This window comes from Paraburkholderia sp. C35 (assembly GCF_003121405.1).
In the GTDB taxonomy this organism is placed as follows: Bacteria; Pseudomonadota; Gammaproteobacteria; order Burkholderiales; family Burkholderiaceae; genus Paraburkholderia.
This window is the reverse complement of sequence record NZ_QBUY01000049.1, coordinates 1-57,671: the sequence shown is the minus strand read 5'-3', so window position 1 is coordinate 57,671 and position 57,671 is coordinate 1. Positions and strand designations below refer to the sequence as shown.

Genomic DNA, 57,671 nt, shown 5'->3' with positions numbered 1-57,671 from the left:
TTATTATTGGTCAATCACTAATAATATTAATTGCTGCAGGTTTTGCCTCGGTAATTTCCCTGACTGACCCGCGTTCGATCAGCGGACCGTCGAGTTTCACCATGCGATGACGCACGGGCGCACCGGCTGCCTGGTTGTGCACTTCCTGCATCAGCGTATCGACGGCCCAGCGGCCCAGTTCGTAGTTCGGCAGCACCACGGTCGACAGCGGCGGGTGTGTGTGGCGCGCGATTTCCTGGTCGTCGTAGCCGAGCACGGAGACGTCGTCGGGGACGCGGTAGCCGAGTTGCTTGAGCGCCTCGATCGCGCCGAGCGCCATCAGGTCGTTCGCGCAGAAGATGGCGGTGGGCGGGTGCGTCTCGCGCATCAGCGAGAGCGTGTGCTCGAAGCCCGTGCCCGAACTCCAGTCGCCGTCGCGCACCAGTTCGGGCGCGAAGGGCAGGTCGGCGGTGGCGAGCGCGGTGCGATATCCCTTGAGGCGGTCTTTCGCCGCGTCCTGCCAGTGTTCGCCGTTGATAAAGCCGATGCGCCGGGGGCCCGCGCGTAACAGGAATTCCGTGGCGACGTGGCCGCCCGCGACTTCGGCCGGCACGATCGACGACTGGCCGCCTTCGCTCGTGTAGCAGTTGAGCAGCACGGTCGGCACCTGCGAGAGCGCGGCGGGCAGCGTCACCTTGCGCGTGTAGACGGTCGCGTAGATCACGCCGAACACCGTCGGACTGGCCAGCACGGCGTCGAGCACCTGCTTTTCGACATCGGCGTTACCGTGCGTCGAGTAGACGGCGAGCAGCTTGCCGTTCGCGTAGGCGGCGTCGCGCGCGCCGTCGATGTTCACCACCGGGTGCGGGCTGGTCGAGATTTCGTCGGCGAGATAGATGATCAGGTTGCGTTCGCCCGAGGCGGGCGGCAGCGGTTCGCGCGCAGACAGCCGATAGCCGAGATCCTGCGCGGTTTTCAGCACCTTGTTGCGGGTCGCTTCGGAAAACTTCGCGCTGGTCGCGTTGTTCAGGACGAGAGATACGGTCGATTGCGATACGCCGGTTAGCTTGGCGATATCGGTCATCGTCGGGCGGCGCTGAGTCGATTTTTTCATTGATCTGGCCGCGCAACGGCGGCTCGTTGACGGTGAATGCCGCAGGCATCGTGGTACTGACGGTACCACTAATAATATGCGCCGGACAACACGCGCAAACCCCGCTTTTTCGCTTCGCGCGATGCGCCGGAAAGGGCAGGTTCGCGTAAGGATTATTACTAATAATATTGACCAATGGAAGCAGCCGTGCGATTCTCGCTCGCGCGGGCCGCATCGGCAGAAGGCATCCGAACGCATCCGAACACGCGCGCCCGCCGACGCTGCACCCGTCCACGCCCATTCAAACGACTATGCGCGAAGCCATTCCCCATCCGTCCGCAGCCGATTTCGCCACCGATCTGCGCATCGACGATCCGTCGCTGGTCGTGCTGTCGAGCGGCGATACGACTCTTGTGGTGGCGCCGGAAGTCGGCGGCGCGATTGCCGCTTACTTCATTACCACACACGAACAGGCGTCGCCGCGCGCGCTGCACTGGCTGCGTCCCGCGACGCGCGCGGCGCTCGCTGCCCGCGATCCGCTTCGGATGGCGAGCTTTCCGCTGTTTCCGTATTGCAATCGCATTCGTGACGGGCGCTTCGCGTTCGAAGGCCGCGTGATCGATCTTTCCGGCGACGGCAACCGCTACGCGCATGCGCTGCACGGTCACGCGTGGCGTAGGCCGTGGCGCGTCGGCGCGCGCACGGCTTCATCGGTGGAATTGCATTTCGAGCATGTGCCGGATAGCGGCGCGCGTGGCGACTGGCCGTTCCGTTATCGCGCGACTCAGCGCATCGAATTGCTCGGCGATGCCTTGCGCGTGACGCTCGCTGCAGAAAATCTGTCGGACAGTGCGATGCCGTTCGGCATGGGACATCACCCGTACTATCCGCGCACGGCGAATACGGTGATTACCGCGCAGGTGGAGCAGATGTGGCACGCCGACGCCGACGTGCTGCCGACGCATCTCGGCCCGCATCCCGCCGTCGATGCATTGAAAACCGGCATGAGCGCCGACGCCTTCGATCTCGACAACAACTTCAGCAACTGGGCGCGCAGCGCGACGATTGCGTGGCCGGACGAGCGTCGTCGCGTGACGATGACGGCCGACGCCCCGTTCAACCACATGGTGATTTTCGCGCCCGCAAACGATGTGCAGCTCTGCGTCGAACCCGTCACGAATACGACCGACTGCTTCAACGCCACCACGGACGAGGCTCGCGAGCGCGCGGGCTATCGTGTGCTTCAGCCGGGCGAAACGATCAGCGCTGAGATCAACTGGACGCCGCAGCGCGACTGACGCGCCACGGCGCAATCACTCGACGCGTAGCCGCGCCATATAGGGCAGGTGATCCGACAGCCAGGCGGTTTCCTGCGCCGGCTGGATCCATTCGACCGGCTTCATGCCGCGCACGAACATCTTGTCGAGCGCCAGCGCGGGCGAGAACGCCGGAAACGTGCGGCCCGGCTCGCCAAGCAAGGTCGCGACTTCCTTCAGTCCATGCTCGCCGAACAGCGGCACGGAATCGTTGCGCCAGTCGTTGAAGTCGCCTGCCAGCACGAGCGGGCCATCCGGCGCTTCCTTCGAGATCCAGTGCGCGATCCAGTGCATCTGACGCAAGCGCGCCTGGCGCGTCAGCGCGAGATGCGCGCATAGCAGCGTCACTTCACGGCCACCAAAGGTCGCACGCGCGACCAGCAGGCCGCGCCGTTCGAAGCGGTGCGCGGAGATGTCCCAGCGTCCGCCGAGATCGAGAGGATGCGGCGACAGGATCGCATTGCCGTGCCGCCATGACGGCTTGAACACGTTCGGTCCGAGGGCGATCTGCAGTTGCAGCGCTTCGGCGATTTCGGTCGCCTGGCAATGCCAGACATCGCTATCGATGTCGCCCATGCGCGCGCCGAACGAACTCGCCAGCACGGGGCCGGGCATCCGGCGCGCCATCGCTTCCTGCAGGAAATATGCATCGGCATGCACCGACTGCACCCACCGCTGCATCGCCTGCCATGCCTGGAAGCCAAGCGGCGAGCGGCCCTTGTGCAGGTTCCAGCTCACGGCGATGAAGTCTCTGCGGTCGAGGTTGTCGCGTATCAGTTCTTCGGGGTTTCGCATGCCGCGTTATCCACGTCGTTCATTGAGTTCACGGGTTGTTTGCGACGCTTGCACGCAATCGATATACGAGATTCGGATCTTTGTCGACGATCGTCCATGAGGCCCAGTCGCTGCCCGGCGGCACTTTCAGCCCAGGATGGTTCGCGCTCACCTGACGCGGCTGCGGCGGCAGCTTGCAGCCGGTGTCGGTCGTGCGCGTGGAGGTTTCTTCGAGCGTCTCCTGCGCATCGATCGAAAACGTCACGCCGCTCGCATCGGCCTGGGTCGGCGAAATGGTCAGCGTGCGCGACAGGTCGATGCTGCCGGCCGGCATATCCTTGCAGCCGACATTGTTCTGCACCACGTGATGGTGCGTGTCCGTGCGCGCCTGGCCGACGGTCGTGCTGCCGTCGAACGAATCGATCTGCTGACCGTCGCGCATCACCTGCAGTTCCCATTTGACGACAGGCGGCGCGCTGCGCGGCTGCGTCTGGGCCATCGTGGCCTGAGCCACCAACGAGGCGCCGATCACGACGGCGACGAGGCTGGTTTTCCACATGTACAAAAGTCTCCGGAATCGCTGCGTTTCGCTCAAGCGTGCGGCATTCGCGCGTTCTTTCTTGCGACCGCCGACCATCTTACGCTTTATCGGGATAACGGTTTTTCTGACACCAGATCTGGAACCAAGGTTCAGCGCGCGGCAGTTACATTGCATTGCAGATGGGGTGCGCATGTGACGATTCAAGCAATTGCCTCGCCCGCTATGTGTGATTAGCAGCAGACCCGCGTGGCTGCTGGCTTGCATGCCATTTCGGCGTCGTTACACTGAAATTGAAGCGGCGTCGGGGACGCTGCGAGCGCAAGACGGCACGACGGGGGAAGCAATGACAACGGCCATGGTGAAACAGGAAATTGCAGTGGCATCGTTCAGCAAGGTCTATGACCTGGATCAGGTCGAGACGGCGCTCAACGAACTCAGCGAAGGCGCCAACGACGCACTGCGTTGCACCTACGAAAAAATGCTGAAGGTGGGGAATCTGCGCTTTTGCGTGAAGCCGAACCGGATGCCGTCCATCGACGATCTGATCGGTTCTTTGCCCAACTTCACCGAACCGCTCGACGACATCCGCAAGCAGGTCGCGCTGTGCCTCGAAACCGACGACCGCCTCGAACTGATGCCGATTCTGCTGCTCGGCGATCCCGGCATCGGCAAGACGCATTTCGCGAAGCAGCTGTCGCGCATGCTCGGCACCGCGTATCACTACGTGGCGATGAGTTCGCTGACGGCGGGCTGGATTCTGTCGGGCGCGTCGTCGCAATGGAAGAACGCGAAGCCGGGCAAGGTGTTCGACGCGCTCGTGCACGGCAGTTATGCGAACCCGGTGATCGCCGTCGATGAAATCGACAAGGCGACGGGCGATTCGCAATACGATCCGCTCGGCGCGCTCTACGCGCTGCTCGAACATGACACAGCGCAAACCTTCATCGACGAATTCGCGGAGATTCCCATCAACGCGGGTCATGTGATCTGGATCGCGACGGCCAACGATGAGCGCGCGATTCCCGAGCCGATCATGAACCGGATGAACGTCTACGAGATTCCGCCGCCGGACCGCGAAGGCTCGCGGCGCATCGCGCAGTCGATCTACGACGAGATCCGCTCGGCGCACGGTTGGGGCCAGCGTTTTCCGGTGCAGCTCGGCGGCGCGGCGCTCGACGCGCTGATGCAGGCGTCGCCGCGCGAAATGCGGCGCGCGATCCTGAACGGATTCGGCTCCGCGCGCATCGCAAACCGCGATCACATGAACGCCGACGATATTCGCCTCGACTACAACTCGCGCCGCAAACCGATCGGTTTCTGACGCGTATTGCGCCGTTTATGCGAACGGGCCGCACGCAAGCGGCCTGTTCATTGTTTCAGTTATGTGCCTATTTCATAGCGAATTTAAGGCGTTTCCGATTGCATTTGAACAGTTTGCAACAACAGTCAATTTCGTTAATGAGGGTCGGCAACTCGATAGCCGAGGGCTAGACTGCGTTCACTGAAATGCAAATGCGTTTCGAACCAGACCACCTCAGGAACCGATCATGAAGAAGCTCTCGCTTGCCGCTCTGCTGATTTCCGCTGTCGTTGCTGCTCCTGCTTTCGCGAGCGGCTATAGCCCGGCTCCGACGCAAACGCCGTCGTCGATCAACGCGCCGAAAACGCGTGCCGAAGTCCGCACGGAACTGGCGCAAGCCCGCGCCAACGGTGAACTGAGCCTGAACCCGAATGCGCCTGCGTATCCGCAGCAGTTCGCGACGGGCGGTTATACGGTCCCCGTTGCACACGTCGACATCCGTCATCTGTTCAAGCGCACAACTGCCGAGGATTGATCAAGCCTGTTGTGGCGCAGGCGGAACGAGTCCGCCAAATTCACCAGGAATGGGCGTCGTGGGCGTACACTGAGTCAAACGCCCGACGCGTTCCCACCTATCGATGCCCGCAGCCGCCCAAGGCTGCGGGCATTTGTGTCTGTAGCGCGTCGCGTGATTTCGCAATGTGCAGGTGAAGCGTTCGACAGCACGCGGTCACGGTCATGAAGACGCCGCACGCTATCGAATCCTGGTGAATGACGAGGTAGAACGCGGCGCGTTGAGCCGCGTCCAACGGACATGGATCAGATCGAATGTGTGGTGATCGGCGCCGGTGTCGTCGGTCTTGCCGTCGCGCGTGCACTGGCTGCGCGCGGGCGTGAAGTGATCGTGCTCGAAGCGGCGGAAGCCATCGGCGTCGGCACGAGTTCCCGTAACAGCGAAGTCATTCACGCGGGCATCTACTATCCGCGCGGCTCGCTCAAGGCGACGCTATGCGTGCGCGGGCGCGAAATGCTGTACGACTACTGCGCGGAGCGCGGCGTGCCGCATCAGCGTTGCGGCAAACTGCTGGTCGCCACGGCGCGCAACCAGGTTCCCCAGCTCGAAAGCATCATGGCGCGCGGCAAGGAAAACGGCGTGCTCGACCTGATGCGCATCAGCGGCGAAGAGGCACAGGCGCTGGAGCCGTCGCTGCAATGTGTGGAAGCGGTGTTCTCGCCGCAGACCGGCATTGTCGATAGCCATCAACTGATGCTCGCGCTTCAGGGCGATGCCGAACGCGACGGTGCGGTATGTGCGTTCCATGCGCCTGTCGAAGAGATCGAAGCCGTCAACGGGCGTTTCGTCGTCAAGGTTGGCGGCAGTTCACCGACAACCATCGGCGCGGCATGCGTCATCAACAGCGCAGGACTTCACGCGAACAGGATCGCCCGCAAGATTCGCGGTCTCGACGCGCGTCACGTGCCGCCGCTTTATCTGGCGCGCGGCAACTACTTCAGCATCTCGGGGCGCGCACCGTTCAACCGGCTGATCTATCCGATGCCGAACGAGGCAGGTCTCGGCGTGCATCTGACCATCGATCTCGGCGGCCAGGCGCGCTTCGGCCCGGACGTGGAGTGGGTCGATTCGATCAACTACGACGTCGATCCGCATCGCGCCGATTCCTTCTATGCAGCGATTCGCGCGTATTGGCCTGCGCTGCCCGATCACGCGCTGCAGCCTGCGTATGCGGGTATCCGTCCGAAGCTGTCGGGTCCGGGCGAACCTGCCGCCGATTTCCAGATTCAAGGTCCGGCTGCACACGGCGTGCGCGGGCTGGTGAATCTGTTCGGTATCGAGTCGCCGGGTTTGACGGCATCGCTGGCGATTGCGCAGCGCGTGTGCGAAGTCAGCGGACGCGCCTGAAACCCACACGCTATCGATTCCCTTATGACCGACATTTGACGCGTCACGCGCGTCAGCTTCATTGCTATGCTTGGGGACCGCTGTCGTCAGAACGGCGTAGATCCCCACAATACCAATGGAGTGAGTCCCCATGAACAATTCCCGTCGTACGTTTCTGATTACGAGCATCGGTGTGGCATCGACGCTCGCGTTGTCGCGCCAGGCATTCGCCGACGCACCCAAGGTGACGGAAGCCGATCCGACCGCCAAGGCGCTCGGCTATGTAGAAGACGCATCGAAAGTCGACAAGGCCAAGTACGCCAAGTACGCCGCCGGCCAGGATTGCGGCAACTGCAGTTTCTATCAAGGCAAGGCCACCGACGCCTACGCAGGCTGCCCGATGTTCGCGGGCAAGCAGGTCGCGAGCAAGGGTTGGTGCAGCGCATATAACAAGAAGGCCTAAGACAAAGACCGTCAGTCTCCATGGGCATGGTTCGGGCGATGCAACGCAGCATCGCCGTGCCTGCCTCTCGCAGCAGCGGATAGAGCGCACGCCGTGCAATGCGGCGATGCGCTCTTTGTCGTATGAAAGTCGCTTGAAATCGGATGTCGTGCTCTTTTACACTCGCATGGCGTGCGAGCGGGGCCACCACGACGGGCCCATTCGAACCAGTTCAATCCAACGCACCCGACGCCTCGACGAAGGCCGGAGACACCGATGTCACTAGCAGCGAGGAGCTTGAACACGCGTGCGGTCACGGCGGCCGTCATCGGCAACGCGCTCGAGTGGTACGACTTCATCGTGTTCGGCTTCCTCACCGTCGTCATCGCCGAACTCTTCTTTCCCGCCAGCAGCGACTACGCGTCCATTCTTCTGACTACCGCGAGCTTTGGCGTCGCCTTCGTGATGCGGCCTGTCGGCGGCATCGTGCTGGGCCTTTACGCCGATCGCGCTGGACGTAAAGCTGCGCTGTCGCTGGTAATCGCGCTGATGACGCTAGGCATTCTGCTGCTGGCAATTGCGCCGCCGTATTCGGCCATCGGCATCGGCGGGCCGATCATCATCGTCGTTGGACGCTTGCTGCAAGGGTTCTCTGCGGGCGGCGAGTTCGGCAGTTCGACGGCGCTGCTGATCGAAGCGGCGCCGTTTTCGAAGCGCGGTTTCTATGGCAGCTGGCAGATGGCGAGCCAGGCCGCTGCGCTGCTGCTCGGTGCCGTGGTCGGCGCGGCCGTGACGCGCGGTCTGTCGCCGGAAGCGCTCAAGTCGTGGGGCTGGCGCGTGCCGTTCATTCTCGGTCTGGTGATCGGGCCGATCGGTTTCTACATTCGCCGCAATCTCGCGGATTCCGAAGCATTTTTGCATGCGAAGCAGACTGCTCGCCCGGCGACGCTGCGCGAGGTGCTCACTCACCACAGCCGCGACGTGATGTGCGGCCTCGGTTCGGTGATCGCGCTTACCGTGACGATCTACGTGCTGATCAGCTATCTGCCCACCTTCGCGGTGAAGCAACTGAAGCTGCCTTATTCGGATTCGTTCACGGCGGTGATCGTCGGGAATCTGCTGCTGATGGTGTTGTCGCCCGTGGCGGGCGCGTGGTCCGATCGCATCGGACGCAAGGGTTTGTCGTTATGGTCGCTGGCTCTGACGCTGGTGCTGATCTATCCGCTGTTCGCGTGGCTCGAAGCCGCGCCGAGCGTATCGAAACTGGTGCTCGTGCAGGCCGTGCTGTCGATCGCGTTGTCCGGCTACTACGGACCGTTCGGCGCGCTGATGGCGGAACTCTTTCCAGCCAACGTGCGCTCGATTGGCCTTTCGCTCGCGTACAACTTCGCGGTGATGCTGTTCGGCGGCTTCGGGCAGTTCATCGTCACATGGCTGATCAGGACGACAGGCTCACCGCTCGCGCCGACGTACTACGTGATGTGCGGGCTCGCGTTATCGATTCTCGCCATCGCGTGCGTGCCCGCGAAACGTCACGCCGATCTCGACGCGATGCGCAAACCCGTCGATGCACTGGAGCGCCGCTAGCTGCGCGCCGGCATCAGCGGCGGCCGGCGGTCGAACCATGGCCGCGCCGCTTCGAGTTGCGCGGCGAGCCGGAGCAGCGTCGCTTCGCCGCCTTCGCGCGTGGCGAACTGCACGCCGATCGGCAGACCGCGCGCGTTCCAGTAGAGCGGCACGGACATCGCCGGTTGTCCCGTCAGATTGAACAGTTCGGTGCAGCCCGCCCACGCGAACGCCTTGTTCGACACTTCCGTCAGCAGCTTGCGCATCAGCGGCTCGACGGGCACGGTGGTGACGGCGCGCATCTGCATTTTCTCGATAGCAGTCGGCTGCATTTCACCGATCTTGATCGGCGCGGACGCGAGCGTCGCGCACAGGATGGCGTCGTAGCGCGTCATCAGATCCGTGAGCTTCGCGCTCACCTGGCGCTGCGCTTCGAGCGCGGCGGGCAATTCGCGTTCGCCGAACTTGCGGCCGATATGGCCCATCGTCCAGGTGGCGATTTCGAATTCCTCACGATTCGGTTTGCGCCCCGTGATCTGATCGGCTCTCAAGACAAGATTTTCTGCGCTGACCGACCAGATCATCAGAAACGCTTCGCGCAGGCTCGCGAAATCGACGCCGAGCGTCACGGGTTCGATATGGTGACCGAGCGATGCTGCGAGTTGCGCGGCGTCGTCGAGTGCGGCGCGGGCGTCGGCGGATAGCGTGACGGCCAGCATCGGATCGGTGACGAAGGCGATATGCAGCGGCTTGCACGGCTCGCTCGTGGCGGCGAGAAAAGTGCCCGGCGCGCCCATCGGACGATCGGCGTTGCCCGAGGTGAGATCGAGCAGCAGCGCACTGTCGCGCACGCTGCGCGAGACGGCGTGATCGATGCCGAGATCGCCGGGCGCGGGGACGGCGTTCGATGGCTGCCGTCCGCGCGAAGGCTTCAGGCCGAACAGGCCGCAGCATGAAGCAGGAATGCGGATCGAGCCGCCGCCATCCGATGCATGCGCGAGCGGCACGATGCCCGCCGCGACAGCGGCAGCCGAGCCGCCGCTCGAACCGCCCGGCGTGTGATCGAGACTCCACGGATTGCGGCACGGTCCAAATAGTTCGGGTTCCGTATAAGGCATCTGCCCCATTTCCGACGTGCTGGTCTTGCCGAAAATATTGAGGCCGGCTGCGCGCGTGCGCGTGACGAGCGGTGCGTCTTCGTCGGGAATGAAGTGGCGGTAGTGGCGGCTGCCCATCGACATGCGCAGCCCTTTGACGGGCAAGCCGAGATCCTTGACCAGATACGGCACGCCCGCGAGCGGCCCGTCGCCGATTGCCTCGCCATTGCCGTTGCCGTTCGCCGCTTCGCGCGACGCACGCTGGCGCGCGGCGTCATAGTCCTTCAGCACGATTGCGTTGATCGCAGGATTGGCGGCTTCGGCGCGCGCGATAGCCGTTTCCAGCAATTCGCGGGCGCTCACCTTGCGCTTGCGCACGAGATCGGCGAGACCGATCGCGTCATGATCGAGATAATCGGATTGCACGACGACGGCCCCCGTTCAACTGGAATGCTGATGACGTCGCGCGCGGGCTGTGCGCCCTGAATGACAGCGCAGGGCGCGACGCAACCGCGTCGCGCCTCTAGCGTAACTTACGCGTGGGTGCCGAGGAAAGTCAGCGTGCGGCCATGCGCGAGTGCCGATGCGTGCTGGTTGTAGCTCGCGCGATGATCGCAGTTGAAGCCGTGATCGGCGTTCGGGTAGATATACAGTTCGACGTCGTCGCGGCCCGCGAAGCGCTCCTTCACCTCGCCGACGGCCGACAGCGGAATGCCGTGGTCGAGTTCGCCATAGTGGAACTGCAGCGGAATCTTGATCTGCGGCGCCTTGTCGAGCGCGTTCTGGATGCCGCCGCCGTAGTACGACACGGCGATATCGAGCAGGCCTTCAGCCGCAGCCAGATACGCAAGACGGCCACCGAAGCAGTAGCCGATGCCCGCGACCTTGCCCGTTACTTCCGGCATCGCGCGCAGCGCGGCAGCCGTTGCGCCGATGTCGGCGACAGCGAGATCGACATCGGTCTTCTGCAGGATCTCGATGCCCTTGTCGCGATCCGCGCCGGCGTAGGTCAGTTCCACGCGCGGTTGCGTGCGCCAGAAAATATCCGGTGCAATCGCGATGTAGCCGTCTTGCGCGTATTGATCGACGACGTCACGAATGTGGCCGTTCACGCCGAAGATCTCCTGAATGATGATGACGGCCGGGCCCTTGCCGCTTTTCGGCGTCGACATATAGGCGCCAAACGAATCATTGCCGGTTTGAATGTCGATCCATCGGGAAGTCACGCTCACGTTTTTTCTCCTTGCATAAACGGTGAAGCCGCTATCGGGCGGGCAATCGTTTGCGGGCATCTCGCCCGCAGCGGGCGCCCAGTGTGCCAAAAAAAGAATGCGTCTGCAGCGAGCGGCCCGCGCGGCAGGCTTACCGTAAGGGGATTGAAACGCACGCTGCTGAAAAATGCAGCAAGCGGCCCGCATGCGCGATGTGGATCGATGATGGCCGATGACGTTAGAGCGTCGAAAACGGCACTCGTACTCTATATAGAGTGCGTCGCTTCGGAACGCTTGAGAACGTTCTCAAGGATGCTTTATCACTATTGTGTTTACCCGTTATGACGCGATGGGCGCACATCAGGCCCATTAACGGATGAAGCCCGAAAAGGTTGATAGCGACGCTATAGAAGAAAGCCTCGTATGCCGGAAAGCCGCACCAGCCGTTGCTTTCCGGCCATATGAGGCGCGCCTTTCACGACTAAGTGGGATAAACGCTATTGGTGTTGTTCCCACTTCCTCAAAAAAACCCCACAAATTAATTTGATGGCCTACACTTGCGCGCAAGCGCGGGGCGCCACCTGCCACAAACAGGCTGGAACGCGTGCTTGCCAAGTGCATAACGATGCAACCGGCGGAGTCGTCCACGGGATTTGAGCGACACGGTAGGAAGCGGGGCACAAGGGCGATTACGTTGTTTTTCGGGACCGAAATCGGAGACTTACATGAACACCAAAATCCAAAAGCTGTTGCCGATCAGCGCTGCGGCGATGCTGTTTGCAACGTTGGCGACGACGGCTATGGCCGACGAAACCGTCAAGATTGGCCACGTTGCACCTTTGACGGGTGGCATTGCTCACCTGGGCAAGGACAACGAAAACGGCGCACGTCTCGCGGTTGAAGAGATCAACGCCAAGGGTCTGACGATCGGCGGCCAGAAGATCACGCTGCAACTGGATGCACAGGACGACGCAGCTGACCCGCGTACGGCTACGCAGGTTGCACAGAAGCTGGTTGACGACAAGGTCGTCGCAGTGGTCGGCCACCTGAACTCGGGCACGTCGATCCCGGCTTCGAAGATCTATAGCGATGCAGGCATCGTTCAGATCTCGCCGTCGGCAACGAACCCGGCCTACACGCAACAAGGCTTCAAGACGACGTACCGCGTCGTCGCGACCGATGCGCAACAAGGTCCGGCACTGGCTAACTACGCAGCCAAGGGTCTGAAGGTCAAGAGCGTCGCGATCGTCGACGACTCGACGGCATACGGCCAGGGTCTCGCCAACGAATTCGAAAAGACGGCAAAGTCGCTGGGCCTGAACGTGATGTCGCATGACGCGACGAACGACAAGGCTGTCGACTTCCGCGCCATTCTGACGAAGATCAAGGGCGAAAACCCGGACGCGATCATGTACGGCGGCATGGATGCAACGGGCGGCCCGTTCGCCAAGCAAGCCAAGCAGCTCGGCCTGCGCGCGAAGGTGCTGGCTGGCGACGGCGTGTGTACGGACAAGCTGTCTGACCTGGCTGGCGACGCAACCGACAACATCGTCTGCTCGGAAGCCGGTATGGCACTCGAGAAGATGGCTGGCGGCGCAGAATTCCAGGCCAAGTATCAGAAGCGTTTCGGTCAGCCGATCCAGATCTACGCTCCGTTCACGTATGACGCTGTGTACATCATCGTCGACGCAATGAAGCGTGCTGGCTCGACGGATCCGGCAAAGATCCTCGCAGCAATGCCGAACACGGACTACAAGGGTGTGATCGGCGAAACCACGTTCGACTCGAAGGGCGACCTGAAGCACGGCGTGATCTCGCTGTACAACTACAAGTCGGGCAAGAAGACGCTGCTCGACGTCGTGAAGATGTAATAGCCGTTCGTGTAATCTGCGGACGCGGTTCGCCGCTGTTCGCAGACGCGAACCAGCCTGAAAAGGCTTAGAGGCACGTGGGTTTTCCCGCGTGCCTTTTGTTTTGCCTGTCTCATTTGCGCGCCTGTCCGCGCATTTCTTTTTTGTGCATTGGATGCAGTAACGGCGTTATGGTCGAATCAGGAAAACCACGCGAGGGGATGCGGTCGTGACACGAATGATCGATGACGAATGGCGGCGCTGGATCGCCGAGAACCTGTTGCTCGACGCATCGCCGGAAGCCGTGCACGCCGTGCTCATCGAGCATGGATTCGAGCGCGAGCAGGCGTTATGCGAAATCGGTAGCGCGCAGCAAAGCCCTTATTTTCTAGCGGGTTCGCGCTTGCGCAATCGTTTGCGCAAGCGCGAATGGATGCTTTCCGTGTGTGGCGAGCTCAACGGGATGCGCGCCGGCGCGGCGCGTATCGAGCGTCACGCGCGTCTGTCGCGTGAGGCGTTCTACGAGCAGTTCTATTTCCAGAACCGGCCTGTGATCGTCACCGGCATGTTCGATTCATGGCCCGCGCGCAAGCTGTGGAATTTCGATTACTTCCGCGCGCGCTGTGGTCGCGCCGAAGTGGAAGTGCAGTTCGGGCGTGAAGCCGACACGAACTACGAGATCAATCAGCCGCAGTTGAAGCGCGTGATGCGCTTTGGCGAGTACGTGGAGCTCGTCGAGCGCGCGGGCGTGACGAACGATTTCTACATGACGGCGAACAACGCGTCGCGCAATCGTACGGCGCTCGCTGCGCTGTGGGCGGACGCGCCGTCCATTGGCGAGTATCTGGATGCGGCGCCTGCCGACGCCGGCTTTTTCTGGTTCGGTCCCGCCGGTACGAAGACGCCGTTTCATCACGACCTGACCAACAACCTGATGGCGCAGGTGATGGGCCGCAAGCGCATTCTGCTCGTGCCGCTCACCGATACCGCGCATATGTACAACCATCTGCATTGCTATTCGCAGGTCGACGGCGGGGCGATCGACGTCGAGCGCTTTCCTTCGTTCGAGCGGGCGCGCGTGATCGAATGCACGCTCGAGCCGGGCGAACTGCTGTTCGTGCCGATTGGCTGGTGGCATTACGTCGAGGCGCTCGATGCGTCCGTCACGATGACGTACACGAATTTTCTCGAACGCAACGATTTCGGCCAGACGTACAGCACGTATCGCGAGTTGTGAGCGGGCTTGCACGCTGAGATAAAAAAACGGCGGACCGATGTTCTGGTCCGCCGTTCCCCCCTGACGCTTCAGTTGCCGTCGTTAGTTGTCTGGTTGCACGGGACGCGCTTGATGCGTTCCCGTCGAAGCAGCGTTTCATACGCATGGAATGAATTGCAAGGGCTATGCCATTGCGACCGGATCGGCGTCGATTGCGCGCGAGCCTTGCAGAATCAGGCGCCCGGACGTGCTGTGCAGCATGTCGCGCGCGGTTCAAACGCGATGTGTCGCGGAACATGCGGACATATGCGGCGCGCGTAACGTAACGCGAGTGACGGGAACGACGTGAGTGAAGCGTGCGACGCTGAAGGCTCGCGTCGATCAGATACCGAGCCGGCGCAGCACCTTCGGTCCGATGAATGCGACCAGCGCCGCACACAACGCGACGACAGACAGGCCGATGGGCAGATTCGTCACCTGCGCCACGCCGCCGATGATCACCGGCCCGAGCAGCAAGCCGAAATAGGCGAGGCCCGCGACATGCGCGAGTCCTTCGGCTGCGTGGATGCCCTTGACGCGCGCGGCGGCCGCGAACAGCACGGGCATCATGTTGGCGAGACCGAGGCCCATCAGCGTGAAGCCCGTCAACGCGGCGATTGGCGTGGGCAGAAGCAGCGCGCCGATCATGCCCGCACAGGCTAGCGACGCGCTCGCCGCGATCAGTTGCGGCGCGCCGAAGCGTGCGCGCACCGCATCGCCTGCAAAGCGCGCGGCGGCCATGCCGCCAGAGAACGCGGCATAAGCGGCGCTCGCGACAGCAGGCGTCGACACCACCACATCGCGCATGTAGACGGTCGCCCAGTCGTACATCGCGCCTTCGGCAATCAGCGCAATCAGCGCGATTCCGCCGAGCGCCCACAACGCGGGCGAGCGCCAGCGGTTGCCGCGCGGCGTGTGTGCATCCGGATGATCGGCATGCGGAACGTGCGGCAAAACCGAAGGACACGCAGCCACGAGCACGCCAGCGCTGATCAGCGCGGCGAGCAGCAGATGCACGGCGGGCGCCATGCCGTGCGCGAGCGCCGCGCCGCCGACGGCCGCGCCCGCCATCCCGCCGACGCTGAACATGCCGTGCAGCGACGACATGATCGGCCGGCCGAGCGCTTCTTCGACGGCACTCGCTTCGGCGTTCATCGCGACGTCGAGCGTTGCCATGCCCGCGCCGAAGAACGCGAGCAGCACCAGCAGCATCCAGTAATAAGGCACCACGAGGATCAACGCGCCTGCCGCCGACATCACGAGCCCGCCGGCGAGACAGGCGCGCCGCGTGCCGACCCGCGCGATCCCCGGCGCGTTGGTCACCATCGCGCCGATCGAGCCGCCCGCCACCGCGAACAGCGCGAGCGACAGCATCGCCGGATTCAGCTGGAAGCGGTCGCGCACCGTCGGCACGTGCACGCCCCACGACGCATACATCATCCCCGCGATGAAAAAGAGCGCCATCGTCGCGTAGCGGGCCCGGTTGCGCGCGCTGACAGACAGATTGCGATGCGCGGCGGGTAAGGATGCGGATTCGGACGGGTGGTCGGACACGGGTGACTCGGTGAGTAGATAAGCAACGCGCGGGCAATGCGGAAGTCGCGTAAATAAACAGCGCCGCAGCAGCGCAAGTGCGAACGCTGAAGCCTGGCAGCAGAAAGCGAAGTGAAAGCGCTTCCACATTCTAGCGAAGCGCGCGATGTCGTGCGGGGAAGTCCCTGAACTAATATCTACTTTCCACGCGCAGTGTCCGGCCTGTTTGCGGCCGGGTGATGTCGACGGGCATCGCGCGCCATGAAAACATTCGACGAGGACGCGCACTTGAACATTCCCGCTCACGCTCCGCTGCACCTGCTGCATCAGGCCGCGATCGGCACGCTCGCCACGCATGCGCGCCAGCCGCAAGGGTTTCCGTACCCGACCGTGCTGCCGTTCGCGCCGGATGCACAGCATCGCCCGACCATTCTCGTGAGCCGTCTCGCCGAACACACGCGCAACCTGCATTCCGATCCGCGTGCGGGCTTCCTGATCGTGCACGCGCCCGACGGTGATGTGCTCAACGGCCAGCGCATCACGCTCGTCGGCACCTTCGAACATGTCGATCCCGCGCCGTCCGTCATCCAGCGCTATCTGCGCTATCAGCCTGATGCCGAGCGTTATCTGGTGCTGGGCGATTTCTCGTTCTGGGTGATGTCGATCGAGCGGATGCGGTATATCGGCGGATTTGGCGCGATGGGCTGGCTGAGTGCGGCGGACCTCGATCCGCTCGACCCCGTTTCATTCGATGAAGAAACCGCGCTGCTGGCGTTTTTCGAAGATCACCCGAAGCGTCCGGCGCATATGCAGTTGCTGGGTGTCGACCGGTATGGCGCCGATCTGAAGATGTCGGGAGTGCGCACCCGTGTGATGTTCGATTCGCCCGCGCCTGATGCCGAATGCCTGCGTGTGGCACTCGATGATTGCATCGCGCGCGCGCTCGATGCGTAGCGGTTAAAGCACTGCCGTTTTTACCGCAATACGGGGCGGGATTTTACATTTTGCCGGATAAAACTCGCATGGCATGAAATGTTGTGGAATGAATTAACCATTGCTTTTCATGGTTTGCCAGTTAAATATGAATTTATTCCTCAGATGAGCGTTATTCAGTGAAAGAATAATTCGACCGGCTGAAACCCGCGATTGCCAGTTTCGTGAAAGTTTATGAAATTGAGATTAATTAATTTTCGACTGTCTCTTTTCTGGGGTTTCAATTTTGTGTTAATCTCGCCTGCAAATTCCGAGGCATGATCACTTTCCGGACTAATCGGCATAGACCGCTCGTCCATTTATTGAACCACAAGGAAACTATGTCCTCCTACAGGGAACTACTCGCGCAGCGCGAAAAGCTCGAAAAGCAGATCGAAGAGGCAAAAGCGCGCGAGTATGCGGAAGTGTTAAACGAGATCAAGCAGAAAATGTCCGATTACGGCATTTCGCTGGCTGAGCTCGGCGGTGGCCCGCGCGCAAAAGCCGCAAAGGCAGCGGGGCGTCCCCGCGCAGGTGTTGCACCCAAATATCGTGATCCCGCGAGCGGTAGCACGTGGTCAGGCCGTGGCAAGCCGCCGCGCTGGATTGCTGGTCAGGAACGCGAAAAATTTCTCATCGAGAAATAATATGACTTAAGGCTTGCATCGCAAGCAACGCATTAAGAAAAACCGCGCTCCATTCGGAAGCGCGGTTTTTTATTGGGCGAAGTCTTTTCGTTTCTTAGGACAAACGAGGCCCCGATCCTCTCCAGTTTGGTGAGAATGCTTCGCATTATGATAAGCACATGATTTAAAAGGTATTTTTGTGTGCTTAAGAGCGGCTTCACAAAGCGACGGGTAGAATAAATGGTAACGAACCCGTTTGCCTTCAAATGCCTTCCAACCAGACCGCTCAATCCGCGGAAAAACAGCGCGTCGCGCGCAAAAGCACTTACGTCAGCATCGGACTCAATACGGTTCTGATGTCGGTGCAGATTGTCGTAGGCGTGATCGCGCATTCCCAGGCGCTCGTCGCAGACGGCGTGCATTCGCTTGCCGATCTGATTTCCGATTTTGTCGTGCTGATTGCCAATCGCCATAGCGGCGTCGGGCCGGATGCGGATCACAATTACGGACATAGCCGGTATGAAACGGTCGCGTCGCTATTTCTCGGCGGCCTGCTGATTGCCGTGGGCGGCGGTATGTTGTGGCGCGCCGCCACACGGCTCACCGATCTGGACAGCATCCCCGCCGTTCATTTGAGCGCGCTCGCGGTTGCGGTAGTCGTGCTGGTGTCGAAGGAAGCGCTCTTTCGCTACATGTTGCGCGAAGCGGAGCGCGTGCGTTCGGCCATGCTGATCGCCAATGCGTGGCATGCGCGATCGGACGCGGCGTCGTCGCTGGTGGTGGCGCTGGGCATTGTCGGGAGTCTCGCGGGCGTGCGCGTGCTCGATCCCGTTGCAGCAGCCGTGGTCGGCTTCATGGTCGCGCGAATGGGCTGGACCTTCGGCTGGGACGCGCTGCAAGACCTGTCCGATCGCGCGCTCGACGAGTCCGACACCGCCGATCTGCGCGCGCGGATTCTGACCACACCCGGCGTGCGCGACGTCCACGAATTACGCACGCGCAAGATGGGCGACTTTGCACTGGTCGACGCGCATGTTCTCGTCGACCCGATGATCTCGGTTTCCGAAGGCCATTACATCGCAGAGACGGCGCGCGCGCGGGTGCTATCCGATAATCGTGTGCTCGACGCGCTGATTCACGTCGATCCCGAAAACGACGCGATTGCGCGTCCGCCGGTCAACCTGCCGCCGCGTGCAACGATCGTGGCCGAAGTCGAAGCGGCGCTCGCCGCGCAGGGACTCCGGGCGGCTAACGTGAACCTGCATTATCTGAGCACGGGACTCGACATCGAAGTGACATTGCAACCGTCCAGGCTGGAAGCGCTGGAAAGCGAGGCGCAACATCTGGCACGGATCGATCTGGAGACGCTCAAGCGCAAGCTCGGCGCGCGCCGGCTGAATGTGACGCACGCGGTGGATGTGTCGACGGCTGGCGCGGAATTGCAGCGCGAGCCGCGCGGTGACGGTTGAGCGTACCTTGACGGAGGCGTGCAGGGAGTCCCGCCTCTGCCAGAGAGTGCGCCGCTTACAGAGGCAGTTGCGTATCGAACTTGATCTCGCGCAGCACGACGCTCGTGCGAACCTGCGCGACAGCCGGAATCTTGAAGATGCGGTCGTGAAGGAAAGTGTCGTACGCCTTGATGTCGGGCGCGACGATCTTGAGGATGTAGTCCGATTCGCCCGTGGTGCTGTAGCACTCGGTCACTTCGGGGCAGGTAGCGATTTCGCGCTCGAACTGCTCGACGCCGCCCTCGGTGTGCCGGGTGAGATGGATATGCGCGAGCGCGCATACGTGCAAACCGAGCTTTTCGCGATCGAGCAGCGCCGTGTAGCGCTGGATGATGCCCGATTGCTCCATGTCCTTGATGCGCCGCCAGCACGGCGTGCTGGACAGGCCGACCTGGTCGGAAATCTCCTGCACCGAACGGCGCGCGTCTAGTTGCAAAAGACGCAGGATCTTTTGAGAGAACGTATCGAGTGTCAACTGCGCCTCCGTTGTCGCGTCGCCTTTTCCCGTTAATGGTAGAGGCCGCGGAAACGAAACGCAATGCAAACCGCTGATGCTGAGGGAGATTCCCTAATTTGGCGCCTACTCGGCGGGTTTTTGTCCTGAATCGTCGGTATCGTTTTCAGCCGCTACGGCGTTCTGGCTGGCCCGCAGTTCCGCGAGCATGTTGCAGAAGAGTGCGCCTTGCTCGATCGCGTCGTCGAGCGCGACGTGCGTGTGTGGGTGATCGTCGAACCAGTGCTTCGGAAAACGCGGCTTGATGCACTTGCGATACGGCAGCCCCGTCATCGCAAACGCGAGCGTCTTGATGTCCAGCGCCGACCACGAGAACGGGCAGCGTCCGGTGAACCGCATCATGTACCAGAACATGAAGGTGAAATCGAAGCCCGCCGGCATGGCGACGAACACCGGTTTGCCAGGCAACGCCTCGACCCATTCGACATAGGCCACCAGCGCCGACGCCGGTTGCTGCAGATCCTTGCGGCAGGCCGCCCACGCTTCCGGCTGCGTTTTCCACCACGCTTCCTGCACGGGATGCGGCGCTGCGCCTTCGAGCAGTTCGAGATTCGCCGAGAACGTGCCGATCAACTGCTTGTCGGCGGTATAGGCGGCGGAGGCGAAACTCAGCATCGAATGCGGGCCGGGTATCGGGCCGTCCGCTTCGACGTCGGTGCTCACATAGATTTCCGCGCTCATGCGTTGACTCCGTCCGCGACGTAGGGATTCGTGCGGCGTTCGTCGCCGAATGTCGATGTTGGCCCGTGACCGGGAACGAACGTGACGTCGTCGCCGAGCGGCCAGAGCTTGGCGCGGATCGAGCGGATCAGGTCGCCGTGGTTGCCGCGCGGAAAGTCGGTACGGCCGATCGAACCGGCGAACAGCACGTCGCCCACCAGCGCGAGCCGGTGCACGCGGCTGAAGAAGATCACGTGACCCGGCGTGTGGCCAGGACAGTGATAAACCTCGAGCGTTTCGTCGCCGAAGCTGACGGTGTCGTTGTCGTCGAGCCAGCGCGTCGGCTCGAATGCCTCGGCAGCCGGAAAGCCAAAGCGCACGCTCTGCTCGGGCAACTTGTCGATCCAGAAGCGTTCATCGACATGCGGACCTTCGATCGGCACGCCGTAGTGATCGGCGATTGCTTTTGCGCCCGCGCAGTGATCAATGTGTCCATGCGTGAGCAGCACCTTTTCGACCGACACGTTCTGCCGCTCGACCTCACCTTTGATGATGTCGAGATCGCCGCCCGGATCGACGATGGCCGCTCGCCCCGTCGCCTCGCAAACGAGCAGGGAACTGTTCTGCTGGAACGGCGTAACGGGGATCAGGGTGACTTTCATGGCAGGGCGCGATGCAGGAAAAACTCGATTGTACCGACGGCTGCGCCCGTTGCCATTGGCCGGAAAGCCGACTACTCAATGCGCATTTTTGCAGTAATAGTGAGAATTCATCGGGCGCATGTGCAGGTAGAGAACACAGAATTGTGTTTTTGCTATAATGCACGTAATGGGTGTGGGAAACCGCACCGTCTTTTGGGTGAAATGGCGTTTTGTCCTATGAAACGGGAACGAGCGCTGCTGCTTCACCATCAAGCATGTGCCGTCGGGTTATCCGATAGCAAATCCAGCATCGATCGCTTTTTTCGATGCGCACGTCCTGTCTAGCCAGGTGCCACGCGCCTGCTACGGCCTCGCTGCCGTAACGCTGGATGGGGCCTACGCCGCCTTCCTGAGCGCCGTGAGTTTCCGGCGCACGAACGTGTAAACGTTCGATGGCGGCTTGTGGGGTCTGGCCGAAACTGCGGGGACAGTTGCGTCAGACGTGAAAACTAACCGTGCGGTAGCGGCTGAGTGTGCCGCGTCCGGGCTTTCGTCGTCCTGCGCCAGCGTTGCGCAGTGCGCGCTTGTCCCTTGCCGCCGGAGTCGCAAGCTAACACGCAGCCATTTCGCGTTTTGCGGCTCGCATTGCATTGATTTGTCTTATGAAAACTCGGCTACCCCGACGTGTTGGGAGCGTTTTTGCCTTTTTGGCACTGTCCGCATGTGCGGTGCCTCCTGGCGCGAACACCCAGGTCAGCGGTGTGTCCGCCACGACCAATGACGCGCGCAATACCGTTGCGCCCCAGTCGTACGGTTCAGGACTGAACAATCTGCCTGACACGGCAGACCAGAAAGGCAAGCTCGCCGACGCAGAACCCTTGTCCGACGGCCCGAACGTCGGTGATTTCCAGCAGGTTGGCCGCGCGTCGTGGTATGGGCGCGGCTTCCACGGTCGCAAGACGGCCAACGGCGAGCGCTTCAACATGAACGCGCTGACGGCCGCGCACCGCACGCTGCCGCTCGGCTCGTACGTGCGCGTGACCAACCCGGCTACGAACGACACGGTCGTCGTGAAGATCAACGACCGTGGTCCGTACGTGCGCGGCCGGGTGCTCGATCTTTCTTACGCAGCTGCGAAAATTTTGCATCTGGCGCATGCCGGCACGGCGCGCGTGAAGATCGAAGGTTTGTCGCAGCGTGAAGCGAGAGCCGAGATGAAGGAAATCCTGGCGTCGAATCAGGGCGACTCGAACGAGAAGTAAGATCGTCTGATCGAGATAGCTGAGGACAGATCATGTCCTCAGAAGAAAGGGCCGCGGGTGAATCACCTCGCGGCCCTTTTTTGTTTCTAGTCCTCTTTCTTCAGCGCCAGCGCCCGCGTGTACAACGCGTTGCGCGAGGCGCCCGTGAGTGTCGCGGCGAGTTTCGCCGCGCTGCTCACCGACAATTCTTCCAGCAGTGTCTGAAGCAGCGCGTCGTGATCCTGCTCACCTTCGGCGTCGACGGGCGCGCCTTCCACCACCAGCACGAATTCTCCACGCTGCCGGTTGGCATCTTCTTCCAGCCACCTAGGCCCTTCGGCCAGGGTGCAGCGATGCAATCCCTCATGTAATTTCGTCAATTCGCGGCCAATCAACAGACGCCGTTCGCCGCCAAAAGCATCGGCGAGTGCCTGCACCGTTTCGACGATCCGATGCGGCGCTTCGTAGAACACCATCGCGTGAGCATGCTTCGCGAGCGGTGCGAGCGCGGCGGCGCGCTGTTTTGCTTTCGGCGGCAAAAAGCCGAGGAACGAGAACGTCGCGACCCAATCGCCCGCAACGCTGAGCGCAGTGGCCAGCGCGCTCGCGCCCGGCATCGGCACGACGGTGAAACCGGCTTCGCGCACGGCATCGACGAGTTTTGCGCCTGGGTCCGAGATGCCGGGCGTACCTGCATCTGAGACGTACGCGACGCGCTCGCCCGCCCGCAAATACTCGACGATGCGCTGCGCCGACTCGCGTTCGTTGTGCTGATGCACGGCGACGAGCGGCTTCGAGATGCCGTAGCGCGACAGCAGTTGGCCCGTGTTGCGTGTGTCTTCGGCGGCGATGCGATCGACGAGGCCGAGCACGTGCAACGCGCGCAGCGTGATATCGGCGATGTTGCCAATCGGCGTGGCCACGACATAGAGCGCGGCAGCAGGGTACTGCTGTCCTTGCGCGAGTTCGGAAAGAGGAGTCATGACACAGAAGACACAAACAGACGAAACAAGGCCGACATTGTGCCACGCAGCCGCTGGCGCACGAGATCGCACACGCGATACCGCGCGAGGACCGCACAACTTTTCGGGCGGCGCACGGTCCAAAACCGTCGGTGCAGCATTCGAAGCGCACGCGTTGACCTTTCTTCAGCGGCAGCGCATGCGCTTCGTCGCACGTAACGTGGTGTGCCGCGGCGGCGAGATCGATCTCGTGATGCGGGCGCCCGACGGCACGCTGGTGTTCGTCGAAGTGCGCGCGCGAGCGCATGGCAACTACGGCGGCGCGGCGGCGAGCGTGGTGTGGCGCAAGCAGCAGCGCATCCTGCGCGCCGCGCAGCACTTTTTGGCGTCGCATGATGGCGCGTTGCCCGCATGCCGCTTCGACGTGATCGCATTCGAGCGCGGACGTCTGGTGTGGCTACGTGACGCATTTCGCGCAGACGGCTGTTAAGCAGGCAGTTTCAGCGCGCGAGTACGGTAAACTTGCGCACGCGTAAAAGGCGGCGCGTGTTCCGGCGCGCTGTGTTCGATTGGACGCAGCAACAAGGAACGCGCAGCGAGCTTGCGGAACCCGCTGGCCGCAGAGTGCCGCGCGGGGACGGCAACATACTTAAATTGAACCAGCGCTGCCAGGCGGGCAGCGCATGCAGTGCACGATAGAGAGTCGATGTCAGTCGAACGCATTCAACAACACTTCCGCGATAGCGCGGCAGTCACACTCGCAGCACTGGAATCCCTGTCGATGCCGATCGCGGCGGCCGTCGATACGATGTTTGCCGCGCTCGCAAACGGCAACAAGATCCTCGCGTGCGGCAACGGCGGGTCCGCTGCCGACGCGCAATACTTCGCCGCCGAACTGATCGGCGGCTTCGAGCGCGAGCGGCCCGCATTGGCCGCCATCGCGCTGACGACGGATTCCTCCATCATCACGGGCATCGCCAACGATGCCTCGCTCGACCAGATTTTCGCGACGCAAGTGCGCGCGCTCGGCCAGCCCGGCGACGTGCTGCTCGCGATCTCCACGTCGGGCAATCCAGCCAGTATTCTCGCTGCCATCGAAGACGCGCATGACCGCGAGATGATCGTGATCGCGCTGTCGGGCAAGGGCGGCGGCAAGATGAACGAAGTGCTGCACGACACCGATATCCATATTTGCGTGCCGTCCGATCGTACGGCGCGCGTGCAGGAAGTGCATCTGTTGACCATCCATAGCCTGTGCGACGGCATCGATGCGATGTTGCTCGGCGAAGAATGATTCCGAAGGAGAGCGAGTAGATGAGCGCATATCGCGTGAAGAGTACGTTTGTGAGGACCACGCTGGTGGTCGGTCTCGTCGCCGGGCTGGCTGCGACGTTGCAGGGCTGCGTGCTGGCTGTGGGCGCGGCGGCGGGCGGCAGTGCACTGGTCGCGACCGACCGGCGCACGCTCGGCGCGCAGACGGAAGACCGCGAAATTCAGGTCAAGGCGATGTCGCTGATCAGCCAGAACCTGCCGGATACCGCGCACGTGAACGTGACGGTGTTCAACCGCCGCGTGCTGCTGACGGGTGAGGTCGCGGGCGAGGTGTCCAAGGCGCGCGCCGAATCGGTTGTGCGCAGCCTCAACAACGTGAACGCGATCATCAACGAATTGACGGTGGCGCCTGCCAGCTCGTTCTCGTCGCGCAGCAACGACACGTATCTGGAAGGGCGCGTGAAGACGGCGCTGATCGCCGAGAAGGACATCTCGTCGAACAACTATAAGGTCGTGTGCGAGCGCGGCTCGATCTATCTGATGGGCCTCGTGACCGTCGATGAAGGCAATCGCGGCGCCGATGTGGCCAGCCGCGTGCCGGGCGTAACGCAGGTGGTGAAGGTGTTCCAGTACATCCAGCCGCAGGAAGCGGCGGCTGCGACGGCGGCGGCAGCATCGGCGGCTTCGGGTGCGCCTGCTGCTGCGCAGCCGGATTCCGAAGTGACCTCGGGCGCGGTGCCGGATTCGACCGTGACGTCGAAGCCGCTGGACCAGCAGGCGCCCGCGCCTGTGAGCAATTCGACGCAGGTACATCCGGGCAATCCGAAGGCGCCGCAATGAGCGTCAGCCGGTTTGCTGTTCGGGCGTGCATGGGAATCTGGGTAGCGGCCGGCGTGTTTGCCATCCATGCTGCCCATGCCGCCGATGCATCGCCGCGTGGGCTAGGGATCGCTCGCGCCAACGCGTGCATGGGTTGTCATGCGGTTGACCGGAAGCTGGTTGGGCCTTCGTTTCAGCAAGTCGCCGAGAAATACAAGGGAAATGCCGGCGCGCCGGCTTTGCTGTCGAAGAAGGTCAAGGACGGCGGCTCTGGCGTGTGGGGCGCGATCCCCATGCCCGCGCATCCGGCGATGAATGACGCCGATATTCGAACGGTCGTCGACTGGGTGCTCGCGGGAGCGCCTTCGAAGTAATCTGCTGTGGGTGTCCGCGAGACTCAGTTTCGCGGCACTGTCATCGTGAGCACATTGGGCAGCGGTTCAGACGCGAGTCGCACCGTCCTGTGATCGGCCATCACCTCTCCTTCCCGTCGCTTGTCTGCCGCTGTCTGCGCGGCACGATCTACTATTCTCCTAAGGCAATCTCCATCCAGATTCCGCAGCCTTGCTCGTAGAGGACGTCTCACGAGGAGCGAAGCATGTGAAACTCGTCGAAGATTTCATCAGCAAAGTCGTCGCGGCACGCCGCGCCGGTATCGCGGTCGAGCATTCGTACCGATCGGCGATCGAAGGTTTGTTCAACGGTCTGGCGGACGACATTACGGCACTGCATACGCCGCAGCGAGTCGCCAACGGCGCGCCCGATTTCATCATCCGGCGCAACGCGCATGTCGTGGGTCACGTTAAGGCGAACGATTTTGCCTTCGATCTTCGTCGCATGAGCGACGCGGATAAAAAGCAGCATGAGCGTTACCGGAAGGCGCTGCCGAATCTTCTCTACACCAACTGCCTCGACTGGGACTTTTATCGCAACGGTGAACTGGCTGCTTCAGTCAGGATCGCCGATTGCCTGACGCATATCGAACCCAGGCCGCAAGCGTTCAGTGAACTGACATCGTTACTGCGCGAATTCGTTGCCCAGCAGCCGCAGACAATCACAAGCCCGCCTAGGCTGGCGGACGCGATGGCGGCGAAGGCTCAGGTGATCAAAGATGTCCTGCCTGGCGTGCTTCAAGCCGACGAGACGCCGTCAACGGCACTGTCGGCACACTACGATGCGTTCAGAGATTGCCTGATTCACGACATCACACGCGAAGACTTCGCCGACATCTATGCTGAAGTCATCGCCTGCGGCATGTTCGCGGCGCGGCTTCATCACACGTTGCCGGAACCGTTCAGCAGGCGTGACGTGCTTGCGCTGCTGTCCAGTTCCAATCCGCATCTTCGGCAGCTTTTCACATGGCTCGCCGCATGCAATCTCGACGATCGCATCGCCTGGATCATCGACGATCTCGCAGCCGCATTGCAGGCAACGGACATTGGCAAGATCACGGCAGACTTGAGTCGGCACGCGAGCCAAAGCGATCCCTTCATTCAATTCTACGAAACCTTCCTCGCCGCCTATAACGCCGACAAGCGCAGGGAGCGTGGTGTCTGGTACACGCCGGAACCGGTAGTCAGCTACATCGTTCGGGCGGTCGATGAAGTGCTGCAGTCGGAATTCGGACTCGCAGAGGGTCTCGCGGATACATCGAAGGTGACGATCGACCGTGACACCGTGAGAATCGATGGCCAAGGCACGCCGGTCAGAAAAAGTAACGATACGCACAGGGTTCAGATACTCGATCCTGCCACCGGAACGGGTGCGTTTCTGGCCGAGGTGATCAGGCAGATTGCGCCGAAAGTGAAAGACGTTGCGCCGGACAACTGGTCCGGCTATATCGAAGCCGAGTTGATTCCGCGTCTGCATGGATGCGAGATCCTCACAGCTTCATATGCGATGTGCCACATGAAACTGGACATGATGCTGGCCGGTCTTGGTTATAAGCCAGGTATGACGCGTCCTCCGCTATCCGTCCATCTGACCAGTTCGATAGATCAGGCGTTGCCCTTCGCGCCGTGGTTATGCGAAGAAGCGAAGCAAGCCAGACACGAGACACTCGACGCGCCAATTCTGTGTGTGATCGGCAATCCGCCGTATCTGGGAGAAAGCGGCAAGTCGGACGCCTGGCTGAGCGCACTCATCGACGACTATAAAAAAGAACCCGGTGGAAAGTCGAAGCTCAAGGAGCGCAATCCGAAGTGGCTCAATGACCTGTACGTCAGATTCATTCGTCTGTCGTCGCATCTGATCGAAAAGAATGGTGAAGGCGTATTGGGATTCGTGACGAACAACGGATACCTCGACAACCCGACTTTTCGTGGAATGCGCTGGCACTTGCTAAAGACCTTCGACAAGATCTGGATTCTGGACTTGCACGGCAGCGCGAAGAAAAAGGAAATCGCGCCTGACGGGAAATCGGACAAGAACGTGTTCGATATTCGTCAAGGCGTAGCGATCATCGTCGCTGTAAAAAGGCGCGGCGGACATGAACAGCGCGCAGAGATCATGCACGGTAAGTTGTGGGGAGAACGCGCATCGAAGTTTCAGGCGCTCAACGAGGCGACATCGGTGAATAGCCTTTCGTCGACAAAGCTCGAGCCTCATTCTCGGTATCAGATGTTTTATCCAATCGATCAGGCGATCCTGGACACCTACGACAAAGGATTCTCCGTCGCCGATTTCTTTGTGAAGCAGCAGATTGGCTTGACGACATCGAGAGATCATCTGGCGATCGATTTTTCCGTTGAGGAGATGGAAAGCAAACTCGCGCGATTCGTCGATCCCAATCAGTCCGACGACGCGATCCGACGCGCGTTCTTTCACGGCAAGAAACCAGTGGATGATCGACCCGGTGGTGATACGGCATCGTGGTCGCTGGCGACCTCGCGACAGGATCTGGCAAAGGTCGAATGGAGAAAGCTGATCAGGCCAATCGACTATCGTCCCTTCGACAGACGGTTTGTCTGCTACTCCCATGTCCTGCTCGAACGGCCTCGGGAGGAGATCATTCCGCAACTCTTCCATGAAGACAATTTCGCTTTGTCCTTCAACCGGAAGATCGATGAAGACAGGCCATTCACCGACTGTTTTGTTTTTCGGCACGCCATACAGCTTCACTCGCTCAGCATCAAGGAATCCAACTATTTCGCTCCGCTGTACATCTATCCGGATGAAAGCGACCCTGCTTTCCGACGCATCAACTTCGACGAGAAGCTGTACGAGCGGCTTCAGGCCATGTCGCGGCATGACCGCTTCGGTATCGCCGATGAACTGGCCGCGTTCGACTACATCTATGGCGTTCTGCATAGCCCATCGTATCGGGCGAGCTACGGAGAATTTCTCCGCATTGATTTTCCCCGCATTCCCTGGCCCGAAAACGCGGGCAGGTTCTGGGCCGTGTCGGAAAGCGGAAAGGCGCTCAGGAAACTGCATCTGATGGAATCGGCGGTCGCGGGCTTCGCGTGTGCTCCGTTGATTGGCGAGGGGAATCGCAAGGTGGACGTCCCGCGCTTTCAGCACGGCAAGATCTGGATCAATGACACGCAGTATTTCGACAGGTGCAGCGAAGTGACCTGGAACCTGTTCATCGGAGGATATCAACCCGCGCAAAAATGGCTGAAGGACCGGAAAGGCCGTCTGCTCAGCATCGACGATGTCGAACACTATCAGCAGATATTGCGGGTGCTTTCTGAAACCGACCGCATCATGAAGGGGCTTTCGCTGCGTCCCGAGTAAGGGTGCATTTGCCAGCCGCGCGCGGTGACGGTCAGCCTCACTACAAAATAGATGCGTCAGCAACGGTAAGACTTCTTTCAGTTCAGCGCATGTCCACGTCGAGCCGGCGAAGCCCAGGCGGCTTGATGCACAAGCCCGCTCGTCAAGCGACGTCAGAATGATCTTCCTTCCTGCAACTACTTCAATTCCACAACCTCCCCTTACACGCGCAGTAAGCAGGGAACGTTCTCACGCGCGGCCGCTCCTACTGCACGTAAACCCCGACACCACGCGACACGCGGCATCACGAATGCTGCGTGCCCAGCACTTGCCAACGAGCCCTCGAATGGACCCGCACCGCCCGCGTTCTATCGAAGTGGATTTTTTCCGAGGGATCGTGCTGATCGTGATCGTGCTCGACCACATACCGGGCGGCGTGCTGCAGCATCTGATGCTGCACAACTATGCGCTATGCGATTCGGCTGAAGTGTTCGTGTGCCTTGGCGGCTACGCATCGGCGGCGGCGTATGGCGCGGTGCTGAGCAAGAACGGCGAGAAGGCCGCGCACAACCGTTTCTACCGGCGCTGCTGGGAGATCTACCGCGCCTATCTGCTGACTGCAGTGCTTACGCTGCTATCGGGCGCGATCCTCCAGTTCCTGCAACTGAACCGCCCGATGGTCGACCTGACCGGCTGGCCATCGTTCGCAGCCGCACCGATCCGCGAAGCCTTCAACATCGCAATCCTCAGACGTCAGCCGTATCTGTCGAGCGTGCTGCCGATGTACGTGATCTTCGCGATCACCGTGCCGTTCGTCGTGCCGCTCGCCCGCAAGGCGCCGTGGACCACGCTCGCCCTGAGCGTCGTCACGTGGGCGCTGGCGATACCCCTCGCCAGACTCTTCGCCATCGACGATGTCAGCGACTGGGCCTTCAATCCTTTCGCCTGGCAACTGATGTTCGTGACCGGTATCCTGTGCCGCGAGCGGCCCGTATCGGCGGGTTTCCTGCAATCGACAAAGGGCCGCTGGTTGACAAGAATTGCACTTACAGCCGTGCTAGCCTTCGCAGTGGTCAAACTTTTCATCCTGACCCAGCCGTTGCCCGGCCACCTGAAACAGAACCTGTCGATTGAACGCGTGATCAACTTCCTCGTCCTTGCCTGGCTTGCCGCCGTCCTGATTCGCGCCGGTTTCATCGCGAAGCTCGCGCATAAGGCGCCTGCCGTCATCAAGGTCGGGCAGACGGGGCTGGTCTGCTTTGTCGGCGGCACGGTGATTTCGCTGATCGTCGATACGGCGACGCCGCGCAGCTTCCACGGCCTGAGCCACGGGCTGGCCGCGCTGGCGGGCGATCTGGTCGCGATCATCGCGGTGCTCTTGCTGGCGCGCTTCTGGAACGACTGGAAGGGACCGACGCAGCCACGCGGTGCGGCGGTGCGCGGAGCCGATTGCCGATGAAGCGGGTCGCGGGTTGGCCGCGTGCAGCGCACGCGCTCGCACGCGCGGTGTTCTTATGTGGCGCGGGCCTGACGGCGGCGGCCGCTGTCGCTCAGACGCAAACACAGGTCCAAACTCAGACTCAAGCCCAGACGCAAACCCAGACGCAAACCCAGGCGCCCGGCCAACCCGCCGCCAACCCGAAGCAGGTGCCGTTCGCCACCCGCTGCTCGGAGCTCGGCGGACTCTGGCTCGACGCCGACACCATCGCACTGCCCACCTTTGGCGCCCACGTCGAAAGCGCCACGCTCATCTCCGCGACGACACCCGGCAATGGCGCGGGCGAGTTCTGCCGTGTCACAGGCGTGATCCGTGCGCTCAAAGGCACGACGCCCGATATCCGCTTCGACCTGAACCTGCCGCGTCGCTGGAATGGCCGCGCGTTGCAGGTCGGCGGCGGTGGCTACAACGGCACGGTCGTCACGGGCATCGGCGTGATGCCGTTCTCACCTGTGCGCGCGCCGCTTGCACAGGGCTACGTGACCTTCGGCGACGACTCGGGCCACGTCGGCAATTCGGCGCTCGCGGTGTTCGGCCTCGTCGATGAATCCGTCGTCAACTTCGGCTATGCGCATCTGAAGAAAACGCACGATGCCGCGCTCGCGCTGATCGTGCACATGTACGGACATCCGCCAAACCGCATGTACTTCGCGGGCGGCTCGACGGGCGGACGCGAAGGCTACACGGTGATGCAGCGTTACCCCGACGACTACGATGGCGTGATCGCCGATTCCCCCGCGCTGAATTTCTCGGGCGTGCGGCTGATCGGCATACGTGTCGGCCAGGCGGAATACGCTGCGCCCGGCGGCTTCGTGCCGCCCGTGCTGCTCGAACGGGTCTACCAGAAGTCACTCGAAATCTGCGACAGGCTGGACGGCGCCGCCGACGGCATCGTTAGCGACGTAGACGCGTGCCGTCAGCGCGAGCCGGAAATCATCGACGCGCTGCGTTGTCATCGCGGCACTTCGTATGCGCAGGAGGGCGGCTGCCTGACCGACGCGCAAATCTCGACGCTCTCGGTATTGCGCGACGGCCTCAAACTGCCCTACAAGCTCGCCTACGATGTGAGCGGCTATCACGGCTACAACGTCTTTCAGGGCACGCGCTTCAACGGCGCGCTCGGACTAGGCCGCGACCCGGTGCGGCAGACCTCGCCCACTTTCACCGGCAACGGCTATCTGTTCGCGCAAGGCGATGGCTATATCCGCTACTTCGTCGCGCAGGACGCGACGTTCGATTCGACCCACTTCGACGTGTTCCATCCCGGCAAGTATCAGAAGCAGCTGGTCACGCTGTCGCAGACCATCGGCGCGATGAATCCCGACCTCGGCCGTTTCATGGCCAAAGGCGGCAAGCTGATCACGATGCAGGGTCTCGCCGATGAAGTCATCAGCCCCAACCAGACCATCGCGTACTACGACCGCCTTATCGATATGTACGGCGAAGAGCGCGTGAATGCCTTCATGCGTCTCTACATGGTGCCGGGCTTCCAGCATGGCGGCGGCGTGTTCATTCCCTCCGTCGATCTGCTCGGCGCGCTCGACAACTGGGTGACACGCGGCGTCTCGCCCGAGACGCTGCTCGCCACCGACATCGCGCCGCCTACAAACGGACGCTCGCGCCCGTTGTGCCGGTATCCGATGTATCCGCGCTATCTCGGCAAGGGCAATCTCAACGAAGCCAGCAACTTCGTCTGCAGCGAACCCTGAACCCTGCAGGATCAGACGAAAGCGCGCATGACAGCGGCGTGAACGCCCGTCGCGCGTCGCACATTTCGGCCCTCTTTTTATCCGCAATGGGTCGGCGCCCCTGTAGTATGGGTCGATCATCCGGCAAGGCGCAGCGATCTCCTGCCATCACGACGCTTTCCGGTAATGTTTGCGCGCATCGGATGCGCACAAACAGTTAGCACACAAACAATTGAGCAATATTTACCTGCACTGTTCCCGGAGACCTTATGAACGCATCGAAAAGCGCGAAGCTCGCCGAGGTATTGACGCGCCATCGCGACACGCTGCTTGCTGACTGGTTGAGTCAACATCTATCGATCGCGCTGCGTCGTGGACTGACGACGGAAGCGGAGATGAACGACCAGTTCCGCAACTTCCTGAACATCTTCTCCGACACCCTGAGCAAGGCCGACACGCTCGATGCAAGCCGTCCCGAATGGGAACCCGTGCGCGCGTTTCTTGCCGACATGTCCGCGCATCGTGCGCGTCAGGGTTTCACGCCTGTCGAAACGGCGACCTTCGTGTTCTCGCTCAAGCAGCCGCTATACGAGCGGCTGCGCGAAGAACTCGGCGCGCAGCCGCAGGAACTGGCGGACGTCAGCTGGACGGTGAACCTGCTGCTCGACGCACTCGGTCTCTTCACGACGGAAGTGTTCCAGCGCAGCCGCGAAGCGATCATCGCCCGCCAGCAGGAAGAACTGCTCGAACTGTCGACGCCCGTCGTGCAACTGTGGGAAGGCATCCTCGCACTGCCGCTGATCGGCACGCTCGATTCGGCGCGCACGCAGGTGGTGATGGAAAGCCTGTTGCAGAAAATCGTCGAAACGGGCGCGGCCATTTCGATCATCGACATCACCGGCGTGCCGACCGTCGATACCCTCGTCGCGCAACACCTGCTGAAGACGGTCGCCGCTGCGCGCCTGATGGGCGCGGATTGCATCATCAGCGGTATCCGTCCGCAGATCGCGCAGACCATCGTGCATCTCGGCGTCGATCTGACCAACGTGATCACCAAGTCCACCCTGGCCGATGCGTTCGTCATCGCGCTGCAAAAAAGCGGGTCGAGCATTCCGACTCGCACTGCCGGCTAGGGTGACGCCATGGATCGCATTCCAATCCTGCGCATGGGCGATTGCCTGATCGTCGCGATTCAGGTGGACATGCACGACCGTCTCGCCATCGCGCTTCAGGACGATCTCACCGAGCGCATCGTGAAGGACAGGGCGAAGGGCGTGCTGATCGACATCTCGGCGCTCGATATCGTCGATTCGTTCATTGGCCGCATGATCAGCAACACGGCGGCGATGGCGACCGTGCTCGACGCGCAGACCGTCGTGGTGGGCATGCAGCCGTCGGTGGCGATCACGCTGGTCGAGCTGGGGCTGACGCTGACCGGCGTGCGTACGGCGCTCGACGTCGAACGAGGCATGGCGCTGCTGCAGCAGCGACAGCGCTGACCAACCGGGGCGCTCACACATGAACTCATTCGGCGTAGTGGTGACCTCGACGGTCGAAGTCGGTCTGCGCTCGGATCAGGAGATCGTCAAGCTTCGCCAGATCGTGCGCGACGAAGCCATCGCACAAGGCTTCTCGCTGGTCGATCAGACGAAGTTCGTCACGGCCGCGAGCGAACTGGCACGCAACACGCTTCTCTACGGCGGCGGCGGTGACGCGACCTTGAGTGTGCTGCTCAACGGCACGCGCAAAGGGCTGAAGCTGACCTTCGTCGATCAGGGGCAAGGCATTCCTGACATCGAGCGCGCGTTGCAGGACGGTTTCACCAGCGGCTCGGGTCTTGGCCTCGGGCTGGGCGGCGCACGGCGTCTGTGCGACGAATTCGAAATCCAGTCGGAACCAGGAAAAGGCACGACGGTGTCGATCACCAAATGGAAACTTCGTTAAGCGGTCTGCGCGCGATGCACGCGTCGTTCGACATCACCGACGCGAGCAGCGTCGCGTTCGCGCGGCGCGGCGCCCATGATGCGGCGCAAAAGGGCGCGCTGAACGAAACCGATCTGGGCCGCGTAGCGCTGATCGTCACGGAAGCGGCGACCAACATTCTCAAGCACGCGCAGCACGGCGAACTGCTGGTGCGTCCGCTGCCTTCGGATGCCGGCGGCACGCTCACCGACGGCGTCGAGATCATCGCGATCGACAAAGGCGCGGGCATGCAGGACGTGCAGCTTGCGTTTCGCGACGGCAGCACCACGGCCGGTTCGCCGGGCACGGGTCTCGGCGCGATCCGGCGTCTGTCGGAAGAACTGTCGGTGTATTCGCAGCCGCGTCTGGGCACGGTGGTGCGCGCTGTGGTGCGAAGCCGCGGCGCGGGTGAGCTCGCAGCGGCGCGTTCCGGACGGGCGGCCGCGGGCACCGATATCGGCGGCGTTTGCGTGCCGTATCCAGGCGAGCCCGTATGCGGCGACGCGTGGGGCGTCGAAGCCGATCAGCACGGCCTGACCGTCACACTCGCCGATGGTCTTGGCCACGGTCCCGATGCGCATGTCGCGGCAGCGGGTGCCGTCGATGTCGTGCGGCGTCGCGCAGGACGTTCCCCCGCCGCGCTGATGGAACTCGCGCATGGCGCGCTGCGCCCGACGCGCGGCGCCGCCGTCGCCATCGCGCGGCTCGACCTCGCGCGCTCGCAACTGGCGTTCTCGGGCACGGGCAACATCGCGGCGTCGATTTTCAACGTGGGCAGGCCGGCGCTCGTCACCGGCGGCTCGCTGCACGGCGCGAGCGCTGCGAACGCTGCGGCGCAAGCCACCGATGCCGCGCGCGACAGCTGGCAGCTCACGTCGCGCAACGGCATCGTCGGGCATACGATGCGCGACTCGCAGGAGTTCGAAGTGGCGTGGACACGCAACGCGCTGCTGATTCTTCATTCGGACGGCATCGGCACGCGCTGGGATCTGGCCGCGTATCCGGGTTTGCATCTGCAGCCCGCCGTGATGATCGCCGCCGTGCTGTACCGCGATTTCTCGCGCCGCCGCGACGACGCCACCGTGGTAGTCGTCAAGGCAGACCAGGGAGTACATTTCAGGCATGACGACCCCCATACTGCGCATCCGGCTTGAAGCCGAGGAAGACGTCGTCGCCGCGCGCCGCAAGGCTCGCGCGATCGCCGCGGGACTCGGCTTTTCGCAGCTCGACCAGACGCGCGTTGCAAGTGCCGTCTCCGAGATCGCGCGCAATGCATTCGAATACGCGCACGGCGGCGAAGTGACCTTCGCATTCGATGGCGCATCGAAACCGCAGTCGTTCCTGATCGACGTGCGCGACACGGGGCCGGGCATCCGTGATCTCGACGCGGTGCTCGATGGCACTTACCGGTCGCCGACGGGCATGGGCCGCGGCATCGCCGGCAGCCGCAGACTGATGGACCGCTGCGAGATCGAATCGTCGGGGCAGCAGGGCACGCGTGTCACGATGGCGCGCTTTCTGCCCGCCGACCGGCCCAACATGACGGTGGCGGGTATCGACGCGATCATGCGTTCGATCGTCGAGCAGAACGCGCTGGGCGGGCGATCGGGCGGCGTGCTGGGCGATGCGCCGGGCGAGCGCGGCGCGGCGCACCGCTCGTTCAGCGAAGTGCTCGAGCAGAACCGTGAACTGCTGTCCACCTTGACCGAGTTGCGCGACCGTCAGGACGAACTGACGCGCCTGACGCAGGAACTCGAAGCAACCAATCGCGGCGTGGTCGCGTTGTACGCGGAACTCGACGAACGCGCCGATGAACTGCGCCGTGCCGACACGATGAAATCGCGCTTTCTGTCGAACATGAGCCACGAACTGCGCACGCCGCTCAGTTCGATCCGCGCGCTGTCGAATCTGCTGCTGAACCGGCTGGATGGCGAGCTGTCGTCCGAGCAGGAACGCCAGGTGCTACTCATCCGAAAATCGGCCGAGGATCTGTCCGAAATCGTCAACGATCTGCTGGATCTCGCCAAGATCGAAGCGGGCCGCACTGAAGTGACACCGGACTGGTTCAAGGCATCGGCGTTGTTCGCGGCTTTGCGCGCGATGCTCACGCCGCTTCAGACCGACCCGGCGGTGAAGCTGATTTTCGAGGACACGACCGGTTTGCCACCCATCTTCACCGACGAAGCCAGGCTCACGCAGATACTGCGTAATTTCGTCTCCAACGCGCTCAAATTTACCGAGCGCGGGGAGATACGCGTCGGCGCGCGGCTGGAGCCGGATGGCGAGCATGTCACGTTCTTCGTGGCCGACACGGGCATTGGCATCGCTGAGGAGCACCAGCAAGTGATTTTCGAAGAGTTCGGCCAGGTGCAGAACCATCTGCAGCAGCGGGTCAAGGGAACGGGTCTCGGTTTGCCGCTATGCCGCAAGCTCGCCGCGCTGCTTGGCGGCTATACGAGCGTCGACAGCAAGCCGGGCGTCGGCTCGACTTTCCATGCGACGCTGCCGCTCAGGGTCGAAGCGGTCGCCGCGCCGGATTCGCCGGACGCAGACGGTCTCGCCGATGGTCCGGCGATTTCGCGTTTATCGCACGGAGGCGCCTCATGACGGTTGCCGCTCCGCTGATACTCAACGTCGACGACAACGACGGCGCGCGTTATGCCAAAACGCGCGTGCTCGTGCATGCCGGTTTCGAGGTGATCGAAGCGGCGACGGGGCAGGGCGCGCTCGATCAGGTGCGCACGCACAATCCCGCGCTGGTGCTGCTCGATGTGAAGCTGCCCGACATCAGCGGCATCGAAGTGTGTTCGATGCTCAAGCGCGATCCGCAGACGCGCTCGACGATGATCCTGCAAACCTCGGCGGCCGCCGTGCAATCGTTCGACAAGGTGCGCGCGCTCGACGGCGGCGCGGACAGCTATCTCACCGAGCCGATCGAGCCAGCTGAACTGGTGGCCAACGTGCGCGCGCTGTTGCGGCTGCATCGCGCGGAAGAAGCGCTGCGCGACGCCGACCGCCGCAAGGACCAGTTCCTCGCCACGCTCGCACACGAACTGCGCAATCCGCTTGCGCCGATCCGCAATGCCGTCGAACTGATGGACCCGCGCCATCATGCAAACGACGAAGCCGTGCACGACGCGCGCATGATCGCGCGGCGTCAGGTCGAGCATCTGAGCCGGCTGGTCGACGATCTGCTCGATGTGTCGCGCATCACGCATGGCAAGATCGCGCTGCAGATCGAATGCGTCGATATTGCCGCCGCCGTGGCCACGGCCGTCGAAGCGAACCAGCCTTCCATTGCAAAGAAGCAGCACACGTTGCGCGTCAACGTGCCGCAAGATGCCTGCATGATTCACGGCGATCCGATTCGCGTGGCGCAGGTGATCAGCAATCTGCTGTCGAATGCGTCGAAGTACACGCCCGAAGGCGGCGTGATCGAACTCGACGCCAGCGCAGAAGAAGGCCGCATGGCGGTCCGCGTGCGTGACAACGGCATCGGCATTCCGTCGAACGAACTGGCCGACGTATTCAATCTGTTCATGCAATCCGAAGATTCGCTCGCGCGATCGGAAGGCGGTCTCGGCATCGGGCTGTCGCTCGCGAAGACGCTCACGGAACTGCATGGCGGCACAATCGAAGCATTTTCCGCAGGGCTTGGAATGGGATCGGAGTTCGTTGTCACCTTGCCGCTGGCGATGCCCGAGAAAGCCGCGCCATGCACGGCGCAGGCGGATCCGGCCGCGGCTTCCGCTGCAGAACCTGCGACGCCATCGGCGGCCGATGCGCAATCTGCGGGTGAAGTGCAGGGTGCGAGCGGACCGAAGCGCCGCGTGCTGGTCGTCGACGATAGTATCGACGGCGCGGAATCGATGTCGATCCTGCTGGAGATGCTCGGCCACGACGTGCGCGTGATGTACGACGGCGCGGCGGCGATTGAAGCTGCCAGCGGATTCAGGCCGGAAGTGGTGCTGCTCGACATCGGCTTGCCGGGCATCGACGGTTATCAGGTGGCGCGCGCGTTGCGCGCCGGGCCGGCCACGGCGGGTGCGCTGCTGATCGCGCTGACGGGCTATGGACAGGAAAGCGACCGGCAACGCACGCGTGACGCAGGCTTCGATCATCATCTCGTGAAACCGGCTTCGCTCGACGACATCGAGCGCGTGATCGCGGCCGACGGCGCGGGCGGTGTGCCGCGCAATCCGGGCGCGCCGTTGCCGTCGGGCGTCACGGAGTGAGTGCGCAGCGCATCGGGACAGCACTGGCGCTTGACGGCACTACGCGAGCGCAACAGATAACGGACAACAGGCGCCGGCGAACAGTGCGAGACCGGCAACGGCGGCATGTGCGAGGGCGAACGGCGATTTGAGGTTGCGTCGATGAAACCGGACAAGACGATGGCAGGCGCGCACCCTGAGGCGGACGCGGCGCCCGCGCACAGCACGGGCACGGGCACGGTGCCCAGCTTTCTCGCGGGCGGCGGCGAGATGGGCGGCCTGATACGCGCATACGACTGGCGCACGACTGCGCTGGGCGCGCCCGAGCAATGGCCGCAAAGCCTGAAGACGGCGATCCGCATCATGCTCACGTCGCGCCAGCCGATCTGGATCGGCTGGGGGCCGGAGCTGATCTTCTTCTACAACGATCCGTACAAGTCGATTATCGGCGGCAAGCATCCTGCCGCGCTCGGACAGCCGACTGCCGCCGTGTGGCGCGAAATCTGGAGCGAGATCCAGCCATTGCTGCAGACAGCGCTCGAAGGCGGTGAAGGCACTTTCACCGAGCAGAAGCTGCTCATCATGGAGCGCAACGGCTATCCGGAAGAAACGTACTACACGTTTTCCTACAGCCCGGTTCCCGACGATCACGGCGGGACGGGCGGCATCATCTGCGCGAACAGCGACGACACCGTGCGCGTGGTCGGCGAGCGGCAGTTGCGCCTGTTGCGCGAGATCGGCAGCGCGACGCGCGATGCGCTGTCGTGGCGCGACGTCTGCGAAGGCAGCGTGCGCGCGCTGGCGAGCGATCCCTACGACATCACCTTCGCGCTGTTCTATCAGACCGAACCGGGCAGTGCCACGGCATCGCTCGCGGGTTCATCCGGCATCGACGCGGCGCATCCTGCCGCCCCGCGCTCGATGGACGCGGCGCGCGATCCCGCGTGGCCGTTCATGGAGGTGCTGCGCAGCCAGCGTCTCACCGTCGTGACGGACCTTTCCGAACGCTTCGGCACGCCGCTACCCGCGCTCGCATGGCAACGTCCGAGCGCGCAGGCCGCCATCGTGCCCGTGCAGCCATCGGGCGAAACGGGGCGCGGCGGCGTGCTGGTAGTCGGACTGAATCCGTATCGACTGATTGACGACAACTATCGTTCGTTCCTGACGCTGGTGGGACGGCAGATCGGCGCCGCGCTCGGCTATGCCGACGCCTACGAAGAAGAGCGGCGGCGCGCCGAAGCCCTGGCGGAAATCGATCGCGCGAAAACGGCGTTCTTCTCGAATATCAGCCACGAATTCCGCACGCCGCTCACGCTGATGCTCGGGCCGCTCGAAGAACTGCTCGCCCGGCCCGAAGCCGCTGCCACTCAGGGCGACCGTCCGCTGCTCGAAGTCACGCATCGCAACGGCTTGCGGTTGTTGAAGCTGGTCAACGCGCTGCTCGATTTTTCGCGCATCGAAGCCGGGCGCATCGAAACGCATCCCCAGCCGACGGATCTCGCCGCCTTCACGGCCGATCTCGCATCGCTGTTCCGCTCGGCGATCGAATCGGCGGGCATGGCGCTCGAAGTCGATTGCAAGCCGCTGCCGCATCTCGTGTCGATCGATCGCGAGATGTGGGAGAAGGTCGTGCTGAACCTGCTGTCGAATGCGTTCAAGTTCACGCTCACGGGCACGATCTCCGTCAGCCTGACGACGGCGCCGGGCGGCAGCATCGAAATGCATGTCGCCGATTCGGGTATCGGCATTCCGGAGCACGAGGTGCCGCGCCTGTTCGAACGGTTTCATCGCGTCGAAGGCGCGGTGGGTCGATCGGTCGAAGGGAGCGGCATCGGGCTGGCGCTCGTCAACGAACTCGTGCGGCTGCATGGCGGCGCGATTCATGTCGAAAGCGAACTGGGTGCCGGCACACGTTTCACGGTCGTGCTGCCGCCGACGCTTCTGGTCGATCCGGCATCGGATGAATCATTGGATGAGTCAGCGCACGCAACCATGAACGCTTCAGCGAGTGCGAGCGCGCAAAGTTACGCCGATGCCGCGCTGCGCTGGCTGCCCGAGACGCAAACGGCTGCGGATACCGACGACGCCAGCGCACTGCCCGCTCCCGCCGACACCTTCCCCAACGCGAACGGCGAGCCGGCAGGCAAGCTGCTGGTGGTCGACGACAACGCCGATCTGCGCGATTACATGCGGCGCATTCTGTCGGCGGCGGGCCACGAAGTGCATGTCGCCGCTGACGGTGAAGCCGCGCTTGCGGCCGCGCGCGAGGTGCAGCCCGATCTGATCGTGTCGGATGTGATGATGCCGAAGCTCGACGGCTTCGGCCTGCTGCGCAAACTGCGCGACGACGCCGATCTGCGCGAGACGCCCGTGCTGCTGCTGTCGGCGCGTGCGGGTGAAGAAGCGAAAGTGGGCGGCCTCGAATCGGGTGCGGACGATTATCTGATCAAGCCGTTTGCGGCGCGCGAACTGCTCGCGCGCGTGGCCGGCAATCTGCAGCTTGCGCGCTTGCGGCGCGAAACCGGCAATCGTCTGCGCGAGGAATCGCGCACGCTCGAAATCCTCAATCGCGTCGGCACGGTGGTGGCGGCCGAGCTCGATCTGAACCGCGCCGTGCAGGTCGTGGTGGACGCCGCGACCGAACTGACGGGCGCCGCATTCGGCTCGTTCTTCTATAACGTGATGGACGATAAGGGCGGCAGCTACATGCTGTACACGCTCTCGGGCGTGCCGAAAGATTCGTTCGCGAAGTTTCCGATGCCGCGCAACACGTCGGTGTTCGCGCCGACCTTCAACGGCGACGGCATCGTGCGTTCCGACGACATCACGAAAGACCCGCGCTACGGGCGCAATCCGCCCCATCGCGGCATGCCCGAAGGCCATCTGAAGGTGCGCAGCTATCTCGCCGCGCCCGTGGTCTCGCGCACGGGGGAAGTGCTCGGCGGCCTGTTCTTCGGCCATCCGATGCCGGGCATGTTCACGGCACGCGCCGAGCGCCTCGTCGAAGGGATTGCCGCGCAGGCCGCGACGGCCATCGACAACGCGCGTCTGTATCAGGCCGCGCAACGCGAGATCGCAGAGCGGACCAAGGCGCAAAACGCGCTGCGCGAACTGAACGAAACGCTCGAAGCACGCGTGCTCGAAGCCGTCGCCGATCGCGACCGTCTGTGGGACTTCAGCGAAGACCTGCTGGTGGTCGCGGGCTTCAACGGCGAGTTGCAGCGCATCAGCCCGTCGTGGACGCGCGTGCTCGGCCACGACATGCACTGGCTCGCGTTGCAGTCGTACTTCTCGCTGATTCACACCGACGATCACGCGATGGTCAGAGCGAATCTCGACGAGTTGCGCCGCACGGGCGCGCCGATGCGTTTCGAGAACCGGCTGAAGCATATCGACGGCACGTGGCGCTGGATCGCGTGGACGCTGTCGCTCGATCCCGATACGGAACGCATCCACGGCGTGGGCCGCGACGTGACGAGCGATCGCGAAACCCAGGAAGCGCTGCGTCACGCGGAAGAAGCATTGCGCGTCGCGCAGAAGATGGAAGCCATCGGCAAGCTGACGGGCGGCGTCGCGCACGACTTCAATAACCTGCTGCAGGTGATCGGCGGCAATCTGCAACTGCTCGCCGACGACGTCGCCGGCATCGAGCGGCCCGCGCAGCGCGTGCGCAATGCGCTGGCGGGCGTGGCGCGCGGCGCGAAGCTGGCGTCGCAACTGCTCGCGTTCGGCCGCCGTCAGCCGCTCGCGCCGAAGGTGGTGAACCTCGGACGCTTCGTGCGCGGTCTCGACGATATGCTGCGGCGCGCTCTCGGCGACGGCATCGAGATCGAAACTGTTGTGTCGGGCGGTTTGTGGAACACGCTGGTCGATCCGTTTCAGGTGGAAAACGCGCTGCTCAATCTCGCGATCAACGCGCGCGATGCGATGGACGGCCACGGCAAGCTGACCATCGAAGCGGGCAACGCATCGCTCGACGACACCTACGCAAAGCGCCACGCCGATGTCACGCCAGGCCAGTACGTGATGGTCGCCGTCACCGATACGGGTTCGGGCATGTCCGCCGACGTGCAGGAGCACGTGTTCGAGCCGTTCTTCACCACCAAGCCCGAAGGACAAGGCACGGGTTTGGGCCTGAGCATGGTGTACGGCTTCGTCAAGCAGTCGGGCGGGCACGTGAAGATCTATAGCGAAATGGGACACGGCACGACGATCCGCCTGTACCTGCCGCGCGTGCGCGATGAAGAAGATCTCGAAACCGACATCGATGCCGGTCCGGCGAAAGGCGGCGCGGAAACCATTCTCGTCGTCGAGGACGATGAGGACGTGCGCACGACGGTCGTCGAAATGCTGGCTGCGCTTGGCTATCGCGTGCTCAAGGCGAAAGATGCGCAAAGCGCGCTCGCGATTGTCGAAAGCGGTGTGCCGATCAATCTGCTGTTCACCGATGTCGTGATGCCGGGACCGCTGCGCAGCACCGAGCTGGCGCGCAAATCGCGCGAACGTCAGCCCGGCATTGCCGTGCTGTTCACCTCGGGCTACACAGATAACGCAATCGTGCATGCCGGACGGCTGGACGAAGGCGTCGAACTGTTGAGCAAGCCTTATTCGCAGGAAGCGCTCGCGCGCAAGATCCAGCATGCGCTGCGCGTGCAATACGCGCGGCCCGACGGCGGCGTGACGTTACACGCGGAAGATTCGCAGACCGTCCGCTTCGCCGACCGGCACAACAACGAGACCTTCGATGCGATCCGTCACCTGCGCATCCTGTTCGTCGAGGACGATGAACTGGTGCGCGTCAGCACGGCGGAACTGTTGCGCACCTTCGGGCTGGAGGTTGCGGAAGCGCAGGACATCGAACAGGCGTCGCAGTTGCTCGGTGAGCGCGACTTCGACGTGCTGCTGACGGATGTGGGACTCGCGGGTGCATCGGGTGTCGATCTGGCTATCGATGCCAAAGCGCGTCAGCCCGGCCTGCACGTGATTTTTGTCACGGGCGCCGACGCGGGGTTGTCGCCGCAGCAACGCGCGCAACTCAACGATGCCGCGCAACTGCGCAAACCGTACGATCCGCTCGATCTCATCAACGCATTGCGCACGTGTGTCGATTGAAGGGGGGCGCGGGGCTCAATAGGTGATCGTCGCGATCACGGTGTCGATGTAGGTGCCTGCTTGCGGCGTGGTTTGCGGCAGCACGCGCGCGAAGACCGTCACGCTCTGCGACGATCCCGTCCCCGTGCCGGTGAGCGCAGTGGTGCCGTTCGTGCCGTCGCCCCACGGCAACGAGTAGCTCGCATTCTGATAAAGCTGATAGTGAATCCGGTCAGTGCCGCCGCTGCGCGTCATCACGCGATCGCCGACCGTTGCACCGCTGCCCGCACCCGCCGAAATCGCAATCGAATACACGTCGTCGTTCGTGCACGCGACGGTCAGCGTCCCCGTTGCCGTGAGCGTCGTGCTGAGCACGCCTGCCGTGCCGAAGTTGATGTTGGTCGCCGCGATCGTGCAGTCGTTGATCACACTCGCACCGACCGTAAAGCTGAACGTGCTGCTCGGCGACGTCAGCGATGCGCATGACGGCGCGATCAGCAGATACGCGGCATAGTCGAGCTCGGCCTGCAGCGTGCCGGCGAACATCGATGTGTAAGTGCCCGCGACGAGGCCGGGTTGCGATGCAGGCACGCGGCCATAGACGGTGAGCGTCGCGGAACCCGTGCCCGTCAGTCCCGTCTGCACGACATCGACGGCCACGGGCGAATACGTGCTCGAACCACGCGAACCCCACACGGTGCCGGCGGCGGAGGTCGTGTACAGGTTGTACTGCAACTGGCTGGTGCCGTTCAGCGCGATGCGTGGCAGGTAGCTGCTGCCGCCGCTGCCGGTGCCGAGGTTCACGCACGCACGCACGGGCAGCAATCCCATGTTCGTGCAGTTGATCGTGATCGTCGATGACGCCGTCGCCGCCGTGCCCGCCACCGGGCTGATCGGGCCGAAGCTCAGGCTCGACGCGACGGCGTTGCAGGTCTGCGCGAACGCAGGCCGCGGCACCCACGCGAGCCACGCGACGAGCAGAACGAGCCAGAACGCGCGCTTCATGATCAGGGCGCCTTGCAGGTGAACGGGCCGAGCGTCGGCAGGCCGCTGCCTTTGCGCTCGAACGGCACATCCACTTCGCACGGACCTTGCGCCGACGTCGCAGTGAAGGCGTTCTGCGGGCGCATGTCGTCGATGAACGCGAGGCCGTCGTAGCCCACCACGTAGCGTTTGCCCGTTTCACTCTGCGTCAGCACGGCGCCTGGCGGCAACGGCTTGCCCGTCGAATCGACGACGATCAGCTGCGCGCCTGTGAAATCGCGCAACGGGAAGCGTGCGAGCACGCCGGCACGCGATTGCGGCGCGAGATTCAGGCGCGTGGTCGCGACGGAGGTATCGGCGGGCAGGTCGAGCGGATCGATGGCGAGATGGTTCGGCTCGTAGGCGACAAGATCGGGCACCAGCAGATGCCCCGCGCCGTTCGTTTCGCCGATCACGCGGTTTTCATGCAGCACGGGCACGTTCGGTACGCCGTCGGTGGAGACGAGTGCGAAGGCATCGTCGATGCGGCGGCCTGCGAGCACATCGCCCGCCATCAGAACAAGCGATCCCGATGCATCCACTTCGCCATAGGTACGTGAACCGACGTTCACCACACTGCCGATCAGATCGCCGTAACGGCCGCGCCACGTGGCCTGTCCGACCGATTGCTGCTCACCGTTCTGACGCGACGTCTGCACCTGCCAGCCGAGACCGCCGCCATAGTCGGGCGTGCGTGTGACGGCTGCGCCGAACAGCGGCTTGCCGTGATCGGTGCCGGCATTCACGCTCGCATTGACCGAATTGCCCAGCACGAAACTCAGCGCGACGAACACGCCGGTGTTACCCGTGTCGCCGAAGTCGTGATAGACGCTTGCGGACAGCGACGTGCTGGCGGGCAGCGTCGTGGTCCACGCGAGCGAGCCGATGCGCGAATTGCCGTAGTACGGATCGTCGAGTCCGACGAGACTCGCGCTCGCCGTGCTCGACGATCCGAACAGGCGAAACGGCACGGCGACCGTCGCACGGTACGTGGTGCGCGGCACGGGCGTGCCTTCCGCCGACGCGAGATCGCTGTAGTGCGGCGTCGCGTGCTGCGCCTGCAGATCGATGGATAGCGACGGCAGATGCCATTGCCAGCCAGCCGAGAATTGCGCGCCGCTGCCGCCCGCTGTCGGCACCACGCCGCCCGGCGAGGTGTTGGTCGTGCCTTCGACAAAGCCGATGCCGATCGGCACGCCCGTCGTGTTCGATATGCCGGCCACAGGCACGTTGCGAGCGAGTTGCCCATCGCCGCCATTGCCTGCGCTGCCCGCTATCGCAAAGTTGAGCACGCCCGCGTTGCCTGCTTCGAAGAGCGCGCCGACGCCTGCGTTGTAGACATCGCGCGTCGCTTCGCCGTGCGTTTCGAGTGTGATGCGCGACGTGAGTCCGTGCCGGAACGATACGGATAGCGAAGGATCACCCGCGTAGTCGAATGAACTGAGCGCGTACGAGCGGCGCAGGAAGCCTGCTTCGACGGAGAAATCGGTGAGGCCTGGCGCGAGCAGGCGCGAATCGATGTAGAGCGGCACCGTCGTCATCACGCTGCGGCCGAGCACGTCGCGCGTGACGATCACCGCTTCACCCGCGCCGTTGATGGCAGGCACGGCGTTGATGACGAATGGCCCGGACGGCGCGGAACCGCTGAACTGGCGCACGTTGTTCACGTACAGATCGACGGCGCTCGGCACCGCGGACGTGCCCGCCAGCGTCGGCACCGGATAGGTGATGAGGTCGGGCCGCAGCGTGAAATCGCGCGACATCTGCGCGCCGCCCATGCGCACCGGGCGCGTCCAGGTCAGCGACGAAGAGATCGTGTCGCCGACGCGCGTGGTGATGAGCGTGTCCGGATTTGAATGACTCCACGTGGTATCGAGCCGCACATAGCGATGCAGGTTGTGATACCAGTACGCCGTGCCTGTGTTGTCGAGCAGGCCACCCGGATAGAAGAAGCGCTCCTCGCTGTAGAGGCCGTATTGCGTCGGCGAGTTGGTCTGCGCGCTGAACTCGTAGTTGATCACGAGCCCCGTGCCGCTCGCCGACACGGGCGGCCGCGCGGGATTGTTTTCGAGCGTCGCGGGCTGGCGGCGCGCATCGGTGACCTGCAGATCGATCTGCTGATGCTCGGGCCGGTACGTGTAGCGCAGCCCCGGAATCGTGCCGAGCGGGATCAGGCCGTCCTTGCCGGGCGGCGGCAGATCGTCGGTGCGAATGCCGACGTCGCGCAGTTCACCCAGCGTCGTGTAGATCATTGCATCCGTCACCACGAAGTGCGCGATCTCCTTCGTCGATTCGCCGTTGATCATCACTTCGAGATAGACGTTGCCGTTCACGGGCGACGTCGGCGTGGGCGATGCCGTTGCGTCGCGCGGCGAGGCGGACATCGGCTGCGCGGCAAGCGTGAGCGGCGGCGCGGTCGTGCTCGCGGTCGTGATCACGGTACTGGCATCGGGCGGCGCGCTCCACGCCTGCGCGCACATCAGCGGGAACGCGATGCCCGTACAGGCGCTGTAGATCGCAGCGTGTCGCCGGCGCCATGGCATCGATCCGCCGTCAACGTGCGGGCGTGCCGCCGGCAGGCGCCGCGGCGTCGGACTCCACGCGGATGCGCGCTGTCACCGGCTGCCCATTGACCACCGCCGACAAGGTCGCCTCGCTGGCATCGGCGGGCGCGTTCACGACGGGCCAGCGGCGCGTCGCGTGCGGCAGCGCGTAGCCGAGCAGACCGGGCGACAGCAGTGTCGACTGGCCGTCGTGCCAGGTCAGCTTCACCTTGCTCAATTGCGCGTGGGTCGCGTCGCGGTTCACGGCGCGCAGCATCAGCGCTGCCTGCGTGGGCGCAGGTTGTGCCGTCGGCGCAGTGAGGCCAGCCGCCGTGCGCTCGAGCACGAATTGCAGCGCGGGCGGCTTGGCATCGAGTTGCGCGCCGACGAACACAGGCACCGAATAGCGCAACTGCATTCGTACGCCAGTCGCGTCGGCGCCCTGGCCATTCGGGATTTCGTCGATCAGCAGGCGGTAGGTTTCCTCGCCGCTCACATCGCCTTTCGCGACGCGCAGGATCCGCACGGTCTGATCCGCGCCCGGCAAGACCTGAACGATAGGCGGACTCGCCACGATGTTGTCGGTGCGTTCGAGATGATCTTCGTCGGCGGTCTGGCTCCACGCGAACACGCGGACCTGCGCGTTGAGCGGCGTCGTGCCGACGTTGTGCAGCGTGAGCACGGCAGCGGGGCGGTCGGCAGCGAGGTCGAGCCGGATGGGCGTGACCTGCAGCGCGGCGGCGTCGGCCAGGCTCACATGCATGAGGCCGATGCAGCACAGGGCCGCTGCCATCGGCTGGATGCGGCGCAAAGCCTCCCCCGCGAGCCGCCGCGCGGCCCGGTTGAACGAACCTGTCATCGCGTCAGAAAGTGACGGTGGCGGTGACGGTCGAGGTATAGGTGCCCGCCGCCGGCGTGTTCTGCGGCGCGACGCGCCCGTACACGGTCAGCGTTTGTGCGGCGCCTGTGCCTGTGCCGGCAGCCGTATCGGTGCCGACTGTCTGGCCCCACGTGAGCGAACGCGCCGAATCGCGATAGAGCTGGAAGGCGACAGTCGGCACGGGCGTACCCGTTCCGCCGAGCAGCCGGTTCGCGACCGTCGAGCCCGTCACCGAGCCGGCGTCGAGTCCGACCGTGTACGGCGCACCGTTCGAGCAGGTGACGCTCAGCGTACTGGTCTGGTCGATGTTCGCGGCGATCACGCCGGAGGTACCGAAGTTGAGATTCGTCGCGGAGATCTGGCAGTCGGTCTGCAGGGTCAGCGTGACGGTGAAGGTGGTCTGACGGGTTGCGGCATTCGCGTTGAAGGGGACGACAGGTGCGGCAGCCAACGCGACAGACAAGGTCGGGACAATCAGGTTGCGCCAGCGCATTCGGATATCTCCTCGGAGCCTCCAAGCGCTATGTGCGCTTTTTAAGGCGACGATTCGATTATAGGGAGCGCCTATTGTATGAAGATGTAACTATTTGTTAGTTTTTGCCGAAAAATTGGACAAACGTATGCTAATTGCGTGTTTTGTCGCAGATTGTGCGAATTTTATGCGGTTTGTTAGAAAGCAATTTCTACCGAACTGCCGTATGAACTGGCGGCAAAAACGGCTGGCGTCTGGGCGTCCTGCTGCGCGAAATAGTCGTCCTTGTAGACGCGGAACGGCGCACCTGCCGAGCAGGCGACCTGCGGCTGCGCGGCATCCGTGTTCATCGTGCAGATGTCGTAGATGGTGAGCGAGACCTGGATCTCGCTGTTTGCGGTAGCGGCGTGCGCCGGCCGGTCGATGGCGGCGGGCGCAACGCAGAGCAGGGCCGCGACTGCGAGCGCGGCCAGGCGCCCCGTCTGTGAGGACGGTCGACGCGAAAGACGATGGAAGAACATGGAACTACCCCGTACAGATGATGCCGCGATGGCCTTGTGGCGCGATCTTGGTTGTCGCTGCCTTCTATAGAGGATAACGGCAATGCAGCGTGGGTTTTTAGCTTCCCAGTGGTCTGCCGAACATTGCGATATTTATATCCGGGTGATATTGCGCTTTCTATTTATACCCGGATATAATTCAAACATCAAAACGACACGATGCGAGGCAAGACATGACGGCTCAACCAATTATCTGCACGGCTTTTATGGGGCATCGGCGCATCGCGTCGGGTTCGCTGAAAGCCGTGGCGCTAGTCGTGAAAGCGGCGATGGAGGGCGACGACGACAGCAGTTCCGCGCTGATCTTCGACGATCTCACCAGCCGCCCGATCGAACTGGATCTGCGAGGCTCCGCGGCGGACGTGCTTGCGCGGCTCGCCGATCAGGAAGGCAGCGATTCGCCGCCGTCCGCACAGGCAAACGAAGAAACGCAAACCGCACGCGGCAGAGGGCGTCCGAAGCTGGGCGTGGTCGCGCGCGAAGTCACGCTGTTGCCGAGACATTGGGAATGGCTCAATGATCAGCCGGGCGGTGCATCGGTGGCACTGCGCAAACTGGTCGATGCGGCGCGCAATGCGAGCGAAGGCAAGGATCGCAAGCGGCAGGCGCAGGAGGCAGCGTATCGCTTCATGACGGCGATAGCCGGCGATCTGGCAGGCTACGAAGAAGCGACGCGCGCACTGTACGCGAACGACGTCGCCCGCTTCGACGCGATGACAGCCGCATGGCCCGAAGACGTGCGCGATCACGCTCGCATGCTGGCGCAGCGCGCGTTCACTACGGATACGTCCGGGAGTGCGTGATCCCTGAGCAGGGAAAAGAAAAGCAGCAGGCGAAAAAAAACCGCTCATGCCGGGGAGCATGAGCGGAAAAGTCGGAGAGTTACAACATCGCTTGCGCTTCTCAATCGGGGTCACGCAGCCATTGCAGTGTAGGGAGGGCGATATACGGCGCGCTATCAGATAACTCCCAAAGCGCATGCCGCAATAGTCGACTTCATCCAGCCGCACGCGAATCACCTCGCGCAAACCCTCATGCCGGCTTCCTTATGCCGTGCATCCGTTCATCAAGTCCGCATAACGGACGCCGTAAAGCATTGCAGCCCGCGGGTTTGCGTTGCCTGCGCCTGCCGTCGAAAGCGACGGATGAACTGTCGAGGATCACACGATGAAGTGGTTTGACCGCATGACTGTCTGGAAGAAGCTGATGATCGCGTTTGCGATCGTGATCGGATTTGGCGTGGCGGTGGGCGCGGCGGGGTTATCGGCGCTGGCGTCGATGCATGGCATCACCGAAGAGATTTCGAGCCGTCACATGGACGGCCTCTACTGGATGGAAGAGGCGAACCGCTACAAGATCGACAGCGATCTCGATGCGGCCAACCTCGGTTATGCGCCCGACGAAGCCGCGCGTCAGAAGCTCAAGGACGACATCGTCGCGTCGCTCAAGCGCATGCATGACGCGTACGCGAAATATCGCGAGACGATTTCGGGCGCTGACGGGCAATCGCTCTACGACGAGGTGCTGCGCAAGACGGAAGCGTGGGAAACGATCGTGCATCAGCAGATCGGGTTGCAACCCATTCCTGCAGGCGTCGACAACGCCGAACTGGTGCGGCGCGCGATCGCCGCAAGCGAGGCGCTGCGCGACCGCATCGTGATACTGATCGATTACCGCCGCAAGCAGGCCAACGCGGCGCAGCACGAAGCCAGCGCCGAGTACGCCAGCATGCGGGTGGTGCTGTCGCTGCTGGTGCTGGCGTCGATGGTGGTGGGTGCGGGCTTTGCGTGGTTGATCGCGCGTCGACTGACGCGCCAGCTCGGCGGCGAGCCGGATTACGCCGCGCAGATCGCGAGCCGCATCGCGGCGGGCGAGCTGGGCGTGCGCGTCGATACGCGCGCAGGCGACACGACGAGTCTGCTATACGCGCTCGCCAACATGCGCGAACAACTGGCGGGCATCGTCGGCAGGATCAGCGAGTCGAGCGAATCGATCCTGCTCGCGTCGGGCGAAATCGAGCAGGGCAATACCGATCTGTCGCAGCGCACCGAAGAGCAGGCGGCGTCGCTGGAAGAAACGGCGTCGAGCATGGAGCAGCTGACGGCCACCGTTCGCCAGAACGCCGACAATGCGCAGCAGGCGGGCGGCGTCGCGCGCGGCGCATCGGAAGTGGCCGTGCGCGGCAGCGGACTGGTCGGCGACGTGGTCGAGACGATGCGCGAACTCGCGGCGGGCTCGAAACGCATGACCGACATCATCGGTGTGATCGAAAGCATTGCGTTCCAGACCAATATTCTCGCGCTCAATGCCGCCGTCGAAGCGGCGCGCGCAGGCGAACAGGGGCGCGGCTTCGCGGTCGTGGCGGGCGAAGTGCGGGCGCTGGCGCAACGCAGTGCGGTATCGGCGAAAGAGATCAAGGAACTGATCGAAAGCTCGACCTCACGCGTGGACAGCGGCGCCGTGCTCGCCGAGCGCGCGGGCCGCACGATGGCGGAAGTCACGCAGGCCGTGCAACGGATGACGGACATCATGGGCGAGATTTCGGCGGCGTCGAGCGAGCAAAGCACGGGCATCGAGCAGGTCAACCGCGCCGTTTCGCAGATGGACGAAGTCACGCAGCAAAACGCCGCGCTGGTCGAACAGGCGGCGGCTGCGGCGGGCGCGATGGCTGATCAGGCGCGGCATCTGAAGACGGCCGTCGCGGCTTTCTCGCTTTGATTTCGCTTTGATACAACACTCGCCACAGACTGCCGCACGAGCGGGTTTTGCGCGGCTTGTCAGCGCCAGGCGCTCTCCGTACACTCGCGCGTAGTTCAAGAATCGCATCCTGGACCGCGCCGCGGCTCAACCAGCCTCGCGGCGCTCCCACACAAGATCTACGCCAATTAGAGGAGAACCCCCGCGATGGCCGATTCCTGGTTTCCGCGCTGGCGCGTCCAGCCAAAAAGCGTCGAAGGCCGCGTCGTCAATATCGACGAACGTCTGCCCGGCCCCCAAATGCTTGCAATGGGCATTCAGCACGTCGTGGCGATGTTCGGCTCGACGGTGCTCGCACCGCTGTTGATGGGCTTCGATCCCAATCTGTGCATTTTCATGTCCGGTATCGGCACGCTGCTGTTCTTCGTGCTGGTCGGCGGCCGCGTGCCGAGCTATCTCGGTTCGAGCTTCGCGTTCATCGGTCTCGTGATCGCGATCACCGGCTATACGGGGCAAGGCCCGAACATGAACATACCCGTCGCGCTCGGCGGGATTATCGCGTGCGGGGTCGTGTATATCGTCATCGGGCTGATCGTGTCGGCAGTCGGCACGGCGTGGATCGAGACGTTGATGCCGCCCGTCGTGACAGGTTCGATCGTGGCCGTGATCGGCCTGAATCTCGCGCCGATCGCCGTCAAAGGCGTGAGCGGCAGCGCGTTCGATTCGTACATGGCGCTCGTCACCGTGCTGTGCGTCGGCGCGGTGGCCGTGTTCGCGCGCGGCATGCTGCAGCGCCTGCTGATTCTCGTGGGTTTGCTGATCGCTTACGTGATCTACGCGATCGTCACGAACGGCATGGGTCTCGGCAAACCGATCGATTTTGCAGTCGTCGCCAACGCGGCGTGGTTCGGCATGCCGCACTTCATGGCGCCCGTGTTCAACGGTCAGGCGATGGCGCTGCTCGCGCCCGTCGCGGTAATCCTCGTCGCGGAAAACCTCGGCCACATCAAGGCAGTCAGCGCGATGACGGGCAAGAACCTCGATGGCTACATCGGCCGCGCGTTCATCGGCGATGGTATTGCGACGGTCGTGTCCGGTTTTGCGGGCGGCACGGGCGTGACGACCTACGCGGAAAACATCGGCGTGATGGCCGTGACGAAGATCTATTCGACGCTGGTGTTCGTGATCGCCGCCGTGATCGCGCTGATACTCGGCTTCTCGCCGAAGTTCGGCGCGGTGATTCAGACGATTCCGGGTCCGGTGCTGGGTGGTGTATCGATCGTCGTGTTCGGTCTGATCGCGGTGACGGGCGCGCGCATCTGGGTGGTCAACAAGGTCGACTTCTCCGACAACCGCAATCTGATTGTCGCTGCCGTGACGCTGGTACTCGGCGCAGGTGACTTCTCGCTGAAGTTCGGCGGCTTTGCGCTCGGCGGCATCGGCACGGCGACGTTCGGCGCGATCATTCTGTACGCGCTGCTGCGTCGCAAAGGTCCGCAAGAACCGGCGGTCTGATAAAGCGAATCATCAAGACAAAAACGGGCGCTTCGAAGGCGCCCGTTTTTTTTACTTCTTGTCGCTACGGCGCGTCACTAGCGCGGTCTCCGACAGATCGATTTCGCGCATCAGCTTGTTCATCGTATCGTCGTTGATCAGCATGCTGGTGCGCAGATTGAGTAGCGTCGCGCGCTCGGCGCGCATTGCGGCGAGCTTCATCTGAAACTCGAACGCTTCGCTGCGGCGCGCGTTTTCGGCTGGCTCGAGTTCGTCGTCGAGCGTGGCGAGGCGGCGGCGGTAGATGTCCATCACGCGCGCCGTCACGTCGGCCGCACGCGCGGACGCGGCTTCGTCGAGATCGGTGGTGACGGATTCCTGATACGCGTCGATTGCGCGGATAGCGGCTTGCGCGGCCTGGATACGCGCCGAGCGTTCTTCGGCGGCATGCGGATCAGCCCGTCTGCGCGCACCGTTCATCAGCAACGGCAAGCCGACCACGGCAACGAACAGCGACACGAGAATCACGCCCGAGGCGATGAAGATGGCGGTATCGCGTCCCGGCAACGGCTGGCCATTCGACAACGCGACGGGCAACGACAACACGCCCGCAAGCGTCACGGCGCCGCGCACGCCGGCAATCGTGGTGATCGACACGGTGCGCAAGCCAGGCACCGCATTCGCGACACCTTGCTTCGCGGCGCCGCGGCTGGCGAACCAGCGCAGCAACCAGACCCACACGAAGCGCAGCACGTACAGCGCGACGGAAACCGCCACGACGTAGAGAATCAGCCGCAGTTCGGAGCCACTCGCTTCTTCATGCGCATCGAGCAGCGCGCGGCCGATGATGTGCGGAAACTGCAGGCCCAACAGAATGAACACCATGCCGTTGAAGACGAACTCGATCATCGTCCAGGTGACAGCCGCGCGCACGCGTGCCGATGCCGGGCTGTTGCGTGCGAAGGTCGAGTAGTTCATCGCCATGCCGCCCGCGACGGCGGCAAGAATGCCGGAAAACCCGAAGTGCTCGGCAAACAGATACGCGGCGAACGGAATCAGCATCGTCATCACGACGCCGGGTGCGGGATCGCCTTCTTCGGTGAGATTGAGAAAGCGTGTCGACGCAAAGCTGAACAGCCACGCAACAGCCACGCCCGTCGCCAGTCCGCCGACTGCGATGATCACAAAGCTCACCGACGCATCGCGCAGTGAGAACACACCTGTCAGCGCCGCGGCCACGGCGAACTTCAGCGCGACGAGACCCGACGCATCGTTCATCAGCGCTTCGCCTTCGAGGATGTGCATCAGATGTTCGGGCAAGCGGTTGCGTCCGGCGGTGCCCGACAGCGCGACGGCATCCGTGGGCGACAGCACGGCGGCGAGGGCGAACGCGACGGGCAACGAGATCGACGGCACCATCGCGTGAATGAAATAGCCGACGGCGACCACCGTCATGAATACGAGGCCGAGCGCGAGCATCAGGATCGCGCGGCGCTGCATGAAGAACTCGCGCTTCGGAATGCGCCAGCCGTCCGCGAACAGCAGCGGCGGGATGAACAGCATCATGAAGAGCTCGGGATCGAAGGTCACGTGCAGGCCGAGGCGCGGCCATGCAAGCAGCGCACCGAAGGCGATTTGCACGAGCGGCAACGGCAGCTTGAACGGTATCAGTCGCACGACGACGCCCGAAGCGGCAACGGTGAGCAGCAGGATCAGAACGGTAAAGACGATATCCATCAGATACGGGCTGTGGGGAAAGAGGCGGTGGCGCGCGACGGCAGGGCGACACGCGGTGCGACCCATCACGCGACGTGAGGCATCGCGTCTGGAAAGACGATGCGGTGCGTCGGTCAGCCCGAAGTGTAGCCCGATCGTGTGAAACGGCGCTTCGAAGGCTGCAAGTTGATCGAAAGCAAAGTGCACCGTCGCAGTGCATCGCGCGCCCTTGCGCGACGCATGCGTTTCCCGCGCGGTGCACCAGTCGATGCAGATTTCCTCTATACGTGCGCCACCGTGCGCATGGACCTTGCTTATTAGGAAGTGATAACGCACATTTCGAGGACGGCCGCGGCTCTTTCGCAATCGCGACGCGCGCGCCGGGACTCTTGCGTGAGAGGATTGCATGACCATTGCGCAACAGGAAAGAACAGCAGTGCCACACGGCTTCGAGCTCAGCATGACCTCGGGCCTGCAGCGCTATTCGGTGCAACACGGCGACCTGTCGCTGACGAGCGTTTTCCAGCCGATCTTCAGTCTGTCGCACATGCGTGCCGTGGGCTACGAAGGCTTGTTGCGCGCACACGATCCATTCGATCGCGCGGTCTCGCCCATCGACGTTTTTGGTCACGCGGCGCGCGTGGGCGACGTGCTGCATGTCGACCGGCTCGCGCAGTCGCTGCATCTGGAGAACTTCAAGGTGCTCGGCGCGGAGCGCGAGTGGCTGTTTCTCAACGTGCATCCTGGCGTGCTGATCGATTCGTATCATTCGGCGGCACTGCTCGCCAATCTGAAACGCCTGAACCTGTCGCCGCGCCGCATCGTGCTCGAAGTGCTGGAGCAGAGCGCGGAAGACATCGAACGACTTGCCGATGCCGTGCGCCAGTTCCGCGAGCGTGGCTTCCTGATCGCACTCGACGACTTCGGCGCAGGGCATTCGAACATCGAGCGCATCTGGCAACTGAACCCGGACATCGTGAAGCTCGATCGCATCATGCTGTCGCACGCGGCGCATCGCGCGGGCGTCGCGTCGATTCTTCCGGGCCTTGTCGCGCTGTTGCATGAAGCGGGCAAGCTGGTGTTGATCGAAGGTGTCGAGACGGAGCACGAAGCGCATATGGCGCTCGAATGCAACGTCGATTTCGTGCAGGGCTTTTTCTTTGGACGTCCGCATCCGGGGCTTGCCGATGCCGTGCACGCGACCGAGTGCATCAGCGAGCTGACCGAGCGTTATCAGACGCAGACGGAAGAGCGCGAGCGGCGCAATTCTTCGCGGCTCGCGCCATACATTCGCGCATTCGAGCGCGCAGCGGAGCGGCTGGCTGCGGGTGAACTGCTCGACGAAGTGTGCTGGAATTTTCTTGCACTCGATCATGCGGCGCGCTGCTATCTGCTCGACGAAAAGGGGCGCCAGGCGGGACGCAATGTCGTGCTGCGGGCGGACCGTGCATCGCACGAGACGCGCTTTTTGCCGCTATCGGATGCGCAGGGCGCGAACTGGCTGCGCCGCCCGTATTTCCGCACGGCGATGGATGCGCCCGAGCGCGTGCATGTGACACGGCCTTATCTGTCGATCAACGAAGCCGTGCCTTGCGTGACGTTGTCGGTGGCGACGCAGATCGGCGCGCGCATGTGCGTGCTGTGCGGCGATATCGACTGGTACGAGGAGCCGCGGTTCTGAGATCATGTCGGGTGTGTACTTCACGACGTGATTCTTTGTCATGCGAAACGAACGGGTGTTGCTGGAAGTCATCGCGACGACAGTCGACGACGCGATTGCCGCCGAGCGCGGCGGGGCTGATCGGCTCGAACTTGTCACGGCGATGGGCGAGGGTGGATTGACGCCGAGCATCGGCATGATTGAAGCCGTGGTGGCGGCGGTGTCGATTCCTGTCAATGTGATCGTGCGGCCGCATAGCCGGTCTTTCGTTTATTCCGTGGATGATTTTGCGGTGATGCTGCGGGACGTGCGCGGGGCTAAAAATGCCGGGGCGAATGCCGTGGTGATTGGCATGTTGACGGCATCACGTCGGGTTGATCGCGATGGCTTGCAGCGTGTCGTCGATGCGGCTGATGGGATGCCGATTACGTTTCATCGTGCGTTCGATGAAGCGGCGGATTTACTCGAAGCGCTTGAGGTGCTGCTTGAGTTCGATGCTGTCACTAACGTGCTGACTTCGGGGGGGAAGCCTTCCGTGCTGGATGCAGCGGTTGAGATTCGGGCTCTTATGGCGCGTGCTGTTGGATCGCACTGTACCGTGCTTGCCGGGGCTGGGTTCACTGTTGAACGTGTTCGTGACTTTGTTTGCGCTACGCGCGTTGAAGCTGTGCACTTTGGATCCGGTGTGAGGGTCGGTGGTGCCGGGCTTGCTCCTGTTTCCGAACAGAAGGTTCGGGAGGTGCGAGGGTTGTTGGATTAGGGATGTTTTGTTGTCTGCGACGCCTAAGGTGGTTTGCTTTTGCTTTCTATGGCATCCGCGGTTTGGTGTTGGTTTGCCTGGGTCGCCCCTGTGCGGGGCAGCACCTACTTTTCTTTGCCGCGGCAAAGAAAAGTAGGCAAAAGAAAGCCGCTGAACACCGCCAGCCCTTGTACTTGCCTGCGGGCCCCCAGCCGGTCCTATCCTTCACACGACATCACTCGTCTTGATGCCCGCTGCCAGCGCTCTTTAAGGGCGCATCACCCTCTTCAAACACCCGTGTCTTAGCGAGCCTTACCCGTCAGTCCACGGCCGCCCAGGTGGCAAACGGTGTGTCGGTTATCGCGCCTTATGCGCATCACTTCGGACTGAAAAGCAAGGTTGGTGTGTCTTGTAGGATCGCCGACGCAGAATGTGCGACAACCTACACACCGTTTGCCACCTGGGCTGCAGATACGATTCGCTGCCGCTTGGGGCGCTACGGGAGATTGAAGTGGGGTAGGCAAATATTCGAAGCGATAGCAACGGGCGGTGACTGAGAGGTTGCCGAGTGAAGGATAGGAACCGTTGGGGGCCCGCAGGCAAAGACCGAAGCGGGCGGTGTTAGCCCGCTTTCTTTTGCCTACT

Annotated in this window: 47 protein-coding genes; 31 read left to right on the top strand and 16 right to left on the bottom strand. The window is 62.9% G+C overall.

Annotated features, from left to right (window positions below; all coding sequences use genetic code 11):
- Window positions 1-10: 10 nt before the first annotated feature.
- Window positions 11-1,093 carry a LacI family DNA-binding transcriptional regulator gene (locus DK391_RS25480; protein WP_239482947.1) on the bottom strand — a complete coding sequence of 361 codons (1,083 nt, stop codon included), beginning with the start codon at window positions 1,091-1,093 and terminating at the stop codon, window positions 11-13.
- 290 nt (window positions 1,094-1,383) lie between these two features.
- On the opposite strand from DK391_RS25480, the gene DK391_RS25475 reads away from it, so the two are divergent.
- Window positions 1,384-2,370: an aldose 1-epimerase gene (locus DK391_RS25475; RefSeq protein WP_109480781.1), complete on the top strand. Its 987-nt coding sequence runs from the start codon at window positions 1,384-1,386 to the stop codon at window positions 2,368-2,370.
- 15 nt (window positions 2,371-2,385) lie between these two features.
- Here the strand turns inward: DK391_RS25475 and DK391_RS25470 are convergent, their stop codons facing one another.
- Together DK391_RS25470 and DK391_RS25465 are read right to left on the bottom strand one after the other, a co-directional pair.
- Window positions 2,386-3,183, bottom strand: a complete 798-nt coding sequence (locus DK391_RS25470) for an endonuclease/exonuclease/phosphatase family protein (RefSeq protein ID WP_109480770.1) — start codon at window positions 3,181-3,183, stop codon at window positions 2,386-2,388.
- Window positions 3,184-3,211: 28 nt separating this feature from the next.
- Complete coding sequence (locus tag DK391_RS25465) at window positions 3,212-3,721, bottom strand: hypothetical protein (RefSeq protein WP_109480780.1); 510 nt, start codon at window positions 3,719-3,721, stop codon at window positions 3,212-3,214.
- Window positions 3,722-4,046: 325 nt separating this feature from the next.
- On the opposite strand from DK391_RS25465, the gene DK391_RS25460 reads away from it, so the two are divergent.
- The 5 genes from DK391_RS25460 to DK391_RS25440 all read left to right on the top strand — a co-directional run bounded on the left by DK391_RS25460 (window position 4,047) and on the right by DK391_RS25440 (window position 8,932).
- Window positions 4,047-5,024: an AAA family ATPase gene (locus tag DK391_RS25460; RefSeq protein WP_109480769.1), complete on the top strand. Its 978-nt coding sequence runs from the start codon at window positions 4,047-4,049 to the stop codon at window positions 5,022-5,024.
- A gap of 226 nt (window positions 5,025-5,250) precedes the next feature.
- Window positions 5,251-5,538 (top strand): DUF4148 domain-containing protein, encoded by a 288-nt coding sequence (locus DK391_RS25455; RefSeq protein ID WP_109480768.1) that lies wholly within the window; start codon window positions 5,251-5,253, stop codon window positions 5,536-5,538.
- A 279-nt stretch (window positions 5,539-5,817) separates the two neighbouring features.
- Window positions 5,818-6,924 (top strand): NAD(P)/FAD-dependent oxidoreductase, encoded by a 1,107-nt coding sequence (locus DK391_RS25450; RefSeq protein WP_109480767.1) that lies wholly within the window; start codon window positions 5,818-5,820, stop codon window positions 6,922-6,924.
- 130 nt (window positions 6,925-7,054) lie between these two features.
- Window positions 7,055-7,366, top strand: coding sequence for a high-potential iron-sulfur protein (locus tag DK391_RS25445; RefSeq protein WP_109480766.1), 312 nt, complete (start codon window positions 7,055-7,057; stop codon window positions 7,364-7,366).
- 255 nt (window positions 7,367-7,621) lie between these two features.
- Window positions 7,622-8,932, top strand: coding sequence for an MFS transporter (locus tag DK391_RS25440; RefSeq protein ID WP_109480765.1), 1,311 nt, complete (start codon window positions 7,622-7,624; stop codon window positions 8,930-8,932).
- Here DK391_RS25440 and DK391_RS25435 read toward each other — a convergent pair.
- Together DK391_RS25435 and DK391_RS25430 are read right to left on the bottom strand one after the other, a co-directional pair.
- Window positions 8,929-10,434 carry an amidase gene (locus DK391_RS25435; RefSeq protein ID WP_109480764.1) on the bottom strand — a complete coding sequence of 502 codons (1,506 nt, stop codon included), beginning with the start codon at window positions 10,432-10,434 and terminating at the stop codon, window positions 8,929-8,931. The genes DK391_RS25440 and DK391_RS25435 overlap by 4 nt on opposite strands.
- Before the next feature lie 107 nt (window positions 10,435-10,541).
- The gene (locus tag DK391_RS25430; RefSeq protein ID WP_109480763.1) at window positions 10,542-11,240 is read right to left on the bottom strand and encodes a dienelactone hydrolase family protein; all 699 of its coding nucleotides are present in this window, start codon (window positions 11,238-11,240) and stop codon (window positions 10,542-10,544) included.
- Window positions 11,241-11,944: 704 nt separating this feature from the next.
- Between DK391_RS25430 and DK391_RS25425 the strand changes: the two genes are divergently transcribed.
- Both DK391_RS25425 and DK391_RS25420 read left to right on the top strand, forming a co-directional pair.
- The gene (locus DK391_RS25425) at window positions 11,945-13,090 is read left to right on the top strand and encodes a branched-chain amino acid ABC transporter substrate-binding protein (protein WP_109480762.1); all 1,146 of its coding nucleotides are present in this window, start codon (window positions 11,945-11,947) and stop codon (window positions 13,088-13,090) included.
- A gap of 217 nt (window positions 13,091-13,307) precedes the next feature.
- Window positions 13,308-14,306, top strand: coding sequence for a cupin-like domain-containing protein (locus DK391_RS25420; protein ID WP_109480761.1), 999 nt, complete (start codon window positions 13,308-13,310; stop codon window positions 14,304-14,306).
- 360 nt (window positions 14,307-14,666) lie between these two features.
- Here DK391_RS25420 and DK391_RS25415 read toward each other — a convergent pair whose 3' ends face one another.
- On the bottom strand, window positions 14,667-15,878 hold the full coding sequence (locus DK391_RS25415) for an MFS transporter (protein WP_109480760.1): 1,212 nt from the start codon (window positions 15,876-15,878) through the stop codon (window positions 14,667-14,669).
- 267 nt (window positions 15,879-16,145) lie between these two features.
- On the opposite strand from DK391_RS25415, the gene DK391_RS25410 reads away from it, so the two are divergent.
- The 3 genes from DK391_RS25410 (at window position 16,146) to DK391_RS25400 (ending at window position 18,924) form a co-directional block, all read left to right on the top strand.
- On the top strand, window positions 16,146-16,811 hold the full coding sequence (locus DK391_RS25410; RefSeq protein ID WP_109480779.1) for a pyridoxamine 5'-phosphate oxidase family protein: 666 nt from the start codon (window positions 16,146-16,148) through the stop codon (window positions 16,809-16,811).
- Window positions 16,812-17,170: 359 nt separating this feature from the next.
- Complete coding sequence (locus DK391_RS25405; protein ID WP_109480759.1) at window positions 17,171-17,476, top strand: H-NS histone family protein; 306 nt, start codon at window positions 17,171-17,173, stop codon at window positions 17,474-17,476.
- A gap of 245 nt (window positions 17,477-17,721) precedes the next feature.
- Window positions 17,722-18,924: a cation diffusion facilitator family transporter gene (locus tag DK391_RS25400; protein WP_109480758.1), complete on the top strand. Its 1,203-nt coding sequence runs from the start codon at window positions 17,722-17,724 to the stop codon at window positions 18,922-18,924.
- 55 nt (window positions 18,925-18,979) lie between these two features.
- Here DK391_RS25400 and DK391_RS25395 read toward each other — a convergent pair whose 3' ends face one another.
- The 3 genes from DK391_RS25395 to DK391_RS25385 form a co-directional block, all read right to left on the bottom strand.
- The gene (locus tag DK391_RS25395; protein WP_012399541.1) at window positions 18,980-19,438 is read right to left on the bottom strand and encodes an Lrp/AsnC family transcriptional regulator; all 459 of its coding nucleotides are present in this window, start codon (window positions 19,436-19,438) and stop codon (window positions 18,980-18,982) included.
- A 105-nt stretch (window positions 19,439-19,543) separates the two neighbouring features.
- Complete coding sequence (locus DK391_RS25390; RefSeq protein WP_109480757.1) at window positions 19,544-20,158, bottom strand: exonuclease; 615 nt, start codon at window positions 20,156-20,158, stop codon at window positions 19,544-19,546.
- A complete protein-coding gene (locus tag DK391_RS25385) occupies window positions 20,155-20,799 on the bottom strand; it encodes an MBL fold metallo-hydrolase (RefSeq protein ID WP_109480756.1) in 645 nt (214 codons plus the stop codon). Before DK391_RS25385 ends, DK391_RS25390 begins: the two co-directional genes overlap by 4 nt.
- Before the next feature lie 641 nt (window positions 20,800-21,440).
- On the opposite strand from DK391_RS25385, the gene DK391_RS25380 reads away from it, so the two are divergent.
- Window positions 21,441-22,040: a septal ring lytic transglycosylase RlpA family protein gene (locus DK391_RS25380; RefSeq protein ID WP_109480755.1), complete on the top strand. Its 600-nt coding sequence runs from the start codon at window positions 21,441-21,443 to the stop codon at window positions 22,038-22,040.
- 86 nt (window positions 22,041-22,126) lie between these two features.
- On the opposite strand, the gene rsmI is transcribed toward DK391_RS25380, so the two are convergent.
- Entirely contained in the window at window positions 22,127-23,002 is an 876-nt protein-coding gene (rsmI, locus tag DK391_RS25375) for a 16S rRNA (cytidine(1402)-2'-O)-methyltransferase (RefSeq protein WP_109480754.1), read from the bottom strand.
- Between rsmI and DK391_RS25370 the strand changes: the two genes are divergently transcribed.
- From DK391_RS25370 to DK391_RS25305, 14 genes are all read left to right on the top strand, one after another.
- A complete protein-coding gene (locus DK391_RS25370) occupies window positions 23,001-23,471 on the top strand; it encodes a YraN family protein (RefSeq protein WP_109480753.1) in 471 nt (156 codons plus the stop codon). The two genes, rsmI and DK391_RS25370, sit on opposite strands and share 2 nt — an antisense overlap.
- Before the next feature lie 216 nt (window positions 23,472-23,687).
- Window positions 23,688-24,275, top strand: a complete 588-nt coding sequence (locus tag DK391_RS25365) for a phosphoheptose isomerase (RefSeq protein WP_109480752.1) — start codon at window positions 23,688-23,690, stop codon at window positions 24,273-24,275.
- A 20-nt stretch (window positions 24,276-24,295) separates the two neighbouring features.
- Window positions 24,296-25,093 (top strand): BON domain-containing protein, encoded by a 798-nt coding sequence (locus DK391_RS25360; RefSeq protein WP_109480751.1) that lies wholly within the window; start codon window positions 24,296-24,298, stop codon window positions 25,091-25,093.
- A 29-nt stretch (window positions 25,094-25,122) separates the two neighbouring features.
- On the top strand, window positions 25,123-25,446 hold the full coding sequence (locus DK391_RS25355; RefSeq protein WP_239482946.1) for a c-type cytochrome: 324 nt from the start codon (window positions 25,123-25,125) through the stop codon (window positions 25,444-25,446).
- Between the two features lie 226 nt (window positions 25,447-25,672).
- On the top strand, window positions 25,673-28,810 hold the full coding sequence (locus DK391_RS25350) for a type ISP restriction/modification enzyme (RefSeq protein WP_109480749.1): 3,138 nt from the start codon (window positions 25,673-25,675) through the stop codon (window positions 28,808-28,810).
- A 325-nt stretch (window positions 28,811-29,135) separates the two neighbouring features.
- On the top strand, window positions 29,136-30,248 hold the full coding sequence (locus DK391_RS25345) for an OpgC domain-containing protein (RefSeq protein WP_109480748.1): 1,113 nt from the start codon (window positions 29,136-29,138) through the stop codon (window positions 30,246-30,248).
- Window positions 30,245-31,996 carry a tannase/feruloyl esterase family alpha/beta hydrolase gene (locus tag DK391_RS25340; protein WP_109480747.1) on the top strand — a complete coding sequence of 584 codons (1,752 nt, stop codon included), beginning with the start codon at window positions 30,245-30,247 and terminating at the stop codon, window positions 31,994-31,996. The genes DK391_RS25345 and DK391_RS25340 overlap by 4 nt, the downstream gene beginning before the upstream one ends.
- A gap of 248 nt (window positions 31,997-32,244) precedes the next feature.
- Window positions 32,245-33,108 (top strand): STAS domain-containing protein, encoded by an 864-nt coding sequence (locus tag DK391_RS25335; RefSeq protein ID WP_109480746.1) that lies wholly within the window; start codon window positions 32,245-32,247, stop codon window positions 33,106-33,108.
- Between the two features lie 9 nt (window positions 33,109-33,117).
- A complete protein-coding gene (locus tag DK391_RS25330) occupies window positions 33,118-33,474 on the top strand; it encodes an STAS domain-containing protein (RefSeq protein ID WP_109480745.1) in 357 nt (118 codons plus the stop codon).
- A 19-nt stretch (window positions 33,475-33,493) separates the two neighbouring features.
- On the top strand, window positions 33,494-33,919 hold the full coding sequence (locus DK391_RS25325; RefSeq protein ID WP_109480744.1) for an anti-sigma regulatory factor: 426 nt from the start codon (window positions 33,494-33,496) through the stop codon (window positions 33,917-33,919).
- Window positions 33,904-35,091: an ATP-binding protein gene (locus DK391_RS25320; protein ID WP_109480743.1), complete on the top strand. Its 1,188-nt coding sequence runs from the start codon at window positions 33,904-33,906 to the stop codon at window positions 35,089-35,091. Before DK391_RS25325 ends, DK391_RS25320 begins: the two co-directional genes overlap by 16 nt.
- Entirely contained in the window at window positions 35,060-36,544 is a 1,485-nt protein-coding gene (locus DK391_RS25315) for an ATP-binding protein (protein WP_109480742.1), read from the top strand. The genes DK391_RS25320 and DK391_RS25315 overlap by 32 nt, the downstream gene beginning before the upstream one ends.
- Window positions 36,541-38,172, top strand: coding sequence for a response regulator (locus DK391_RS25310; RefSeq protein WP_109480741.1), 1,632 nt, complete (start codon window positions 36,541-36,543; stop codon window positions 38,170-38,172). The genes DK391_RS25315 and DK391_RS25310 overlap by 4 nt, the downstream gene beginning before the upstream one ends.
- Before the next feature lie 141 nt (window positions 38,173-38,313).
- Entirely contained in the window at window positions 38,314-43,263 is a 4,950-nt protein-coding gene (locus DK391_RS25305) for a response regulator (RefSeq protein WP_109480778.1), read from the top strand.
- A 15-nt stretch (window positions 43,264-43,278) separates the two neighbouring features.
- Here DK391_RS25305 and DK391_RS25300 read toward each other — a convergent pair whose 3' ends face one another.
- The 5 genes from DK391_RS25300 to DK391_RS25280 all read right to left on the bottom strand — a co-directional run bounded on the left by DK391_RS25300 (window position 43,279) and on the right by DK391_RS25280 (window position 48,681).
- Window positions 43,279-44,247: a spore coat protein U domain-containing protein gene (locus tag DK391_RS25300; protein ID WP_109480740.1), complete on the bottom strand. Its 969-nt coding sequence runs from the start codon at window positions 44,245-44,247 to the stop codon at window positions 43,279-43,281.
- A 2-nt stretch (window positions 44,248-44,249) separates the two neighbouring features.
- Window positions 44,250-46,808: a fimbria/pilus outer membrane usher protein gene (locus DK391_RS25295; protein ID WP_239482945.1), complete on the bottom strand. Its 2,559-nt coding sequence runs from the start codon at window positions 46,806-46,808 to the stop codon at window positions 44,250-44,252.
- Between the two features lie 10 nt (window positions 46,809-46,818).
- A complete protein-coding gene (locus DK391_RS25290; RefSeq protein ID WP_239482944.1) occupies window positions 46,819-47,667 on the bottom strand; it encodes a molecular chaperone in 849 nt (282 codons plus the stop codon).
- 4 nt (window positions 47,668-47,671) lie between these two features.
- Entirely contained in the window at window positions 47,672-48,181 is a 510-nt protein-coding gene (locus tag DK391_RS25285) for a spore coat U domain-containing protein (protein WP_109480739.1), read from the bottom strand.
- Between the two features lie 176 nt (window positions 48,182-48,357).
- Window positions 48,358-48,681, bottom strand: a complete 324-nt coding sequence (locus DK391_RS25280) for a hypothetical protein (RefSeq protein WP_109480738.1) — start codon at window positions 48,679-48,681, stop codon at window positions 48,358-48,360.
- 212 nt (window positions 48,682-48,893) lie between these two features.
- Here DK391_RS25280 and DK391_RS25275 point away from each other — a divergent pair, with 212 nt between their 5' ends.
- The 3 genes from DK391_RS25275 to DK391_RS25265 all read left to right on the top strand — a co-directional run bounded on the left by DK391_RS25275 (window position 48,894) and on the right by DK391_RS25265 (window position 52,932).
- Window positions 48,894-49,523: a DUF2239 family protein gene (locus DK391_RS25275; protein ID WP_109480737.1), complete on the top strand. Its 630-nt coding sequence runs from the start codon at window positions 48,894-48,896 to the stop codon at window positions 49,521-49,523.
- Between the two features lie 364 nt (window positions 49,524-49,887).
- Window positions 49,888-51,438: a methyl-accepting chemotaxis protein gene (locus tag DK391_RS25270; protein ID WP_109480736.1), complete on the top strand. Its 1,551-nt coding sequence runs from the start codon at window positions 49,888-49,890 to the stop codon at window positions 51,436-51,438.
- A gap of 186 nt (window positions 51,439-51,624) precedes the next feature.
- On the top strand, window positions 51,625-52,932 hold the full coding sequence (locus tag DK391_RS25265; protein ID WP_109480735.1) for a solute carrier family 23 protein: 1,308 nt from the start codon (window positions 51,625-51,627) through the stop codon (window positions 52,930-52,932).
- Window positions 52,933-52,983: 51 nt separating this feature from the next.
- Here the strand turns inward: DK391_RS25265 and DK391_RS25260 are convergent, their stop codons facing one another.
- Window positions 52,984-54,648 carry a Na+/H+ antiporter gene (locus DK391_RS25260; protein WP_109480775.1) on the bottom strand — a complete coding sequence of 555 codons (1,665 nt, stop codon included), beginning with the start codon at window positions 54,646-54,648 and terminating at the stop codon, window positions 52,984-52,986.
- Window positions 54,649-55,033: 385 nt separating this feature from the next.
- Between DK391_RS25260 and DK391_RS25255 the strand changes: the two genes are divergently transcribed.
- Window positions 55,034-56,308, top strand: coding sequence for an EAL domain-containing protein (locus DK391_RS25255; protein ID WP_109480734.1), 1,275 nt, complete (start codon window positions 55,034-55,036; stop codon window positions 56,306-56,308).
- 40 nt (window positions 56,309-56,348) lie between these two features.
- Window positions 56,349-57,047, top strand: coding sequence for a copper homeostasis protein CutC (locus tag DK391_RS25250; protein WP_109480733.1), 699 nt, complete (start codon window positions 56,349-56,351; stop codon window positions 57,045-57,047).
- Window positions 57,048-57,671 lie beyond the last annotated feature (624 nt).

Bases quoted from the DNA above. Each gene is read 5' to 3' on its own strand.
- DK391_RS25295 (WP_239482945.1), bottom strand. From the start codon at position 46,808: ATGCCATGGCGCCGGCGACACGCTGCGATCTACAGCGCCTGTACGGGC.
- DK391_RS25455 (WP_109480768.1), top strand. From the start codon at position 5,251: ATGAAGAAGCTCTCGCTTGCCGCTCTGCTGATTTCCGCTGTCGTTGCT.
- DK391_RS25370 (WP_109480753.1), top strand. From the start codon at position 23,001: ATGACACAGAAGACACAAACAGACGAAACAAGGCCGACATTGTGCCAC.
- DK391_RS25405 (WP_109480759.1), top strand. From the start codon at position 17,171: ATGTCCTCCTACAGGGAACTACTCGCGCAGCGCGAAAAGCTCGAAAAG.
- DK391_RS25250 (WP_109480733.1), top strand. From the start codon at position 56,349: ATGCGAAACGAACGGGTGTTGCTGGAAGTCATCGCGACGACAGTCGAC.
- DK391_RS25470 (WP_109480770.1), bottom strand. From the start codon at position 3,183: ATGCGAAACCCCGAAGAACTGATACGCGACAACCTCGACCGCAGAGAC.
- DK391_RS25475 (WP_109480781.1), top strand. From the start codon at position 1,384: ATGCGCGAAGCCATTCCCCATCCGTCCGCAGCCGATTTCGCCACCGAT.
- DK391_RS25300 (WP_109480740.1), bottom strand. From the start codon at position 44,247: ATGAAGCGCGCGTTCTGGCTCGTTCTGCTCGTCGCGTGGCTCGCGTGG.
- DK391_RS25310 (WP_109480741.1), top strand. From the start codon at position 36,541: ATGACGGTTGCCGCTCCGCTGATACTCAACGTCGACGACAACGACGGC.
- DK391_RS25315 (WP_109480742.1), top strand. From the start codon at position 35,060: ATGACGACCCCCATACTGCGCATCCGGCTTGAAGCCGAGGAAGACGTC.
- DK391_RS25275 (WP_109480737.1), top strand. From the start codon at position 48,894: ATGACGGCTCAACCAATTATCTGCACGGCTTTTATGGGGCATCGGCGC.
- rsmI (WP_109480754.1), bottom strand. From the start codon at position 23,002: ATGACTCCTCTTTCCGAACTCGCGCAAGGACAGCAGTACCCTGCTGCC.
- DK391_RS25255 (WP_109480734.1), top strand. From the start codon at position 55,034: ATGACCATTGCGCAACAGGAAAGAACAGCAGTGCCACACGGCTTCGAG.
- DK391_RS25445 (WP_109480766.1), top strand. From the start codon at position 7,055: ATGAACAATTCCCGTCGTACGTTTCTGATTACGAGCATCGGTGTGGCA.
- DK391_RS25330 (WP_109480745.1), top strand. From the start codon at position 33,118: ATGGATCGCATTCCAATCCTGCGCATGGGCGATTGCCTGATCGTCGCG.
- DK391_RS25480 (WP_239482947.1), bottom strand. From the start codon at position 1,093: ATGAAAAAATCGACTCAGCGCCGCCCGACGATGACCGATATCGCCAAG.
- DK391_RS25355 (WP_239482946.1), top strand. From the start codon at position 25,123: ATGGGAATCTGGGTAGCGGCCGGCGTGTTTGCCATCCATGCTGCCCAT.
- DK391_RS25265 (WP_109480735.1), top strand. From the start codon at position 51,625: ATGGCCGATTCCTGGTTTCCGCGCTGGCGCGTCCAGCCAAAAAGCGTC.
- DK391_RS25365 (WP_109480752.1), top strand. From the start codon at position 23,688: ATGTCAGTCGAACGCATTCAACAACACTTCCGCGATAGCGCGGCAGTC.
- DK391_RS25390 (WP_109480757.1), bottom strand. From the start codon at position 20,158: ATGAGCGCGGAAATCTATGTGAGCACCGACGTCGAAGCGGACGGCCCG.
- DK391_RS25360 (WP_109480751.1), top strand. From the start codon at position 24,296: ATGAGCGCATATCGCGTGAAGAGTACGTTTGTGAGGACCACGCTGGTG.
- DK391_RS25400 (WP_109480758.1), top strand. From the start codon at position 17,722: ATGCCTTCCAACCAGACCGCTCAATCCGCGGAAAAACAGCGCGTCGCG.
- DK391_RS25460 (WP_109480769.1), top strand. From the start codon at position 4,047: ATGACAACGGCCATGGTGAAACAGGAAATTGCAGTGGCATCGTTCAGC.
- DK391_RS25345 (WP_109480748.1), top strand. From the start codon at position 29,136: ATGGACCCGCACCGCCCGCGTTCTATCGAAGTGGATTTTTTCCGAGGG.
- DK391_RS25340 (WP_109480747.1), top strand. From the start codon at position 30,245: ATGAAGCGGGTCGCGGGTTGGCCGCGTGCAGCGCACGCGCTCGCACGC.
- DK391_RS25270 (WP_109480736.1), top strand. From the start codon at position 49,888: ATGAAGTGGTTTGACCGCATGACTGTCTGGAAGAAGCTGATGATCGCG.
- DK391_RS25385 (WP_109480756.1), bottom strand. From the start codon at position 20,799: ATGAAAGTCACCCTGATCCCCGTTACGCCGTTCCAGCAGAACAGTTCC.
- DK391_RS25425 (WP_109480762.1), top strand. From the start codon at position 11,945: ATGAACACCAAAATCCAAAAGCTGTTGCCGATCAGCGCTGCGGCGATG.
- DK391_RS25305 (WP_109480778.1), top strand. From the start codon at position 38,314: ATGAAACCGGACAAGACGATGGCAGGCGCGCACCCTGAGGCGGACGCG.
- DK391_RS25290 (WP_239482944.1), bottom strand. From the start codon at position 47,667: ATGACAGGTTCGTTCAACCGGGCCGCGCGGCGGCTCGCGGGGGAGGCT.
- DK391_RS25320 (WP_109480743.1), top strand. From the start codon at position 33,904: ATGGAAACTTCGTTAAGCGGTCTGCGCGCGATGCACGCGTCGTTCGAC.
- DK391_RS25420 (WP_109480761.1), top strand. From the start codon at position 13,308: ATGATCGATGACGAATGGCGGCGCTGGATCGCCGAGAACCTGTTGCTC.
- DK391_RS25380 (WP_109480755.1), top strand. From the start codon at position 21,441: ATGAAAACTCGGCTACCCCGACGTGTTGGGAGCGTTTTTGCCTTTTTG.
- DK391_RS25335 (WP_109480746.1), top strand. From the start codon at position 32,245: ATGAACGCATCGAAAAGCGCGAAGCTCGCCGAGGTATTGACGCGCCAT.
- DK391_RS25440 (WP_109480765.1), top strand. From the start codon at position 7,622: ATGTCACTAGCAGCGAGGAGCTTGAACACGCGTGCGGTCACGGCGGCC.
- DK391_RS25450 (WP_109480767.1), top strand. From the start codon at position 5,818: ATGGATCAGATCGAATGTGTGGTGATCGGCGCCGGTGTCGTCGGTCTT.
- DK391_RS25465 (WP_109480780.1), bottom strand. From the start codon at position 3,721: ATGTGGAAAACCAGCCTCGTCGCCGTCGTGATCGGCGCCTCGTTGGTG.
- DK391_RS25280 (WP_109480738.1), bottom strand. From the start codon at position 48,681: ATGTTCTTCCATCGTCTTTCGCGTCGACCGTCCTCACAGACGGGGCGC.
- DK391_RS25325 (WP_109480744.1), top strand. From the start codon at position 33,494: ATGAACTCATTCGGCGTAGTGGTGACCTCGACGGTCGAAGTCGGTCTG.
- DK391_RS25285 (WP_109480739.1), bottom strand. From the start codon at position 48,181: ATGCGCTGGCGCAACCTGATTGTCCCGACCTTGTCTGTCGCGTTGGCT.
- DK391_RS25260 (WP_109480775.1), bottom strand. From the start codon at position 54,648: ATGGATATCGTCTTTACCGTTCTGATCCTGCTGCTCACCGTTGCCGCT.